Source organism: Butyricimonas sp. (genome assembly GCF_019423355.1).
GTDB classification, from domain to species: Bacteria; Bacteroidota; Bacteroidia; order Bacteroidales; family Marinifilaceae; genus Butyricimonas; species Butyricimonas faecihominis.
The window spans coordinates 1-57671 of record NZ_JAHZBP010000006.1; the positions used below are offsets into that span (position 1 = coordinate 1).

The 57671-nt window shown below is 44.1% G+C and carries 43 protein-coding genes and 1 tRNA gene (1 of these 44 running past the window's edge); 25 read left to right on the forward strand and 19 right to left on the reverse strand.

What is annotated here, in order from left to right; translation table 11 throughout:
• Positions 1 to 224 precede the first annotated feature (224 nt).
• Positions 225 to 298: transfer RNA gene (locus QVC79_RS09415), tRNA-Asp, on the reverse strand.
• Between the two features lie 440 nt (positions 299 to 738).
• Between QVC79_RS09415 and QVC79_RS09420 the strand changes: the two genes are divergently transcribed.
• Positions 739 to 2250 (forward strand): MutS-related protein, encoded by a 1512-nt coding sequence (locus QVC79_RS09420; protein ID WP_287642469.1) that lies wholly within the window; start codon positions 739 to 741, stop codon positions 2248 to 2250.
• Positions 2251 to 2311: 61 nt separating this feature from the next.
• Positions 2312 to 2995 carry a hypothetical protein gene (locus QVC79_RS09425; RefSeq protein WP_270593153.1) on the forward strand — a complete coding sequence of 228 codons (684 nt, stop codon included), beginning with the start codon at positions 2312 to 2314 and terminating at the stop codon, positions 2993 to 2995.
• A 126-nt stretch (positions 2996 to 3121) separates the two neighbouring features.
• Here QVC79_RS09425 and QVC79_RS09430 read toward each other — a convergent pair whose 3' ends face one another.
• Both QVC79_RS09430 and QVC79_RS09435 read right to left on the reverse strand, forming a co-directional pair.
• Entirely contained in the window at positions 3122 to 3703 is a 582-nt protein-coding gene (locus QVC79_RS09430; RefSeq protein ID WP_270593152.1) for a hypothetical protein, read from the reverse strand.
• Between the two features lie 399 nt (positions 3704 to 4102).
• Entirely contained in the window at positions 4103 to 4615 is a 513-nt protein-coding gene (locus tag QVC79_RS09435) for a TlpA family protein disulfide reductase (RefSeq protein WP_270593124.1), read from the reverse strand.
• 112 nt (positions 4616 to 4727) lie between these two features.
• On the opposite strand from QVC79_RS09435, the gene QVC79_RS09440 reads away from it, so the two are divergent.
• The 5 genes from QVC79_RS09440 to QVC79_RS09460 all read left to right on the forward strand — a co-directional run bounded on the left by QVC79_RS09440 (position 4728) and on the right by QVC79_RS09460 (position 11462).
• Positions 4728 to 6560, forward strand: a complete 1833-nt coding sequence (locus QVC79_RS09440; RefSeq protein ID WP_270593123.1) for a hypothetical protein — start codon at positions 4728 to 4730, stop codon at positions 6558 to 6560.
• An 84-nt stretch (positions 6561 to 6644) separates the two neighbouring features.
• Entirely contained in the window at positions 6645 to 7976 is a 1332-nt protein-coding gene (gene tilS, locus QVC79_RS09445; RefSeq protein WP_270593122.1) for a tRNA lysidine(34) synthetase TilS, read from the forward strand.
• Positions 7977 to 8266: 290 nt separating this feature from the next.
• Positions 8267 to 9271 (forward strand): type I glyceraldehyde-3-phosphate dehydrogenase, encoded by a 1005-nt coding sequence (gene gap / locus QVC79_RS09450; RefSeq protein ID WP_118301982.1) that lies wholly within the window; start codon positions 8267 to 8269, stop codon positions 9269 to 9271.
• A gap of 48 nt (positions 9272 to 9319) precedes the next feature.
• The gene (locus QVC79_RS09455) at positions 9320 to 10126 is read left to right on the forward strand and encodes a patatin-like phospholipase family protein (protein WP_270593121.1); all 807 of its coding nucleotides are present in this window, start codon (positions 9320 to 9322) and stop codon (positions 10124 to 10126) included.
• A 34-nt stretch (positions 10127 to 10160) separates the two neighbouring features.
• Complete coding sequence (locus QVC79_RS09460) at positions 10161 to 11462, forward strand: DEAD/DEAH box helicase (RefSeq protein WP_270593120.1); 1302 nt, start codon at positions 10161 to 10163, stop codon at positions 11460 to 11462.
• A 53-nt stretch (positions 11463 to 11515) separates the two neighbouring features.
• On the opposite strand, the gene QVC79_RS09465 is transcribed toward QVC79_RS09460, so the two are convergent.
• The 12 genes from QVC79_RS09465 to QVC79_RS09520 all read right to left on the reverse strand — a co-directional run bounded on the left by QVC79_RS09465 (position 11516) and on the right by QVC79_RS09520 (position 27347).
• Positions 11516 to 12289, reverse strand: coding sequence for an inositol monophosphatase family protein (locus tag QVC79_RS09465; protein WP_270593119.1), 774 nt, complete (start codon positions 12287 to 12289; stop codon positions 11516 to 11518).
• A gap of 6 nt (positions 12290 to 12295) precedes the next feature.
• Positions 12296 to 13297 carry an FKBP-type peptidyl-prolyl cis-trans isomerase gene (locus QVC79_RS09470; protein ID WP_270593118.1) on the reverse strand — a complete coding sequence of 334 codons (1002 nt, stop codon included), beginning with the start codon at positions 13295 to 13297 and terminating at the stop codon, positions 12296 to 12298.
• A 32-nt stretch (positions 13298 to 13329) separates the two neighbouring features.
• Positions 13330 to 14376 carry an FKBP-type peptidyl-prolyl cis-trans isomerase gene (locus QVC79_RS09475; protein ID WP_270593117.1) on the reverse strand — a complete coding sequence of 349 codons (1047 nt, stop codon included), beginning with the start codon at positions 14374 to 14376 and terminating at the stop codon, positions 13330 to 13332.
• A 4-nt stretch (positions 14377 to 14380) separates the two neighbouring features.
• Positions 14381 to 15226: a histidinol-phosphatase gene (locus QVC79_RS09480; RefSeq protein ID WP_270593116.1), complete on the reverse strand. Its 846-nt coding sequence runs from the start codon at positions 15224 to 15226 to the stop codon at positions 14381 to 14383.
• A 3-nt stretch (positions 15227 to 15229) separates the two neighbouring features.
• Positions 15230 to 15733: a flavin reductase family protein gene (locus tag QVC79_RS09485; protein ID WP_124317105.1), complete on the reverse strand. Its 504-nt coding sequence runs from the start codon at positions 15731 to 15733 to the stop codon at positions 15230 to 15232.
• Between the two features lie 62 nt (positions 15734 to 15795).
• On the reverse strand, positions 15796 to 17583 hold the full coding sequence (gene argS, locus QVC79_RS09490; RefSeq protein ID WP_270593115.1) for an arginine--tRNA ligase: 1788 nt from the start codon (positions 17581 to 17583) through the stop codon (positions 15796 to 15798).
• Between the two features lie 236 nt (positions 17584 to 17819).
• On the reverse strand, positions 17820 to 19085 hold the full coding sequence (locus tag QVC79_RS09495; RefSeq protein WP_270593114.1) for a TolC family protein: 1266 nt from the start codon (positions 19083 to 19085) through the stop codon (positions 17820 to 17822).
• Positions 19086 to 19268: 183 nt separating this feature from the next.
• Positions 19269 to 22304: an efflux RND transporter permease subunit gene (locus tag QVC79_RS09500; RefSeq protein ID WP_270593394.1), complete on the reverse strand. Its 3036-nt coding sequence runs from the start codon at positions 22302 to 22304 to the stop codon at positions 19269 to 19271.
• Positions 22305 to 22313: 9 nt separating this feature from the next.
• Positions 22314 to 23363, reverse strand: a complete 1050-nt coding sequence (locus QVC79_RS09505; RefSeq protein ID WP_270593113.1) for an efflux RND transporter periplasmic adaptor subunit — start codon at positions 23361 to 23363, stop codon at positions 22314 to 22316.
• Between the two features lie 474 nt (positions 23364 to 23837).
• Complete coding sequence (locus tag QVC79_RS09510) at positions 23838 to 24614, reverse strand: 3'-5' exonuclease (RefSeq protein ID WP_027199774.1); 777 nt, start codon at positions 24612 to 24614, stop codon at positions 23838 to 23840.
• Between the two features lie 198 nt (positions 24615 to 24812).
• Positions 24813 to 25937 (reverse strand): DNA polymerase III subunit beta, encoded by a 1125-nt coding sequence (gene dnaN / locus QVC79_RS09515; protein WP_270593112.1) that lies wholly within the window; start codon positions 25935 to 25937, stop codon positions 24813 to 24815.
• Positions 25938 to 25955: 18 nt separating this feature from the next.
• Complete coding sequence (locus QVC79_RS09520) at positions 25956 to 27347, reverse strand: aminopeptidase P family protein (RefSeq protein ID WP_270593111.1); 1392 nt, start codon at positions 27345 to 27347, stop codon at positions 25956 to 25958.
• 645 nt (positions 27348 to 27992) lie between these two features.
• Here QVC79_RS09520 and QVC79_RS09525 point away from each other — a divergent pair.
• From QVC79_RS09525 to QVC79_RS09595, 15 genes are all read left to right on the forward strand, one after another.
• Entirely contained in the window at positions 27993 to 29150 is a 1158-nt protein-coding gene (locus tag QVC79_RS09525) for a FecR family protein (protein ID WP_270593110.1), read from the forward strand.
• A 170-nt stretch (positions 29151 to 29320) separates the two neighbouring features.
• On the forward strand, positions 29321 to 32602 hold the full coding sequence (locus QVC79_RS09530) for a SusC/RagA family TonB-linked outer membrane protein (protein WP_270593109.1): 3282 nt from the start codon (positions 29321 to 29323) through the stop codon (positions 32600 to 32602).
• 24 nt (positions 32603 to 32626) lie between these two features.
• On the forward strand, positions 32627 to 34078 hold the full coding sequence (locus QVC79_RS09535) for a RagB/SusD family nutrient uptake outer membrane protein (protein WP_270593108.1): 1452 nt from the start codon (positions 32627 to 32629) through the stop codon (positions 34076 to 34078).
• A gap of 29 nt (positions 34079 to 34107) precedes the next feature.
• Entirely contained in the window at positions 34108 to 34818 is a 711-nt protein-coding gene (locus QVC79_RS09540) for a DUF4843 domain-containing protein (protein ID WP_270593107.1), read from the forward strand.
• Positions 34819 to 34834: 16 nt separating this feature from the next.
• The gene (locus QVC79_RS09545) at positions 34835 to 36499 is read left to right on the forward strand and encodes a PKD-like family lipoprotein (RefSeq protein WP_270593106.1); all 1665 of its coding nucleotides are present in this window, start codon (positions 34835 to 34837) and stop codon (positions 36497 to 36499) included.
• Between the two features lie 39 nt (positions 36500 to 36538).
• On the forward strand, positions 36539 to 37708 hold the full coding sequence (locus QVC79_RS09550; protein WP_270593105.1) for a TlpA disulfide reductase family protein: 1170 nt from the start codon (positions 36539 to 36541) through the stop codon (positions 37706 to 37708).
• A 484-nt stretch (positions 37709 to 38192) separates the two neighbouring features.
• The gene (locus tag QVC79_RS09555) at positions 38193 to 38780 is read left to right on the forward strand and encodes an RNA polymerase sigma-70 factor (RefSeq protein WP_270593104.1); all 588 of its coding nucleotides are present in this window, start codon (positions 38193 to 38195) and stop codon (positions 38778 to 38780) included.
• Between the two features lie 70 nt (positions 38781 to 38850).
• Positions 38851 to 39918, forward strand: a complete 1068-nt coding sequence (locus QVC79_RS09560; RefSeq protein WP_270593103.1) for a FecR family protein — start codon at positions 38851 to 38853, stop codon at positions 39916 to 39918.
• A 149-nt stretch (positions 39919 to 40067) separates the two neighbouring features.
• On the forward strand, positions 40068 to 43625 hold the full coding sequence (locus tag QVC79_RS09565) for a SusC/RagA family TonB-linked outer membrane protein (protein WP_287642470.1): 3558 nt from the start codon (positions 40068 to 40070) through the stop codon (positions 43623 to 43625).
• A gap of 12 nt (positions 43626 to 43637) precedes the next feature.
• A complete protein-coding gene (locus QVC79_RS09570) occupies positions 43638 to 45206 on the forward strand; it encodes a RagB/SusD family nutrient uptake outer membrane protein (RefSeq protein ID WP_270593101.1) in 1569 nt (522 codons plus the stop codon).
• Positions 45207 to 45216: 10 nt separating this feature from the next.
• Positions 45217 to 46107, forward strand: a complete 891-nt coding sequence (locus tag QVC79_RS09575) for a hypothetical protein (protein ID WP_270593100.1) — start codon at positions 45217 to 45219, stop codon at positions 46105 to 46107.
• A gap of 9 nt (positions 46108 to 46116) precedes the next feature.
• Entirely contained in the window at positions 46117 to 46827 is a 711-nt protein-coding gene (locus QVC79_RS09580; protein ID WP_287642471.1) for a fibrobacter succinogenes major paralogous domain-containing protein, read from the forward strand.
• A 20-nt stretch (positions 46828 to 46847) separates the two neighbouring features.
• The gene (locus QVC79_RS09585) at positions 46848 to 48260 is read left to right on the forward strand and encodes a thioredoxin family protein (RefSeq protein ID WP_270593098.1); all 1413 of its coding nucleotides are present in this window, start codon (positions 46848 to 46850) and stop codon (positions 48258 to 48260) included.
• Positions 48261 to 48466: 206 nt separating this feature from the next.
• Positions 48467 to 49738: a sugar MFS transporter gene (locus QVC79_RS09590; protein WP_270593097.1), complete on the forward strand. Its 1272-nt coding sequence runs from the start codon at positions 48467 to 48469 to the stop codon at positions 49736 to 49738.
• Between the two features lie 113 nt (positions 49739 to 49851).
• Positions 49852 to 50094: a hypothetical protein gene (locus QVC79_RS09595; protein ID WP_270593096.1), complete on the forward strand. Its 243-nt coding sequence runs from the start codon at positions 49852 to 49854 to the stop codon at positions 50092 to 50094.
• Positions 50095 to 50125: 31 nt separating this feature from the next.
• Here QVC79_RS09595 and QVC79_RS09600 read toward each other — a convergent pair whose 3' ends face one another.
• From QVC79_RS09600 to QVC79_RS09610, 3 genes are all read right to left on the reverse strand, one after another.
• The gene (locus tag QVC79_RS09600) at positions 50126 to 50704 is read right to left on the reverse strand and encodes a LutC/YkgG family protein (RefSeq protein ID WP_270593095.1); all 579 of its coding nucleotides are present in this window, start codon (positions 50702 to 50704) and stop codon (positions 50126 to 50128) included.
• A gap of 80 nt (positions 50705 to 50784) precedes the next feature.
• Positions 50785 to 52152, reverse strand: coding sequence for a lactate utilization protein B (locus tag QVC79_RS09605; RefSeq protein ID WP_270593094.1), 1368 nt, complete (start codon positions 52150 to 52152; stop codon positions 50785 to 50787).
• Positions 52153 to 52194: 42 nt separating this feature from the next.
• A complete protein-coding gene (locus QVC79_RS09610) occupies positions 52195 to 52932 on the reverse strand; it encodes a (Fe-S)-binding protein (RefSeq protein WP_270543702.1) in 738 nt (245 codons plus the stop codon).
• Positions 52933 to 53255: 323 nt separating this feature from the next.
• On the opposite strand from QVC79_RS09610, the gene QVC79_RS09615 reads away from it, so the two are divergent.
• The 3 genes from QVC79_RS09615 to QVC79_RS09625 are packed head-to-tail and all read left to right on the forward strand — an operon-like array spanning position 53256 to position 55528.
• Complete coding sequence (locus QVC79_RS09615; protein ID WP_270593093.1) at positions 53256 to 53834, forward strand: YIP1 family protein; 579 nt, start codon at positions 53256 to 53258, stop codon at positions 53832 to 53834.
• 12 nt (positions 53835 to 53846) lie between these two features.
• Positions 53847 to 54296 (forward strand): SsrA-binding protein SmpB, encoded by a 450-nt coding sequence (gene smpB / locus QVC79_RS09620; protein WP_027199788.1) that lies wholly within the window; start codon positions 53847 to 53849, stop codon positions 54294 to 54296.
• 11 nt (positions 54297 to 54307) lie between these two features.
• Entirely contained in the window at positions 54308 to 55528 is a 1221-nt protein-coding gene (locus QVC79_RS09625) for a zinc-dependent metalloproteinase lipoprotein (RefSeq protein ID WP_270593092.1), read from the forward strand.
• A gap of 165 nt (positions 55529 to 55693) precedes the next feature.
• On the opposite strand, the gene QVC79_RS09630 is transcribed toward QVC79_RS09625, so the two are convergent.
• Positions 55694 to 57671 carry the 3' portion of a leucine-rich repeat domain-containing protein gene (locus QVC79_RS09630; protein ID WP_270593091.1) on the reverse strand. The gene runs 794 nt beyond the window's last position, so the window shows 1978 of its 2772 coding nt (coding positions 795–2772); its start codon lies off the right edge, out of view; the stop codon is at positions 55694 to 55696.

Below are 57671 nucleotides of genomic sequence, written 5' to 3' on the forward strand. Positions count from 1 at the left end.
TAGAATACATGCCTGTCACGCATGGGGTCGCGGGTTCGAGTCCCGTCCAGACCGCCAAGAAAAAGAGTTTCGAGTAAATATTCGGAACTCTTTTTTATTTCCATCCTTTTTAAAGCACATATCGGGCAGATACACTATCCACAATCAACCCAATGAGTATATTGAAGAGACAACACAATAAAAAGAGAGATGCCTGTTAATCGATCGACTAACAGGCATCTCTGCGGTTCGGACGGGACTCGAACCCGCGACCCCATGCGTGACAGGCATGTATTCTAACCAGCTGAACTACCGAACCAGATTTAAAAACAACCACTGTTGTTTCTGATTGCGGGTGCAAATATAGCCTTTGTTTTTAATTCTACAATGATTTTTATACAAAAAATTCACGATAAACCATTTTTCTCCCGTCACTTTAATATATCAAGGTTAAAAACTATATTTGCAATAAATAACATTCATACTATGCAGCAGCCAAAAGAATACTATCAAGCACAAATATCACGCCTTACGATCCTCTAAAAAAAACACAGACAACGGCGTAACGGTATCACCCTCACGAAAGTCTTCTTATTCCTGTTAGCCATATATTTCATATATACCTTCGCCAACACAGGATACACGCCTTATCTCATCGCTTTTATTGCTGCCATAGCACTATTCATTATCACGAATATATTCGAAACCAAATTATTAAAAGAGATACAATTCCTGCACAAACTTGAAGAATGTTCCCGTGTGGAACTGGAATATCTTGCCGGAAACTTTAAAAACCTCCCGACAGGCGAGGAGTACAAAGATCCATCTCACCCTTACGCTCACGATCTCGACATATTCGGGGAAGATTCCCTTTTCCAATCCGTCAACCGTACGGTCACGCCCCACGGAAGAGAGAAGCTACGGGAATGGTTGCTCCACCCGTTAAAATCCGGGCAACCCATCATCGAGCGCCAACAAGCCATCGAAGAATTTGCCCGCGAGCCGGAATGGTGTCACGTTTTCCGAGCCAAAGGCAACAGCCAACGCATTACCCACATGGCCATGCAACAAATCGAACAATGGCAGCGAGAACAAGTCGGATTACCTCGCTGGACACGCCCTTTCCTGTATATTCTTCCGGTACTGACGGTCTCCGCATGGATATTGTATATTGCCTCCATACTCACGTTAAATATTCCATTACTCCTTTCCTGCGTATCCCTTTTTTGTAGTTATTTACCGGCTCAAAAAACATTGCGAACTCACATGCGTCTGGATGAATTCACCCGTTCATTCAGTAACCTTCACGAACTGATCGGACATTTTTCTACATTTACCTGTTCTTCCACCAAATTAAAAACATTGCGTCAACAACTATTCAACGAAACATACAACGCGGACGAGGCTCTACGTTCCCTGCATAAAATACAGGAAAGTTTCGACCAGCGCTCCAATGCAGTGGTTGCCATGTTCATGAACGGGCTTTTCATGCGGGAATTGCACCTTATCCAGCGCCTTGTTGCTTGGAAACGCCGCTATGCCGCGGCCATCCCGACTTGGGTGGAAATCACGGGAGAACTTGACGTTCTGGTCAGTCTGGCCAACTACAAGTATAACCATCCCGATTTTATCCATCCTACTCCCGGAGACAATCAACTTTTACGAGGTACAGCCATTGGTCATCCCCTCCTACCCGCCGTTGAATGCGTCACCAATGATTTCGAAGTCACCCGATTACATGAATTCTATATTATCACGGGAGCGAACATGGCCGGGAAATCCACTTTCTTACGTGCGATAGGGGTGAATCTTGTACTTGCTTGTTGCGGAGCTGTCGTTCGGGCTGAAAGTTTTGAATTCCAACCTATGGCGCTCTTTACCAGTATGCGTACCGTTGATAACCTTGCGAAAGGAACCTCTTATTTCCATGCCGAATTACTCCGTTTACAACAACTTGTCAATATGGCACAACACGAAGAACGTTTGTTTATCATTTTGGATGAAATCTTAAAAGGGACTAACTCCCGGGACAAGTTGAACGGCTCCCGTCGTTTCCTTCAAAAATTACTCACGTTACCTGTTGCCGGACTTGTTGCCACGCATGACCTCGAACTCGGAGAACTTGCCAACACGATACCGGACAATTTCTTTAACCGGTGTTTTGAAATCACGCACACGGATGATGACATTGCCTATGATTATAAACTGAAACCCGGTATCAGTCAAAACATGAATGCATCCATCCTACTCGAAAAAATGAAACTCGTGTAAAAATCATCCTATCCGAACATTCCTCTGTCGTTTCCGTTTAACACGGTAAAAACAGGAGAATATGAAAACAATGATTTTGATCACGCTACTTTTACCCATGGTACTTCTCAATGGATGTAAGGACAAAACTCAAGGTAAAGCCTCCAACATACCGGACAGCACGTTTGCCGCAACACCTGCCATTACTAATAATTATTACTTCGCTGGAGAATACCAGTATCAAACAGATAAAGCAACCTTAAAAGATCAAGCCACAGGTTCCACGTTCACCATCAATAACGGGGAAATAACGACCCAATTGGCAGAACAATATTTAGCGCTAAAGCTACCTACCGGGAAGGACGTCAGCGTTCAATTACTCGGACATCTCTCCCCGGCGAACGATGTTGAACACACTTCCATGAGCGGCCTTACCGTTACTCAAATCATCAGCTTACACCCCGGAACAAATCCACGTGGCACACACCTCACGGGAGACTACATAACCTATGTACCCAACAATATCAAGCCAACAGAACGGTTCACGTTCTCACTACATCCCGACTACACCTACACGTTCTGTATTTATAATCTAAGTACAAACTCCTCCCGTGATGCTACCGGAAAGTGGTTTCTTTTAAACAAGAACGAAATTCAATTCACCAATAATCCCCTCACGAGTTTCACGAACGAGGCCTTCATCAATGATGATGGGAAGCAATTAACCTTCAAACTCAGTAAAAGGGTTTATTATAAACAAGAATAAAAAATTTCCCTGTAACATATTGCTTGTGCATCACCATGACTCACGCCATAACAATATAATAAGCAATACCTTACCGGGAAATCATCAAAATACAACCAGAAACTCGAATTCTACCGGACAAATAGTCTACAGTTTCACAACAGGTGATACTTCCACCGAGGCTAAAGGTAACGTGACAACATTATTCTCCGACAAAACAGATGAATTCTCGTGATCACGAACTTTAGTCTTTTTAGGATCTTGAACCTCGGATAAAGCAACATTCTTTCCTTGCTTTTCTCCTACTTTTACCAGTAAACGCACGGTCACGACCTCACGTGTATTTTCCAACAACGTGGAGTGGGTATGCACCACAAAGCAACGATCTGTTAACCTTCTACGCCAAGCAATAGCTTTTTTCACTTCGTTAGCACGAAGTAACGCTAAATTCAGATTTTCCTCATCAGTTGAAAGAGATGTACTATAACTATCCAACTGCAACATAATACGCCCTGCCTCAATATCTTCCTGATAGCGTTTTGCCATAGAAAGAATACTATCCAATTCTACATTATTAGATCCAAAATGCACGTAAAACGTTGCTCTACAAGGAACAAAACGAAATACACGTACACTATCCGATACTTCTTCGACGGGAACATATCTCGTCGCTCCTTCTCCCGGGATAGACAGGAGAGAAAAGAACAATAAAAATACCTTTACACTCATTTAATTCCTAGTTATACACGTTCGTTCCTTTTATCCCCCTCATCCTCTTTAGGAATAGCAAAGAACGATCGTTTATTGCATTTATTATTTACAAGGATGGATTTTGATGTATGAGTTTGATTTATATCTAGTTGTGCTTTGAGAGATATGAATAAAAATGTTAAAATAGCACTATCTAGAGAGGCGCAATAAACGATCCTTTATTTATATTCAAAGACAAAGATATTACATTTAACGAATAATATGCCACTTCCTCTCAAAAGAATTCCAATCTTTCCTTAAAGCATTTTAATCAAGCCACACCCACTTACACTTCCACGTAACAAGAAAAACTCTCGTACTAACAAATTATTATTATAAGTCAGTACGAGAGCCATTAAAAATCATCAATCAAAATTCCTACTTTAGCAATCTCTCCAATTTCTCAATCATCTTCGCAAAAGCCTCCTTCGTATAACCGACCTCAATCTCCACGATCTTTCCCTTCTTATCAATGATAAAATTTCGAGGAATGGTTGCCGTGGCAAACTTCGAATAAATCTTACGTTCCGGATCAAGTCCCATAGGGAACGTGTATCCATTTCTTTCTCGAAACTTCTTCACCTGCTCCTTACTCTCCTCGCGAGAAATAGCCAAGAACACGAAATCTTTCCCTTTAAAGCGATCAATAATCTCCTTCTGCACCCGTTTCAACTCCTCTTGACAAGGAGGACACCACGTAGCCCAGAAATTAATTAATACTATCTTCCCCTTTAAATCCTTAATATTGATCTTTTGTCCATCAAACATCTCCACGACAAATTCGGGAACATCATCCCCGACTTTTACCAGCGTCTCCTTTTCCTGAGCGTTAACTCTTGCTAAAGTTCCCAGTACCAACAAGGAAACCGTAAAAATAAATACCCTTTTCATGACCTTTTCTTTATTTGGTTCTTTACAAAGATAAATAATATTTTCAATAATCATTCTTGAATAAATTAAATACATTTGCATTATAATATTAACCAGCAAACAAAAACAGACCGTGCGCCTTATTTTTTACCTGCTCTTAGTAATATTCCTATATTCCTGCCGGGAAGCAACCTCCCGGCTCGAACAAACCCTGCAACTTGCCGGAGACAACAAGCTGGAACTCCAAAAAGTACTGGACCACTATGCCTGCGACAGCCTCAAACTAAAAGCGGCTATTTTCCTTATCGAGAACATGCTAGGTCACTATTCCCTCGACGGTCCCTACCTTCGGCAACTCCAACGCATCATCGACAGCACGGGGACCCCTTACTTGATGAAGAAAGTCATCCTCATGCAACCCCTCCGTTATCCCCATTCCCGCCAGCAACTCAGGGCGGAACCGGACCTCGAACAAGTGAAAGCCGACTACCTCATTCACCAAATTGACCAAGCCTTCCGGCTATGGACCAATAGTCCTTGGCTCGAAGACCTCACTCTTGAAAGTTTCCTTGAATATTTACTACCTTACCGGATTGGTAACGAACCCCTCGACTATTGGCGGGATTCCATAGATTCTCGGCTAAGGGAACGCCTGCAAGAGGCAGGACGCTACTTTGATAACCAAAAACACTCCCCCTATAACATGGCGCAGATCGTTTACGGTCACGCCCTAGGACTTGATTCCGGAAAGGACAACCTAGCAGGAATCCCCTTCTCTGCTAAAGAATGTGTCTTTTCTAGCCAACTACAACTACTGGCATATCGTATGGTAGGTATTCCCGCAGCCATAGACCACGTCCCCTATTGGGCCGACATGAACGGATTCCACGAATGGACGGTCGTCATGGATACCCAAAACAAGGACATACTCGCCGGACAGATAGAGATGAAAAACGCCCCGAAAGTATATCGCCGCACGTACTCGACCAACCCCATTCCCGTTCCCGAAAAGGACGAATACATTCCCCCGTTTTTCACCAACCCCTTCAACCGAGATGTCACCGACAAATACCTGCACACCTCGGATGTTACGGTTTCCGCAACTGTCCCCTTGCAGGCACGCCACGCCTATCTCGCCATATTCAACGGGCGGGAACTCCGGGTCGTCGACTGGAGCGACGTGCAACAAGACAAAGCCCGCTTTCACGCCATGGGTCCCAACATCGTGTATTTCCCCGTCTATTTCGAGAAGGAATACCAGCGAAACTTCGCCTATCCCTTCATCCTGCGGGCAAACGGGACAACCGTCACATTACGTCCCGACACGACACGACGACAGACTCTCACCCTCACCCGTAAATATCCTTTACATCACAACAAAGTGTACCACGGCAACGCCCTTGTTGGGGCAAGGTTTCAAGCATCGAACGATCCAACATTCCGAAACCCCGTAACCATCCACAGTGTCACCCACAACCCGAACATGCAACCCGAAATCGTTCCGGTTGACACCACGCAAAAATACCGTTACTGGCGATTTAACCATACCAAGATTGTGGAACTCGCCGAGTGGAGATTCAAGGACAAGCGGGGTCTAAACCTAACAGGAAAAAGCATTGACCCCGAAGGTAGAGGAGCCCGCCTCGCCAACATCTTCGACAACGACCCGCTTTCTCACGGGAGAATATCCCACCAGCTCGTCGTGGACTTCGACCACCCCGTCAGCGTGTCGGAAATCATCTACCTGCCCCGCAACGACGCAAACGGCGTGTACCCCGGAAACGAGTACGAGCTATTATACTTTGACCTCGGTGGTTGGCAATCTCTCGGTTGTAAAATCGCCACGGGCTATTCCGTTGAATTTGAAAACGTTCCATCGAATGCGGTTTACTGGCTGCGCAATCACACGGCTGGCAAGGAAGAGCGTGTATTCACGATACAAAACGGGGAACAACGTTTCTGGTAAAATAAAATCATCATTTTTATTCGTGTTTCCCTTCTTCTTTCAGGAAAAATCGCTAATTTAGGCTATTCATTAAAGAAAGAGGTTATGTTGGATACAATAAAACAGTTCCTCAAGGAACACGAGATTGACGAGAAAGCGGGATTTATCATTGCCGTTAGCGGGGGGGCCGATTCAATCACTTTACTCCACGCATTCAAGTACTTGAATCTACGCATACACGCCTTGCATTGCAACTTCAACCTGCGAGGCAAAGAGTCGAACATGGACGAACAATTCGTAAAACGGTTCTGTGAAACCTACGGTATCCCTATGAGCGTAAAACACTTTGACACCCAAGAATACGCCAAGAAAAAAAGTATCAGCATAGAGATGGCCGCACGGGAATTGCGCTACGACTGGTTCGAAGAAATGCGCCAAAAGAAAAAAATGGACTACATTGTCGTGGGACACCATGCCGACGATCTCGCCGAAACTCTCTTTATTAATATATGCCGCGGAACCGGCATCAAGGGTCTCACCGGTATCCGTCCTGTCAAAGAGCGTATTCTGCGTCCGCTCCTGTCCCGTTCCCGGGAAGAGATCCTTACTTACATCGAGCAAAACCAACTGGGGTATCGCACCGACTCCACCAACAACTCGCTCGACTACGTACGGAACAAAATTCGCCACATGATCATCCCCGTGTGCAAGGACATCAATCCCTCGTTCCTCAACACGGTCCGGGAGAACTGTAACACCCTCAAGGAAGTGGAGCAAATTTACCGCTACGGTATAGACCGCTTGAAAGAGGAAGTACTTAGTGAAGAAAACGGGGAAACCCTTATCGACATACAAAAAACACTGGCGGCCCCGGCCCCTTACACACTCCTATTCGAGATCCTACGGCCCTATGGTTTTAACGCCACGCAAATCGAGGATATTCTTGAAAGCAGCGACGCCATCCCCGGCAAACAATTCGAGGCAGAAGAATACTTACTTACGAAAGGTAGGATCTACTGGCGGCTGTTCAATATCTTAGAAAAAGAAGACAAACGCACTCTTTTGGCAGATAGTGGAGAATACCACGTCGATGATAGCATCTTCCGGCTCGAAGAACAAGACATCGATGACTCTTTTATCGTTCCCCGTGACCTTGACACAGGGTGTTTTGACCTCGATAAAATCACGTATCCTCTCGTATTACGCCACTGGTCCATGGGTGACTGGTTCTGTCCTCTCGGTATGAAACGTAGTAAAAAAAAATTGAGCGACTTTTTCACAGACTTGAAATTCAGCGCCAAGCAGAAAAAAGACTGCCTTCTCTTACAATCTGGCAAGGACATCATTTGGGTGGTCGGCCATCGCATAGACGATCGCTACAAAGTATCTCCTGCTACCAAAAGAGTTTTAATCATCAAACAAATAAAAGGAATTTAATACGCATTAAATGATCAATGCTCTAAATAGAAAAAGAGGCCCGTCGGCCTCTTTTTAACACACTAACAATAAATTTACTACACTTATAAAAGCAAAAAACATTTCCTTCAATTGCTGGGCAAAGATAAATATTTAAAACGTTTGCGCAAACTTTTTTAAGAAAAAAAACGTTCGCGTATAACTAATCTAAAAGTTCTTTGTTTTTCATTTTTTTATCCATACTTTTGTGTGAGTTTACGACATTAAACGAGAGAGTTAACATCATTATTAACCAAATAATAAAAAAACAAATGTCAAAGATTAAAGTTGGTATCAACGGATTCGGACGTATCGGCCGTCTGGTTTTTAGAGCTGCAATGACAAGAGACGATATTGAAATCGTTGGAATAAATGACCTTATCGATGTCGACTACATGGTTTACATGTTGAAATATGATACCATGCACGGTCGTTTCAACGGAACCGTTGAGGCTAAAGATGGAAAACTCGTTGTAAACGGACACGCTATCCGTGTTACAGCAGAGAGAAACCCGGAAGACTTGAAATGGAACGAGGTGGGTGCAGAATATGTAGTTGAATCAACCGGACTTTTCTTAACGAAAGAAAAAGCAGAAGCTCATTTGAAAGCCGGGGCAAAAAGAGTCGTGATGTCCGCCCCGTCAAAAGATGATACCCCGATGTTCGTGATGGGTGTAAACCACAAAACCTACGCCGGACAAACTATTGTTTCTAACGCATCATGTACCACAAACTGTTTGGCTCCGCTGGCGAAAGTAATGCATGATAAATTCGGTATTGTTGAAGGTTTGATGACCACCGTACACGCTACCACCGCTACCCAAAAAACTGTAGACGGTCCTTCTATGAAAGACTGGAGAGGTGGACGTGCCGCTGCCGGCAACATCATCCCGTCATCTACCGGAGCTGCTAAAGCTGTAGGTAAAGTAATCCCGGAACTAAACGGCAAATTAACCGGTATGTCATTCCGTGTTCCGACATTGGACGTATCTGTTGTTGACCTGACTTGCCGTCTGGAAAAAGCTGCAACTTACGAAGAGATTAAAGCTGCCATGAAAGAGGCTTCTGAAAACGAACTGAAAGGCATCCTCGGTTATACCGAAGAAGACGTTGTTTCTTCTGACTTCTTGGGTGATGCCCGCACTTCTATTTTCGATGCTAAAGCAGGTATTGCGTTAAACTCTAACTTCGTGAAACTCGTTTCTTGGTATGACAACGAGTGGGGATATTCCAACAAAGTTATCGAGTTAATCGCTCACATGGCTACAGTAAAATAAAAAAAGGGGCATAAGCCCCTTTTTTAGTCTATTACACACACTAACCACATGGAAAATAATCAACAAAAACGGCCATACAAGCTAGGTTTGGCATTAAGTGGAGGAGGAGCCAGAGGATTCGCCCATCTAGGCGTTTACAAGGCAATGCAGGAGCTGGGAATTAAACCGGATATCATTTCGGGAACCAGTGCGGGAGCGATAGCCGGGCTTATATTTGCATCCGGTCACTCGGCAGAGGACGGGCTTAAATTCTTTCAAGACAGAAAACTGCTCGACTTTGCACGACCTTTAGTCTCCAAAACCGGAATCATGACCATGACCGGAATGGAAAAAAGGTTATCCGAGTTTATTCATGTTGAAACTTTCGAGGAATTACAAATACCGTTGGTGGTCACCGCCACCAACATGAACTTGGGCATACCTACGCATTTCAGCACGGGCAAAGTAGTCCCCTGCGTGTTAGCATCCTGTTCCATACCGATCGTGTTCGTACCTGTCACGATCAATCACCACCAATACTCGGACGGTGGGGTATTCATGAACCTACCCGTGCGCCCGATCCGAGATCTGTGTGAAACAGTTATCGGCGTGCATATCGACCCGCTGGAGCCCTGTAACCACATCAAAAGCATGGTCCACCTTGCGGAACGTTCCTTCCACATGGGCATTCTGTCGAATATGAACATCGATACCCGCTTGTGTGACATCGTTATCGTGCCGAAACACATCAGCCGATACAGCATGTTCGACCTCAATAACATCGAAAAAATAGTGGACGAAGGTTACCGACAGGCTAAAATCGTATTCTCTCGCCCAAAAATCATGAAAAAACTGAATAGCCTAATAATTCAGTGATCCCATCGATGAAATCTAAAATCACTAAATTACCATGTTTTCTTCCCTTCAAGCCCTTGGAATATCTTCGTTGAACGAAATGCAAGAAGCCTCGCTGAAAGCTCATCGGGAAGCCGACCACATCATCCTGCTCTCTCCCACTGGATCAGGTAAAACCTTGGCCTTCCTGTTACCCTTGCTGGAAAACCTTGACCCGAATAACACGAAAGCACAGGCCATCATCCTAACTCCATCGAGAGAACTGGCTTTGCAGATAGAGCTAGTATTCCGTTCCCTGAAAAGCGGTTTCAAGGTAGTATGCTGTTACGGGGGACATGACATCAACATGGAAAGTCGCAGTTTGGCATACACGCCCACGCTGGTTATCGGGACACCGGGCCGCATACTCGACCACATCACCCGGGGGACAATTGACACGGGCTCGATCTCCACCATCATTCTCGATGAGTTTGATAAGGCTCTGGAATTCGGTTTTCAAGAAGATATGGAAACCATCTTCTCGCACTTGCCACACCTACAAAAACGTGTTTTAACCTCCGCAACATCGGCCATCGAGATACCGGAATTCACGGGCCTACGAAACCCTCTCGTGCTGGATTTTCTTGAAGGTGCCGCACCGATCAAGTTAACACTCAAAAGCGTGTACATCGAAAATAACAACAAACTCGACACGCTCTACAAGCTACTATGTGATTTAGAAGAAGGCCCTACCCTAATTTTCTGTAACTACCGGGAACGGGCGGAAGAAGTGAGCAATTACCTATGGGATAAAGGTGTCAATAACGAGTATTTCCACGGGGGAATGGAACAGGAAGAACGCGAACGAGTGCTGTGTAAATTCCGCAATGGAAGTACCTACATTTTCATCTCGACAGACCTCGCCTCCCGCGGTCTAGACATTCCGGAAATAAAATACATCATCCACTACCACCTCCCCCAAAAACCAGAATCCTTCACCCATCGTAACGGTCGAACCGCCCGGATGAATGCCTCCGGTACTGCTTTCCTCCTACTCAACAGGGATGAATCCCGCCCAGATTTCCTGACCGAAATCCCGGAAACCTACTACCCCGTCGGGAAATACCCCGCCCCGGCAGAACCATTCTGGTCCACCCTCTACATCGGCAAAGGGAAAAAAGACAAGGTCAACAAAATGGACATCGTCGGTTTCCTCTGCCAAAAAGGGAACTTAAAAAAAGAAGACATCGGTAAAATCGAAGTCAAAGACCATCACTCCTTTGTCGCCGTCAAGCGAGGCAATTTAAGGCATCTACTTTCCCTCATCCGAAGAGAGAAAATCAAAAATATGAGAGCCAAAATAGAACTTTCGAGGTAAAGTAATGTAGAATAAATTTTAAAGACTAAAATTAAAGGGACTTTCCAGCCCCTTTAACTTATATACTCTTTCATATTCTTCACGATCCCTGCATTTCCGGCTAGTATGGCGATACCCCGGTCTTCCCGGAAGGATTCAATATGACCACCCGCCTCCTGCACGATAAGTACTCCGGCACACACGTCCCAAAGTTTCAAACCCAGTTCCCAGTACCCGTCCAGAAACCCGGCCGCCACCCCGCAAAGATCGTAAGCGGCAGATCCCATACGCCGTATTCCCCGCAGATGTGGCAGAATACGACTTAGATTGTCGATATTATTCACAGGATGTATTCCCTTGTCGTAAGGGAAACCCGTAGCCAGCACGGAACGATCGAGTTCCGTCTTGTCGGAAACGTGGATCGAGGCATTGTTTAGAAAAGCCCCTTTGCCTCGGATTGCCGTGTACAGCTCGTTCAAGTACGGAGCGTACACAACTCCTAACAACGTCTCTCCCCGGTATTGAAGCCCGATAGACACGCAAAACACGGGTAATCCCTGGCTATAATTATTTGTCCCGTCCAAAGGGTCCACCACCCACAGATAGTCGCTATGAGCATCATGTTCCCCACTTTCTTCCCCCAACACACTATGACCGGGAAAACACTTGCCGATACGCTCGATCAGCATGGATTCACTTAGCTTATCCACCTTCGTCACGACATCATGTACCGTTGACTTCGTTTCAAGTTCCAAGTGTCCACTTCTGAAATAAGAGCATTGAATTTCCCCTACCTCTTTCGCCCATGCCACCGCAAGCGCCAGCGTGTTTTCCAAATCTATATTCATGATAATTTATTCCTTTTTAGGATTCTCCTTTGTATCAATAATCTTTACTTTAAACAATAAAGTAGAATAAGCCGGGATGACATAAGAACCATCATACTCTCGCAATCCGCTATAGCTATATCCCATACCAGATGAAAAAAGGATAATAGCCTCTTCCCCAACTCTAAGTTCGGGCAAAGTCAAAGAGATTCCCTTTATCATATTCGGTAAAAACCATTTCACCTCATCATCACTCTCCATTTTCATGAATTGTCGTAAAGGAGTATTATATTCATCTAAAATCTTTCCCTCCGCCCACACGGTAACACTATCCGTCGCTTGAATAGACTTTCCACTCAAATTCTTTTTTGTCTTGACAATTAAAGCAATCGTGTCGGTTGCCCCTTCATGTAAATAAACAGTTTCAGAAACTGTTAAATCGTTATCTTTGATATACTGCTTGATCATTTCGTTCTCAAAAGCAAGTAGATTATCCTCCTTCACGATACCCTCCACGGTATATTCCCGATAAACTAAAGCTGTTGAAAGGCTCATAATACTCGAAACGATTGAACTCCCCGTTGTTCCTTCCGGGATATTCATTAAAATATCTGATAACGGATCTGTATATTTATCCTTATCCGTATTCATTTGTACCAAAATCGGTCCACCTAAAGTATAATAGGGAGAAACTCCGGCACCAACGGCAACACTCGGGTCTGAAGAGTCGATAACATTTCCCGTTAGGCTCCTTTGCGTGTAGTTAATCCAAACGAAATCACCATATGTTGCTTTCTTTCCTTCTTTCTGGTAATTAAACAAATAAGCGTAATCCTCGATATTTTCTTTCAAGTAAGTATAATGATACGTGAAGATCTTCGGATCGGAATCCTTACTATACACGAAATCTTTAATCCTAGCCTGCTCATCCTCAAATGTTTTCTTCCAGTTATCGCCATCATCATCGGAACACCCGATGAATCCGCTTGCCAAAAGGCAAAACATCATAAATAAATAATTACTTTTCATTTTCCGTTTTTATTTAGCTGTTATTTTTCAAATTATTCTTCTTCCGTTTTAGGTGGAACCACTTTACGAATCCGTACCCAATACCATAACGTTGAGTATGGAGGAATTAAATATTGTTTAAGTTTAGTACGATCTCGGAAAGTTATTTCCCGGGTTGTACCTACCGCACCGTAAGCCATTCCATAAGGCACGATAATATGTGCAGAATCTCCAGCTTGTAAATGCTGTAATCCTTTCACCAACCCTGTCGGATAATTTTTCTGCCAAGTCTCATTAAACAAGAAATAAATAGAATCACGTCCCATACTTCTCAACACCCGATTTTGTAATCCCACGTCATCCAGCAAACCATAATCCATTTCCAACAAAACAGAATCCCCTACTTGAATATCTCGATCGCCAGTTCCTTTCTCCAAAATAGCCGTATAAGTAACTGTATCCCGCTCTCCAATAGAGGAAATTTCTCGCGTAGGAAAGTCAACAAAAGCATTCTCCACGCCTATAACGTCTACTAGATAACTTCGAATCAACTTATACTCATTCACTTTCACATCGTTAATGAGCTTATGTGCCTTTAACTTATAATGTAACGGTTTCCCGTAATTATTCTTATCTCCGGCTAAAATAGAGGGTACAATCATTTCTCCTCCCATACTTCCAACACTAATATGCCGAAACGCTTCCGCCACATAATCATATTTCTTGATCGTGTCATAACGATAAAGTACCGGTCCTCCAAAAGCATAAGTAAACGTGGAATCACCCTGTTCGGGAGATGTCGTATCCAATTTATCCCCATTTAGATAGAATTTCTCGTAATCCATCAACACCCATCCTGTATCTTTCGCAACCTCGCCACTATTATCGTAATTGAAAATAAAGACGGTATCGATCAGCATGCCTTTCACGCTATAATACTCAAGATAAAGAATCGGCGTAGTAATCTGACTCAAGTACTCGTGAATAGCGATCTTCTCATTTTCCAATGTATCAATCAAATCGAGTTCCTCTTCATCGTTATTACAACCGAAGAAAGTCAACGCAAACAAACTGCTTAATAGAATCAGAAATTTATTCATTACACTATTTATTATCTATTGGTACTTCTACCCACGCACCCTGATGCAAGCGCATCGTGCTTTTTATTCCGACTTCCCGCAACCACTCGAATGCCAACGCCCGGTTGTCATTTACCAGCTGGGGCAAATGGGCGTCAGAATTCACCATCACGGGAATATTCAACTCTTTCAACCACTTGAAATACTTCACATTGGGGAACATCATCCCCTTCTTCGTGTATGCTTTCGTGTTCACCTCCACCATGACGCCTTTCTTCGCTATCAAGGACATGTAATCCCACAACAACCGGTTATACCACTCCTGTTCCGTCAACGTGCTATCCATCAGTGAACCGTTCATGGATATTTTATCCAAATGCGCCACGAAATCAAAACCACCCAACTCCACCATCCGGGAAGACGCCTTGAAATAAGCCTCCACGAGATATCTCAGATCATCATGAAAGACCAAACGCAAGTTCTCCCTAAAATCCTCGAACTTCCCGTCCATATCCATGATCTCACCCGTCTGTTCCTCGGTCACGAGATGCACGGAACCAATGCGGTAATCCAGCGGCATACGCTGAAAATATTCTACTGCCGGTCCCCAATCATCATTCAGATAATCAATTTCCATCCCCACATAAAGCTCAATCTGCCCCGCGTATTTCTCCTGCAAACGCTTTATCTCCGTCAAGTAAACCTCCACGTTTCCTTTGCTTAAAGACCAACGGGTCTCGAAAGGAAGTGGTGAGTGTGAAGAGATCCCGTAACTATGGAATCCCGCCTCGATGGCAGCCTTCACGAAATCCTCCGCCGGGGCTTTCCCGTCACAAAAATTACAATGACTATGATACGTGCATAAATCCATCAGCTACTCCTTCACCCAAGCATGAACAATTTCGGCCACGTACACTTTGTGGAAATCCTTCTGGCCGTACTGGCTATCCACGATCTTCTTGTCCAGAAAAGCCTCTTCCTTCAAGAAGTCAGTATATAATTTCTTACACTCCAACACCAATGTTGCCTCCTCGAAAGCCGGGTTCCCGGCCTCCGTGAAATAGGGCGTCAACCCGCTTTCCTGCACCTTGTTCACGTTACGCCCGGAAACAGAACCACATACATTCAATGCATGACGGTACTTCTCGTCAAAAAACGACAAGGTAAACTCATCTTTTTTCTCCGTAAACTCGAACGTGTAACGTTGTGGTCGCACAAACACCATCACCACGGGTTTATTCCACAAATACCCCATCGATCCCCAACTAGCCGTCATCATGTTGAACTTCTCCTGATCCCCAGCCGTCACCAGCATCCAATCCTGACCGATCAACTTGATCACGTTCTTGTCTATATTCTTAGCTTCAATCTTTCTCATCTTTATTCAATTTAACACCAACTTGTAACCTGTAAACCTGCAACTCGCCGCAGGCGATCTTCTTACATTCTTTCCGGCATCTCTATTCCCAACATACCCATGGCATTCTCTATTGCCACGCTACATTGCTGTGCCAGTAGCAAACGTAAATTACGCACTTGCTCGTTTTCTTCCTTCAGTATAGAGTAATCATGATAGAACTGGTTAAATTCCTTCGCCAGCTCGTAAGCATAATTCCCGATCAACGCCGGACTATAATTATCCCCTGCCTCCTTCACGACCGCGGGCAATTTAGCAATCAGCTTAACCAAATTCTGTTCCTTCTCGGTTAATGCCGTGTGAATATCTCCCGGAACGATCTTTACCCCGGCCTCTTCCGCTTTACGCAAAACAGACTTAATACGCGTATAGGTGTACTGGATAAATGGACCCGTGTTCCCGTTAAAATCAATAGATTCCTTCGGGTTAAACATCATGGTCTTCTTCGGATCAACCTTCAAGATAAAATACTTCAGCGCCCCCAAAGCAACCTTACGATACACGTCCTCGGCCTCTTCCTTCGTGTAACCGTCCAGTTTCCCCAACTCCTCGGAAGTCGTACGAGCCGTGTGAATCATCTCGTCAATCAAATCATCGGCATCCACCACCGTCCCCTCACGGGATTTCATTTTCCCCTCCGGTAATTCAACCATACCGTAAGAAAGATGCTTGATCTTGTCGGCCCAATCGAATCCCAACTTCTTACAAACCAATGACAACACCTGAAAATGGTAATTCTGCTCGTTACCCACCACGTATATCTCCTGATCCATATTAAACTCGTTGAAACGATCGTATGCCGTACCAATGTCCTGCGTCATGTAAACAGAAGTCCCGTCATCCCGCAACAACAACTTGTGATCCAACCCATCACCGGTAAGATCGGCCCACACGCTTCCGGTATCTTTCCGGTAAAGTACGCCATCAGCCAAACCTTTCAACACGAGGTCACGCCCTTTCTTGTATGTCTGTGACTCGAAATATACTTTGTCAAACGAGATACCCATCATTTTATAGGTCTCGTCAAAACCTTTCAATACCCAATCGTTCATGGTCCGCCACAAGGAAACCACCTTCTCGTCCCCGGCTTCCCACTTACGTAACATCTCCTGAGCCTCCAACAATATCGGGGCCTCTTTCTTTGCCTCCTCTTCCGTCTTGCCCTGCTCCATCAACTCCTTGATCTGCGCCTTGTACTCCTTGTCAAAACGCACGTAATAATCTCCCACGAAGTGATCCCCCTTAGTTCCCGTACTCTCCGGAGTAGCACCGTTGGCAAACTTCTCCCACGCGATCATACTTTTACAGATATGGATCCCCCGGTCATTCACCAAGTTCACCATAATCACGTTATGCCCATTTGCCTTCTGAATCTCAGAAACCGACCATCCCAGAAAATTATTCCGGATATGTCCCAAATGCAAGGGTTTATTCGTGTTCGGTGAAGAGTACTCAATCATATAGGTCTTCCCGCTAGGCTCCTTCGCATAACCGTACTTCTCCTCTTTTGCCACGTCATTCAACACCTCGATCCAGTAAGCAGAAGAAATCACCACGTTCAAAAATCCCTTGATCACGTTGTAGGTTTCCACCTCTTCAATATTTTGTTTCAAATACTCTCCCAGCTCTTTAGCCGTTTCCTCGGGCGATTTTCTGGAATATCGGGTAAACGGGAAAACGACCACCGTCAAATCACCGGCAAATTCTTTCCGGGTTTCCTGCAACTGTACGTCTTTCTCGGTTAATTCAACCCCATAACAAGCCTTTACGGCCTCCAGCACCTGCTGAGTAAGCATTTTTTCTATCGTCATATCTCTCAAACTTTTAATACCGTATTATCCATTGATTTGCAAAAATACAATTTCTTGCTATAAATCCCCCCTAAACCCGAAAAAAAACAACATAATTTTTCCCCTGTTCTCATGATCTCCAAAAAATCACAAAAACAAGGGAAAGACCCTTAATTTACAACTGAATTAATTTATGATTTATGAATTACGATTTACAATTAAAAAGTACCAACCATTCGAGACCGAAATCATAAATCCTACCGTCCTCCCAAAATTCTCACATACTCCGCGTACGCCACCTTATACTGGTAATTCGCCGAAACCACGTTCGTGTAGGCTTGTAACCAAGTCGCCTGCGAAGACAATACATCCAGAATCGGTAACTTCCCTTCGTTATAGCTAAAGGTATTCAATTTCAAATTCTCCCGGGCAATTTCTAGCGTAGAATTAGCAATCTCCACCTGTTTCCAGTTCTCGTTCAACTTCACCCAAGCATTTGCCAGTTCCTCTTTCACTTGATCCTCGACTTTACTCATGGCTAACTCCTTACTTGTCTCCATCGCCCGATTCTGTTTCACGTACTGGCGTTTCTCTCCCCAGTTGAAAATAGGCATACTCAACTTCGCAAAAGCCACCGTCGCAAACTTCTCGTCACCGGAAACATTAATCAATGGCGTACCCCACGTCTCCTTCACCCCCACGGCCAGCTGCGGCAGATACTTGGAACGTATAATCTTGGTCTGTTGCTTGGTCAAATTAAAATCCTGCACGGCAATCTGGTAATCGGCTCTCCGTTTCAAAGCCACTTCCAACGATTGTAAACCCGGAACGATCACCGGCTTCTGGATCGAGTCAATAATAACCCACTTTTCCTCTAAAGGAACCCCCATCATGATTTTAAACGACTGCATCGCTGTCTGGTAATTCATATTCCGGGTAGACTCTTGCAACTCCGCCTCCTTCAAGCGGGTCTTCACCATCAGCAAGTCGGTCTTGCTAATCGCCCCCTCGTCAAAACGTTTTTGTACAATCCCGTCCAATTCCTTCACGATCAACACGAACTCTTGGGATATATAAAACAGACTCTCGTTAGCCGCCAACGTCCAATAACTCACGTCTGCCGCGTAAACAATATTATCCGTCGTCAACTCTTCCCCCAAACGGGCAATCGCTTTCTGTAACTTCGCCGCCTCTTGCTGCTTGCGTACCATACTCCCCGCGTACACGTTCTGCGACAATGCCGCCTCCGCCGAATAATTATTGTGTTTCAAATCAACCCCCTGCATAAATTCCACGTCTTCTATCTGATACGAATAATTCCCGCTTAATTGCAATTTCGGAAAGAATCCCGTTTTTACCCCTTTCAACGCATATATCGCCGCCTTAACAGCCTCTCGCGATTGCTTGATGTCCTGATTATACTCCAGCACCTTCGCCCGGTACTCCTCGACCGTCAAAGTCTGCGCTATTCCGCTCCCCAACGTCATCCATAAAATTCCTATTGTAATAACAAAAACCTTCATACACTTAAAATTCAACTTTTAGTTTTTAACTTTTACCTTTTAGCTTTCTCTGGCAGAGGGAGAGCTGAGTTACTTCCTTGTTTGTGAAAGGAGTACCAGCTCCTCCTCTGTTTATAGAGGAGGTGGCCGAAGGCCGGAGGAGTTCAATCTAAAATCTAAAATCATTAAATCTAAAATTTAAAATCACTCCGCTTTTATTCTGAATATCAAACAATACGTCACGGGCAACACCACGATAGTCAACAAACTGGCTACCAGCAAGCCACCCATGATGCAAGCTGCCATCCCGCCAAACATAGCGTCAAATAACAAGGGCAGCATACCCAATATCGTCGTACCCGAAGCCATTGCCACCGGAACGATTCTTGACTTCGTGGCCTGCAACACAGCATCCAGCGGGGCCAACCCGTTCTCCTGTTCGATACCGATTTGGTCCACCAGCACGATTGCGTTCTTGATATTCATCCCCACCAATCCCAACACACCTAATAAAGCGAAAAAATCGAACATTTTCCCCATCACCAGCAAGCCGAAGACCACCCCGATAAAAATCAACGGCACCATCAGCAATATAATGGTCGGTTTCCGGTAGGTTCTAAAAAGCAATAGCAACACGATAAACATCAAAATAAACGTCAACGGCATATTGGCAGCCAAAGCCTCGTTGGACTCCACCTGACTCTCATCCTCCCCGAATATTTTCATCCGGTAACCTTCCGGCATATCCATACTTTTCACCTTGTTCCACACTTCCGAGAAAGCCGCTTTCGTATTCGCACCCCGCTTGGGATCACATTGCGCCATCATCACCCGGTCCCGGTTATACCGTTTGATCACGTTATAATGATAATCGTAGGCAAAACTATCCACCACTTGTGCCAAAGGCACCGTGAACCCCGACGTGGCAAACACGGGCAGCGTCTTCATGTTATCCAAATTCTTACTATCAAACCCGTCCTCCTTCAGCAATATCGGCATAAACAAATCCTTCTCTCGGAAATCCCCGATAGCCAACCCGTTCGTGGCAATTTTTAAGGCGTAAGCTACCGACTGGCGGGTAATCCCTAGGCGTTGTCCTCGTTCCTGCGAGTAGGCCGGTTCCCAAACGGGAACTTTATTTCCCCAACTACTTCTAATATCCGTCACCATATCACATTCTCGCATGATATTCATCGCCCGTTCCGTCAAGGCGGCAAGCGTGTCGATATTCTCCCCGATAAAACCGATCTCGATGGCGGCCTCCACCGCCGGGGACAACTTGAACAAAGAGGAACGAATCAACATATCCGGGTAATTCTCCCGCACGTAAGTATTCAAACGCTCCTCCACGATCGGAGACTGTTCCTTTTTCTCCACCTCGATCAACAGATTCCCGAAATTCGCTTTCGGCCCGAAAGATGTACTTGCCAGATAATATCGTAATGGTGATCCCCCGATTGTTACCGACACGTTCACCACCTCATCCTGATCCAGCAAATAAGCCTCAATATCCGACATCATATCCTCCGATTCCCGAATACTGAACCCTTCCGGCAGGAAACAATCTGCCCGGAAATAAGGTTTATCCATACTCGGGAAGAAATTCTGCGGCATAATCCCCATGATATACATGGACACCAAGAACAAACAGACCACCGAAACAATCGTGATCACCTTATACTTGATCAATCCCCGTAACACGGAAACAAACCTGTTGTAGAACTTCGTATCGTAAGGATCTTTACTAGAATCTCCGGAATTCTCCTTCAGTATAAAATTACCGAACACGGTCGTCTGCGTCAACGCCAGAATCCAACTCAATCCCAGCGAAACTGCCAGCACGATAAACAAAGGTTTCACCATTTCTGCCACCGAAGAAGGCGCCAAGTACAAGGGTAAAAAAGAAAATATAGCAATCAGCGTGGCCCCCAGCAATCCCCATTGCGGAACCGTAGCCCCCTTGATCAAAGCATCTCGCCGACGCATACCCTTCTTAATCAATATCTGGGCATTATCCGTCACCACGATGGCATTATCCACCAGCATACCCATTGCTATAATAAAAGCTGCCAGCGACGTCCGGTTCAACCCGACTCCCATAAACTGCATGATCAGCATCGTTCCACCGATCGAGAAAATCAACGAGGAACCGATCAGTAACCCGGCACGGGTCCCCATCACCAGCAAAATGATAAAGATCACAATCACCACGGACTCCACCAAGTTCAACAAGAAGCCGTTATTTGCCTCCCGTGCAATCTCGTTCTCCGGGTAAAGGGTCACGAGTTCGATTCCCACGGGCATCAACTCCTCCAACTGGCTCAATCGCTCCTTCACCTTATCCCCCGTCTTCACCACGTCACGCTCCGGATCGGTCGAGATACCGATGCCGATAGCCCGTTTACCATTCACCCGCATCAAACTGTTTGGCGGGTCCATGTACCCCTTTTCTATCGTGGTAATATCCCCCAGCCGAACCTGTTGTCCCGTCTGGGTCACGATCAATTGATTACGAATATCATCTAGCGTTTTGTACGTCCCGTCGGCCAATATCTTCAATTCCAAATTTCCTGCCCGTTTCTCTCCCGTGTTAATCAGAGAATTTTGCGACTTGATCGTCTGTATCAAAGAGTTCAGATCAATCCCCGAATTCGCCAACTTCGACATGGAGATAAACACGTTCACCACCTCCGTCTGTTCACCGTACAAGGCCACCTTCTGCACCCCGTCCACGGAAACAAGCTGAGTCTTCAATTTTTGTCCCCACTCCCGCAAATCGTGATAAGAAAAACCCTCTCCGGCCGTCAGCCCGTAGTATATCCCGAACACGTCACCGAAATCATCCGACACGCTAATCGTCGAAGCTCCCTGTGGCAGTGACGGTTGAATGTTCAGCACCTTACGCCGTAACTCGTCCCACATTTGGGGCATCTCCTCCGGCGGGGTTGCCGGGCTCAACTCGATTTGTATTTTAGACATCCCGTAATAGGAATCCGATTTAATCTTGTGTACCCGGCGCATGGATTGAATTTCTCGCTCGATCGGCTCCGTGATTAACTGCTCAACCTCGCTCGGGGTTGCCCCCGGGTATCTCGTTATAATGACCGCTGTCTTGATCACAAAAGGCGAATCCTCCTTTTTCCCCAGTAGATCGAAAGATAAAACTCCCCCGACTAACAATATGGCCAAAAAGAAATAAACGACCTTCGTGTTTTCCAGCGAATATTTAGCTATATTCATCATATCAAACTATTTAAGCGACTTCACCTTTTGACCTTCCGTTATGTAATTCGCCCCTGCCACGACAATCGTGTCCTCATTCGTGAGTCCCTTCTGCACCATGATCTTATCATTCCCGAACAATTGCCCGATCTCCACGGTCCGGCTAGTCACCGTCTCCGTCTTCGGGTCATACACCCAAACACACGTCTCGTTCGTGGTCGAATTCTTGAACAACGCGCTCATCGGCACGATATAACTATCCTCCACCGGAGTTTCTATCTTCAAATTTACTTTACAGGAAAAACCGGGATATATATTATGCTTATCCCTCGAAAACCGGGAATCATCAATTACCAATTTCACCGGAATACCCGTTCCATCGGGCGAGGCATCAATAAATTCTTTCACTTTCGCCTTGAACCAAATCCCCTTGTAGGTATCAAACTCCACGGTCACCGTCATGGGCGTGCGAGTTAAGTCAACACTCGTCTCCGGCAACGTAAAACCAACCGCCAACTTGTTCGGGTTAACCAACTTGATAATCGACTCGCCCGGGTTCACCTTCTGGTAATTCTCCACAAACTTCTTCTCCACAAAACCGTCAAACGGGGCCCGCAGTTTCGTGTCTTCCAGCGTGTTCGCTGACGTCTCGTAAGCCGATTTACCTTTTATATAATTAGCCTCCGCAATTTCGTACTCTTGTTGCGAGATCGCCTGCATGGAAAGCAACCTTTTGTTCCGTTCCAACTGGGATTTAGCCGTTAAATAAGCCGCCTTGTTCGCCTCGAACTGCAAACGATAATCCAGCGGGTCAACCGCCGCGATCACCTGTCCCTTTTTCACCTTCTGCCCCTCGTCCACGTTCATAGCAATCAACGGTCCGGACAATTTAAACGCCAGATTACTATACTCCTCAGCCTCCACGACACCGGTGTACAACTTGTTAATAGCACCTAATGATTCCACATTTACCACTCTCACAGGACGTACAATATCCTGATACGTGTTATCCTTTTTCCCTTTGCAGCCACTCCACAAAAGAGCCACCGCAATATAAATCATCCATTTAAATCCCATAAAACAAACCTTCTTATTTATTACAAATTATTATCATTCCATCGCTCGGTTAAATAGCAATGAATATGCCATATTTACATTTCAAACAAATAACTTTATAATTAGAGTTCTTCCCCCTCGACCTGATACGCTCCCTAACCATCTATTGATCACTTAATCTGACTCGTATACGGGAATAAAATGATAAAGTTTTCCTCGACGGTTCATGTCGAGGAAAACTTTATCATTTAGAATATATTTTTTCTCTATTTTTCTACTTCCGTCACTGTAACACCTTGTAACGTCGCCACAAGTAAAAGCATAACCATATTGAAACAAGTGTTTCCTTAGCGCAACATACAACGAAGACCGAACCGGAGTGGGAGGAGAAATAGGAGAATACAAATTCCTATTTCCCAAAGACCGGGCAATGCACGAATCTCGTCTTTGAGAAACAGGAATATAATTAATTATCCGGAAATACTCTTTCCCGGGTCACTTCACTAACCCTGCCGTCCGCAAACGGATCTCGGTCAAGATCTTTTTCGTATATAACGGGAACTCCCCGTTCAACATCCACGCGAAATAACCGGGTTGCTCTTTCAGTACTTTCACCACGGGAACCCCTTTGTTCTTCCCGAAATTAAATACCTCTACCCCTTCTTCATTGTAAATGATAAATCCGGCAAAATCCGCCGTGTTATTCTGCGTTGAGAACTTGCTTAGGAAAGCGATGTCGTTCTCCAACGTGTCATTATAACGATCCAACTGAGCTTTCAGCACCTCGTAAGTGGCCGTCGTATCGGCAGCCGCCGTGTGGGCATCTTCCAAATTCTTGTTACAATAAAAACGATACGCCGCACTTAACGTACGTTGCTCCATCTTGTGGAAAATTGTCTGCACGTCCACGAACTTCCGTTTCCGCATATCGAAATCCACGTCCACACGCAAAAATTCCTCCGCCAGCAATGGAATATCAAAACGATTCGAATTATATCCCCCCAAATCACACCCCTCGATATAACGTGCCAAATCCTTGGCAATCTCCTTAAACGTCGGACAATCTTTCACGTCATCATCATAAATTCCGTGAATCGCAGACGCCTGTTCTGGTATATGCATTTCCGGATTCACCCGGATCGTTTTTTGTTCCTCTTTCCCGTTCGGCATCACTTTCAAAACAGAAATCTCCACGATCTTGTCCTTCGCGATATTAATACCCGTTGTCTCCAAATCAAAGAACACAATCGGGTTGGTTAATTTTAATTCCAAAACTTACTAATTTTAGATTTAATGATTTTAGATTTTAGATTTAATGATTTTAGATCCTATAGATTAAGTGATTTAATGATTTTAGATGAAGTGATTTTAATCACCCAATCATCGAATCGGCAATCACGGAATCTTTTTCATTCTAAACTCTAAATTTTAAATTCGGTTTAATCAGTAAGGCGAATTTCGCCTTACTGATTAAACCATCATCGGCATCAATAACATCAACAAATCCTCGTTCTCATTATCGCTCTCGAAAGGCAAGAACAATCCCGGACGACTCGGATCGGACAACTCCAATACCAGAGACTCCGTGTTAAGGTTGGATAATATCTCTTGCACGAAAGGAGACTTGAACCCGATGGCCATCTCTTCTCCCTCGTATTGGCAAGTAATCGTTTCGTGTCCTGACATGGCATAATCCACGTCTTGAGCAGAAATCACGATCGTTCCGTTACTCAAATCAAACTTCACCAAGTTACTAGCTTGGTTTGCCATCACGGAAACCCGTCTTAATGAATTATACAACTCCTTTTTCTCGATAATGATCTTTTTCGGATTATTCTGCGGGATCACGGAATTGTAGTTCGGGAAACGTCCTTCCACCAGCGTACAAACCATCTTGTAATTTCCGAAAGTGAAACAAGCCATTTTCTCGTTGAATTGCAAACGCAACTCGCTATCATCCTTCGGTAATATATTCTTCAACAACAAAGACGGTTTCTTCGGCAGGATCAACGCGAACTGATCCCCGTCCGTCTTGGCGTCAAAACGTTTGTAACGTACCAGCTTGTGAGCATCCGAAGCCACGAACGTGAAATTCTCCGGTCCCATCTCCATCAAGATACAGTTCATCACCGGACGCAAATCATCATTTGCAGTGGCGAAAACCGTACGGGTGATCCCCTCCAACAACATACCGCAATTCGTTGCAATCGTGTTCACACTCTCGTCCATTCCGGATTGTACCGGGTAATCCTCGGCACTCTCTCCCGGCACGGAAAACTCTCCCTTATCCGAGATAATCTTCACCTCGTTCGTCCCCGTGTTAATATCAAACGTCAAGGGTTGTTCCGGGAACTCTTTCAGAATATCCAGCAACAACTTCGCCGGGATCGTGATACTTCCCGGAGTATCCAAGTTATCCAACTCGATCTTGGCCTCCATGGTCGTTTCCTTGTCAGATGCCGTGGCGTACAACGTATCATCCTTGGCTACCAACAAAATATTATCCAGAATCGGTTGTGCGGGTTTTCCACTAATCACCTTACTCACGGCCTGCAACCGCATCAAAAAACTACTACTTGATACAACGAATTTCATATCTGTTCTTTATAATTTTTATCCATTTATCGTATTTTCCACCTCTTCCACGGTAATCGGCGCCCGACGGTCACCCATACATTTACACCCGTTCTCCGTGATCAAAATATCATCTTCCAGACGGATTCCACCGAAGTCCTTGTACGTCTCGATCTTGTCATATACCAAGAATTCCTTGTGCAATCCTTGGTCTCTCCACTGGTCGATCAAAGCGGGGATGAAATAACAACCCGGCTCGTCGGTAACCACGAATCCCGGTTGCAACTTACGTCCCATACGCAAGGAAGAAGTACCGAACTGATCAATCGGACGAGTCTCGTCGTCATAACCCACGTAGATTTGTCCCAAGTCCTCCATGTCATGCACGTCAAGTCCCATCATGTGACCTAACCCATGAGGCATGAATAACGCGTGAGCCCCAGCTGCCACGGCAGCATTCACATCGCCTTTCATCAAGCCAAGGTCTTTCAACCCTTGAGCCAGAATCTTGCATACTTCCAGATGCACGTACTGGTACGTCACTCCCGGACGGGCAATCTCCATCGCTTTGTTGTTACAAGCCAATACAATATTATATACATCTTTCTGACGTTGATCGAAACGTCCACCCACCGGAACCGTACGGGTAAAATCGGAACAATAATTCATATTATTCTCCGCCCCGGCATCCGTCAGCATCATACGTCCCACGGTCAATGTCTTGCTATGATCGTGATTATGCAACGTCTCGCCATTCTGGGAAAGAATCACGGGGAAAGAAACCATACTTCCGTAAGAGGCGGCAATTCCCTCGATCAACCCGGCAATATATTGCTCTTTTTGTCCCGGTAATGCGTGTTTCATGGCTGCCACGTGCATCTCGTAACCTATGTTACAAGCCAAGTTAATTTGCTCGATCTCGCAAGCCTCCTTCACGGAACGCAATGCCACCACGGCCTTGATCAATTCCAAAGAAGAATAATTCTTGATCAGCGAGTGATGAATACCCAACAAATCCTCCAACAATAACATGTTGTGATAACGATAAGGCGGTAAGAAATGAATCTTGCGTCCATGGCTGATGGCCTCTTTCAAAGCCCCGGCCAATTTACCGAAAGGAGCGGAACAAGTCACACCCACGCTGGCAGCCAAATCCTTCACGCTCGGTTGTGGTCCCATCCAAATAATATCGTCCATGTCCACGTCGTTCCCGTACAGACAAACGTCCCCGGAATCCACGTCCATCAACCCGGCAAACCCGGGCATGTTCAAACCAAAGAAATAAAGGAAAGAACTATCCTGACGGAATTTATACGTGTTAGACGGATAATTTGCAGGAGCTTCCTCATTACCCAGTATCAATACCAAGCCGCCACTCATCTTGTCGATAAGTTGCTTTCTTCTATTTACATACACGCTTTTATCAAACATATTTATTATTTATTTAATGATTAATTTTCCTTGTCAAAATGAGTTGACAAGGTATAAATTTTTTTTCAATGTAACAATTCGAAAATCCATTTTAATCCGGAAAACCGATGCCCCGTTCAGACCCACCCACGGTTATACAACCGTTATCCCACAGTTTTATATCCCTAATAATCTCCCGCACACCATCCCGTCACACCATCCCACCTTTTCCGGTATATTGGCAAAGGGCGATGAAAGGGCAATGGAAGGGTAATGAAAGGACCCGAGGAGATTATTACCCTAGTAAAAAGCCGGCTTTACTCCGGCTTTAGGCAATGTCAATTTATCATTCTCCTAGCACTTTTCTGATAGTTCATTTAGACCACGAAGCATTCATCCTGCATTCATAGAGCATTCATCTTCGATAAAATAGATCTTTGATAAGATTATACTTGCAAGTAAGGCATATTATGTAGTATATTAGCTAACCGGAAAGATATATTCATATTATTATATAGGGCCTCACAACCATAGTTCAAGGGTTTCCCAAGGTATATGATACATTTTCCCGAAAAAAAAATTAAAAATTGACTCACCCGGTTTTCACCCTCATCCGTATTCAAAGTGAAAATTGAATATTCCATAAAAAATAAACGGAACGAAAAAATGGAAAAAGATATTTTATCGAAACTGGAAGTTGCCCGCCTCGTCGCTCTTCAACGTTTGGGAATCCTGCCCGAATCAGAAGAACGGAGACTTTCCGCGTGGGTAGAAAGAAACGAAAAAAACAAGGCATTTTATGAACAATTACGCCAAAAATCATTCGACGGAAACGCGACTTCACCATCCACGACAGAAAGTTGGAATCTATTCGAGAAAAAATATCGTACCGGGGAAAGAAGCCCCCGGTCATTCCGACGTACCCTTTACCGTCTGGTGTCAAGCGCCGCCGTGCTGGTTCTAGCCATAACAGGAACATACTATTATCTTACACAACCGAGCGAAGAAATAATCACCTCTCCCCAGCCTGTTTCTGCCGTGCAGCTTGTACTGGAAAACGGAAATAAAATCACGCTGGATGACCCGCAATCTTCCCTAGAGGCTTTGAATAACAATGCCGCTTTACACGCGGAAAAACAGGAAATCGACTATGCCACCGCAGAAAAAGAGACGGTTGAAACGGATGAAATCTATCACACGATTATCGTTCCCAAATACGGGGAATACACCGTTCGCCTTTCCGACAACACAACCGTGAAACTCAATTCCGAAAGTACACTGACCTATCCCGTTCAATTCAAGGGAAAAGAACGAAAAATCCGCTTAACGGGAGAAGCTTATCTGGAGGTGACACCCGACACCACCCGCCGTTTTATCGTTGAGGCCGCGGGAACCACGGTCACCGTGTTGGGAACCACGTTCAACGTGAATGCCTCCGCTCCTGACGGGAATGTAGCAACCACCCTCATGACCGGAAAAGTGAAGGTAGGCAATGGACTGGCAACAACAATCATTGCTCCCGGCCAACAAGCCGTCACCACGTCAGGCAGCACTCGTATCGAAGTGAAGAAGGTCGACACGAACGTCGTGACGGCATGGATACGGGATATGTTCTATTTTGACGAAAAACCACTCGGCGAAATCATGAAGGAATTATCCCGCTGGTACGAGTTCGAAGTCATTTTTGAGAAAGAAGGCTTGAAACAACGGAAATTCACCATCGAGACATCTCGTTATGAAGATATTGACAAAGTATTGAAATTGATTGAAGAGACGCACGTGGTCAAGTGCAGAAAGGAGGGAAAAACCATATACATCCAGTAATCTGAAAATAGAAACGGGACATGTTGGCAGCACGTCCCATCGCTATAATTCGTGAACCACACTCCCCGGTCAAAGCGAGTGTAAGTACAAATCAGTAAAACAAAAGTATGGAAAAAGATTGTTTTATTCACGCTTGTGCGCGTGAAAAATTAAAAAAACTACTGTTAATTATGAAATTAAGTAGCTTATTGATGCTATTATTCTGCATGAATTTATCGGCCGGAATCCACGCCCAAGAGGCTAAATTCTCGGTAGCGGTGGAAAATAGTAATATCCGGGAAATCATCCGGATCATAAAACAGCAAAGCGACTACACGTTCGTCTACAACGTGGAGGAACTGGATCATATCGGATCCATCACCATGAACGTGAAGGATTCCGACGTCAGAACCATTCTCGATGCTTGCCTGAAGAACAGCGGGTACACCTACTCCATTCTCGACAAAGTGATCGTCATTCGTAAGGCTGAACCTCAACAACAGGAACAGATCAAGAAAATACGAGGTACCATCACGGACAAAAAGAAAGTTCCCCTACCCGGCGTAACCGTGCTTATTAAGGGTACAACCACCGGTGTCGCCACGGATATGAACGGAAATTTCGAAATTATTCAGCCGAAAGATTCCAACATCACCTTGATTATCTCTTTTATCGGGATGAAAACCCAGATCATCCCTTACAAAGGTCAGAACCTGACTATCGTCATGGAAGAAGATTCACAGGAAATGGAAGAAATCGTTGTCACAGGTGCTTTTACCCGAAAAGCCAACACGTTTACAGGATCCGTTGTAACCGTAAAAGGAGAAGAATTGCGGAGAGTAGGTAATCAGAATGTACTACAAAGTTTAAAAAACATAGATCCCTCTTTTCTTCAAATCGAAAATCTTGCAATGGGTTCCAATCCGAACGCCTTGCCAGACTTTCAAATGCGTGGCGGTTCAACGATTTCCAGTATTCAAGGAGAATACGCTTCAAGTGCCAACCAACCTTTATTCATTCTGGACGGGTTCGAGACGGAACTAACTAAAATACTGGATTTGGATATGAATTTGGTCGAGAGTTTGACAACATTGAAAGATGCCACAGCGAAAGCTATTTATGGAGCAAAAGCAGCAAACGGTGTAATTGTTATCGAGACAAGAAAGCCGGAACCCGGACGTTTGCGGATGTCGTACAACGGTAATTTGAATATCGAAGCCCCGGATCTAAGCAGCTATGACCTTTGTAACGCGATCGAAAAACTGGAAGTCGAGCGGATGGCAGGTTTATTCTCGTCAGAAAACGCGGAAAACCAGATCTCGCTGGATCGTACATACACCAATAAATTGCAAGAAATTCTTTCCGGGGTGAACACAGATTGGAAAGCTCAACCTACCCGGGTGGGAATTGGTCATAAACACACGCTTTATTTCGAGGGTGGCGATAAAGCCATGCTTTATGGCGTGGAACTTTCTTACAATAAAATTAACGGAGTAATGAAAGGCTCAAATCGGACAACTTTTTCCGGAGGAATAACACTTTCTTATCGTTACAAAATTTTAACTTTCCGGAACAAACTTAGCATTGATTACAACGAAAGCAACGAATCACCTTGGGGTACGTTTGACCAATACTGTCAAATGAATCCTTATAGTCGCCTCTATGATGCTAATGGTAATTTAATAAAGAGTTATTCTTACACGAATTCGGCCGGGAATATCGGACCGTTTTACAACCCGATATTCAATACGACACTAAACGTCATAGATAATTCCACTTACACGAATATCACCAATAACTTTTACCTGGAATGCCTGCTGCGCCAGAACTTGCGTCTGACCGGGCGATTCGGATTGGTACGTAAAACCACGACGAAGGATGTTTTCAAACCAGCGAATCACACTGATTTCATATCTGTTGCAGACATCTTCCGCAAAGGTAATTATAATCAGTCCAATGGTAAACATTTCAACATAAATGCCGATATGGGATTAAGTTACTCCGTTCAGTTGGACAAACATGTATTCTTTTTAAACGCCCAATTGAACATGAGTAATAATGTTTATTCCTCGGTTGATATTGAAGCGGAAGGATTTCCCAATGATTACATGAATGACATCTCGTTTGCCATTCAGTATGCCCAAGATGCCAAACCTGATGGTTCGGAGGGAATTTCTCGGAGTTGCGGTGGATTACTGGCATTAAATTATTCCTACGATGAACGCTATTTACTGGATGTCAATTACCGATTGAGTGGCTCATCGGAAACCGGGGCAGATAATCACTGGGGTACCTTTTGGTCCATTGGCGGAGGATGGAATGCTCATAACGAAATTTTCATGAAAAATCAAAATGTACTCTCTCGGTTAAAATTACGGGCTTCATTCGGATATACAGGTAGTCAAGGATTTAATTCCTACGACGCAATGCCTACCATGATTTATTATAGAGATAACTCCTATAAAAATGGTATCGGTTCTTACGTGAAGGGACTGGCTAATTCCGGATTACGTTGGCAAGAAAAATACGACAGTAATTTCGGGATTGATTTTAATTTTTTCAAAGACCGCTTATCCGGGCGTTTCGATTACTATATCGCAAATACGAAAGGAATGATCACGGACGTGACGGTTCCGGCCACCACGGGTTTTTCCACCTATGTAGCAAACTTAGGAGAAGCCGAGAATAAAGGGTGGGAACTTTATTTAAATAGTAAAGTGTATCATCATTCCCGTAATTATGTGAACGTATATGCCACCGTGGCACATAACAAAAATACGTTGAAAAAGATATCCAACAGCCTACGTGCTTGGAATGACGAGCAAGACGCGACAATGTTGGAAGATGGTCGAACTACGCCTTCTATTAAATATTACGAAGGATGTTCCATGAATGCTATTTGGGCTGTCAAATCGCGAGGGATAGACCCACAGAGCGGTAAGGAGATTTTCGTGAAAAAAGATGGCCGCACAACGTACATATACGATGTTAATGATCAAGTAGTGTGTGGTGATTCCCAACCCAAATTCAATGGTAATTTCGGTGTGAATGGTGAATTCAAGGGCATAGGATTTTCCTTGACAACCAGTTATCGTTGGGGTGGAGAGATTTATAATTCCACCTTGGTAAATAAAGTCGAGAATGCCCCGATAGAATACAATGTAGATCGTCGAGTATTCACCGACCGTTGGCAAAAGCCCGGAGACAAGGCACTTTACAAATCCGTGAAAGATCAAACCACCACGTATCCGACTTCACGTTTTGTCGAAAAGTATAATACGTTCACGCTTTCTTCCTTGAGTTTATATTACGATTTTCAGGATTGGCAGTTTATAAAGACGTCCTTTTTGGAACGTCTGAAAGTGACGGCTTACTTGAATGATTTATTTGTGATTTCTTCGGTAAAAACGGAAAGGGGAACTAGTTATCCGTTTGCCCGTACGTTCTCGCTATCAGTTCAGGCAACTTTTTGATTTAAATTCTAAAAGCATTTGATTATGGAAAAAATAATAACGAAAGGATTTTTATTGTTGATATTTCTGGGTTGCCTTTCTTCCTGTAATAATTGGTTGGAAGTTAGTCCGAAATCTCAAATCAAAGAAGAAAAACACTTTTCCCGGGAAGGAGGATTCAAAGACCAACTGACCGGTGTCTACACTCGCATGTCCACCAAGGCGATGTACGGATTGCAAATGGGCATCGGTTTTACCGAGGTTTTATCGCAAAATTACAACGTAGATGCGAACAGCACAACTTGGCGCTACGCAACCGAGTATGATTATACTAATTCGACTTGCGAGGGAATCATTCATCGTATTTGGAATGAAACATATTCATGTATTGCGAATCTTAATATTCTGTTGCGCAATATCGACAAGGTAAATCCGAATATATGGTCGGATACCACGAATTATTATCTTTACAAAGGGGAAGCCCTTGGTTTACGAGCATTCCTGCACTTAGAGTTAATGCGTCTCTTCGCTTGCTCCCCCAAAATGAATCGAAATGCCAAAGGTGTACCCTACGTGACAGAATACTCGACGGATATCGTGAGCCAAAAGACCGTGGACGAAACCATGAATTTAATAATCAAAGATCTACTGGAAGCCAAAGCGTGTTTGGAACACGATATTTTGAAAACATCAGAAACCCCATATACACAACGGACACTTCGCATCGGTTATTTTAATTATTATGCAGTAGTGGCAACCCTGGCACGGGCTTACCTCTGGAACGAAGACAAGCAGGACGCCCTACCTCAGGCACGTGAAATCATCGCGATGGCAGATACATCTTATTATAGCAAGCCATTCAATTGGGCCGACTATCAAAATCAGCACGCTGGAGATAAAAGCACTATTGATCGGACTTTCACAACCGAGCATATTTTCTATTTGGAAATGAATGGATGGGAAGACATTTCTGATGGATATTTGAAAGCAACTGCCGGACTCAATGTGTTGACTCCTTCCGAGAATAAAGCCAACGATATTTATGAAGTAAGCAAAAGCTTAGGTAACGATTACCGACTTTATAACGGCTACGAACATGACGGAGAAAAAAGATATTGCACAAAATTCTGGTATCGCACAGGAAGCAAGTACAATGGTCTTTATCCTATCATCCGGATGACAGAATCCTATTACATCGCTGCAGAGTGTCTTCGGGATAGCGATCCCGTAGAAGCGATTCGCTTGTTGAATAGGGTACGTGAGAACCGGGGTATCTCGCTCTATCCATTGGATGAACATTTGACCGCAGACGAGATTCAAGAGGAAATCTATAAAGAATACCGAAAGGAGTTTGTCGGAGAGGGCGGGCAGTTATTCTATTATTACAAACGACTGAATGCTAGTGCCATTGAAGGAACTACGGTCAATCCAGACAAAAGCGTGTACGTGTTGCCCATACCCTCTTCTGACGTGGAGTTCGGGGGATACGAGAATTAACAAAATCACCAATTTTAATCGAAATTCAGATGAAAAAAATGAAATATGTATTCATGGCAATGCTATCGATACTCCTGTGGATCGGGTGTGAGAATGATGGCTTTTATTATCATGACGAACCACGAGTGCGACTTGTCGGCCCGGATATTTGGACCGTGGGAACCGACTCCTTGCTGTTTTCCTTCATGCCCTATCCCACCGACACCTTGACAATGACGATGAACGTGCAAGCGTGGGTTATCGGTGAGACCGTAGATTATGCCCGAATGCTAAACCTAACGGTGGACGAGGAGCGAAGCACGGCTTCCAAAGACCTGTATGACTTTCCCAAGACGGTGACTATTCCCGCGGACACAAACGCGGCGACGTTCCACGTGATACTGAAGCGAGCTGCCATACTACAAGAAAAGGAAGTGAGTCTTTACCTGAAAGTGATTCCTTCCGATGATTTTGCCGTGGGTGTAGAGGAATGGGATCACTTGCTGTTCAAGTGGAATGACATCCTTACCCGCCCCTCCAACTGGGATACAGCGTGGTCCCCCTATTTTGGTGAATACAGCGACGCTAAATACCGTTTCATGGTAAGCCACGCAAAAGAGGTCATCGATCCAGAAACAATGAGCTGGGCACAATTGACATATTATCGCATTCATTTTGTTAATGAATTGAACGCTTATAATGCGGCTCATCCCAACAATCCCTTAGCAGAAGGTAATAAACTGATTGAATTCCCAAACTAAACAAAAGCAATGTATCATGAAAAAATTATATAATCTTCTTTTACTTCCGCTTTTTTACATCTCTATTTTAGCTGCCTGTACAGATGACGAGGGAAACTACAATTACATGTCGCAGGAAGAAATCGGAGTGATCAAAATTGATACCATCGGAATGGATTCGGAACAAGTGAAATTGCTCATCACTGTTTCTATGAATGCAGGGGATACCATAGTGTTCGACCCCCACGTGGATTACAAATACAAAGAACGGTTACGCTATCGTTGGTTCTATTTAACATTGAAGGAAGGACAATACAAACCGGTGTTGGAAGGGAATAAGCAGGTTTATCCCCCCGCAGACACGATTGCCCGTACCAAAAAATTAGATTGGGTGTGCGATTTGAAACCGGGAATGTATCGTTTCTATTTCATGGCAGAGGATACAATTTCCGGTGCACGCAATTTCATGCAAATAAACGAGACATTTATATCCGTGAATCAGAGCGGAGCATTAAGAGGGCTTTATTTACTGACGGAAACAATAGATGGCAACACCGATATAGAAGTATTGAATTCCCAGCTACAATTCATAACCGGTTTCGTTGACGCACAATATTTCCACTATTACAGTAAAAAGACAGGACGAACCCTTCCAGGTAAACCACTTTTCATTCGCCCGTCATCCGATGGCAAATCAAAAAAAGCTTACATGGTGGCAACCGATCAAAATATGTGGCGATTGAACAGCGTGGGCTTACAAACTATGAACGAATGGAACAGTATGTTCTACGAAACACCGACAGTATTCAATCCGCAGAATAACTTCATATTCGGTGAGGCTGGTAACACCGGCGAGTTCTTGATTAATGACGGTAAACTCCATGTATTGTACACGGACAAAGCAAATGATTTAAAATTTTCTGCTCCAATCGCCGGGAATTACAAGGCGAGTGATTTCTTGATGGGAAAAACGAAAACAAATTGGAACTCTTTGGCAGGAGCCATCGGAGCCGATCAAGTAATTTACGACAAACAGAATCACTGCTTTCGCCCTTATTTCTCCAAAGCAAGTTCCATTAGTAGTTTCGGGACGACAAATATTGATGCTATACTCGATGCAAATACCTTACCAGCGGATCCCATCGTGATCATGCGCGGCACGGGAAATTCAACGTATGCCATCCTAAATGATAACGGGACATATTGGCTACATCGCTATTTGTTCTATAACGTGAAGGACGATGGTGACTTGTCTTACCTAGGTAGCAGCACTTCCCCCAAAACAGATTTGTCGGGTTGTTCAGAAATCGCCAACGCCAAATATTTTGCATGCAGCAATGCCGCGAATGCTTTTTATTATGCCACGGACAAGGCAGTATACTCTTTTTCGCCCACGAGCGGAAACAGTGCATCCCGATTGGTATATTCCTGTTCTGCCAACGAAACAGTCACAACAATACACGTCCCCGGTGTGGGAGGATGGCCTACCGGAAGTTGCATGTTTTATATCGCTTTGTGGGACAGCAATAAACAAGAAGGGAAACTTCTTGAATTTGAGATGGACCACACCAATGGTATACCGACAACGCAGTATACAGGTGTAGCTCCATGGAATAATATGATAAAGCGGGAAAATCCCACCATTACCACGGGTTGGGGCAAGATTATCAGTATTTGCTCATTGATTGAACAAAACGAATAGATTTAATCTGAATCAGAATTAGAATATAAAAATATGAATATGAAAAATTTAGTCTATGGACTATGGGCTTGTTTGTGCCTGTTAGGCTGTGCCCAACAACAACCTGCCGGGAAATATACGTTGAAAGGGAATATCAAAGGCCTGAAGGACGGGACAATACTCCAATTAGTCCCTTTCGCACATCACGAAGAGCCTGTTCTAACTGAAACATCAATAAAGGAGGGTAAATTTATTTTCGAGGGAACCGTGTTGACACCCCGCTTAATGATATTGAGAGTGAAGGATTGTTACGGAAAATTAGATTTGATGTTGGAAGATAAAAATATCTTCGTAGACGGGAATGTAACATGTTCCTTTGTCGGCAAAGACAGTCTACCAATATATAATTTTTCTGCGATGGTGAAAGGCTCGCCTCTGACCGATTACTACAAACGGATGATGTCCCCGCGAGATTCTCTTGATAGAATCCGTAAGGATTTCCAAAAACGTTACAATGATTTTACCAATGCCTACAGCAAAGCGTATACGGACAAAGATGCTGCAAAGATGCAAGAGCTGATGGATTCTGAGATAGGAAAAAATATGCAGAAGGAAGATAAAGAATTTTTCCAAGCCATGGAAAAAAATTACAATCGCATAATTTTGGAAAACAAGGAAACCTTTTGGGGACCGCTAGCACTAATTGCTTTAACCTCCTATTTAACTCCTGATCAAAAAAATCTTTACGAGCAGTTCTCACAAGAGGCCAAAGATAGTTATTATGGAAAAATGGTGTACGAGGAACTATACCCAGCGGGACGTGTTGGACAACCGGTCCCAGCATTCACGGTGAAAGAAGCGAATGGAAAAGAACACAGCTTGCAATCGTTGCTTGAAGGACGGAAATATGCACTTATTGACTTTTGGGCATCTTGGTGTGGCCCGTGTCGTAAAGAAATCCCGAATTTGAAAGATGCCTATGCGAAATTCGCAGACAAGGGATTCCAAATTATCAGTATTTCCACTGATAAAAAAGAATCTGATTGGAAGAAAGCTTTAGATGAAGAAAAACTCACGTGGCCCAACTTCCGCAGCAACGAGGTGGCAGGTCTCTATAAAGTAAAGGCAATCCCGACCATGTATCTGGTGGATAGTAAAGGAGTACTTATTGCATTGGATCTGCGAGGGAAAGCTCTGATAGACAAGTTAACAGAATTATTTCACGAATAATTTCCGCTACAAAATCAACAAAATAACTTTCTCTATTTTTCGGAAAGTTAATTATTGATTACTATTTGAAATAACCGGGATACAAGAGTTTGTTTCTGTATCCCGATTTTCATACCCCCCCATTTTCCCTAAAATATAATATTAAAACGAATATAATCGAAACATAATAAAGAGTTTATTTATCAATTGACGGTCAAATAGAAAGTAAAAAAGTCCTGACTCAACCCACGAATAACTGTTTCATTTTTTACTTCAAAGAAAGGTAGATTCTAAAAATATTTTCTATATTATATTGATATAAATATATTTTCACTAAATTTACAAGCATTGAATCTATAATCAAAAAAAATGAGCAACCAATTATATTCCATAAATATACAGTATATCGAAAGCCTTCGGAAAGACAGCTACACGGACATTTCTAACGGAGGGATCAAAATCACGGACATGAATTAAGATGCGGATTGAATGAGAACAAGTAACTATGCCATCAACAGAAGAAACATATTCAAATGATTTTCAAAGTTTTTCAAAAATAGACCCACTAATCTTCGAAAAGCTTTTTAAAAATTACTACACCCCTTTACGTAACTATTGTCAAGGAATCGTGATGAATAAACAAGCCAGTGAAGACATCGTTCAAGATGCTTTCGTATATCTATGGAACAACCGTAAAACACTAGAAATCAAAACGACAATCCAGACTTACCTCTATTCTACCGTGCGGCACGGAGCATTACACTACCTAAAAAAACAAATGCTAGAACGTACTCACCTTCCTCGTCTCGCAGAATTTATCATCTATCTCCAAGAATCTGAATATTCGGAAGAAGAACTCATTAAACTGGAAGAGGCTAAAAAAATCCTACAAGAACTTCCCGAACAATGTCGAATTGTCTTTGTCATGAATTGTATGGATGGCAAAAAGTATAAAGACATCGCAGAAGAACTAAATATATCCGTCAACACGGTTAAAACTCATTTATCAAAGGCTTATCGTAAATTCAGAGAAAAATTAGATGATAAAACTTATCTTTTATTATTGATTAACAGCTTCTTGAAAAAAACATGAAAAATATTTCATTTTAGGGTCACCCATTTTCCGGTTTCGATCCCCTTAAGCAAAATGAAACTGGAAAAACATGAACAAACAGATATACTTTTTAATCAGAAGAGCTTTTTACTCCCTACAAAATGAAAACGACGGGGTAGATTCAGCATGGAAAAACGTACAATCAAGATGTAAAGGATATTCCAAGCCATCGGTAAAATTTCGTATTTTCAAATATGCGGCCATTTTCATATTGACACTATCCATGGGTTCCTATCTATGGTATTTTCAACAATCTGACATGAATCACCCGAACATCCAGTCCGTCCCTTCTAAAGCAAAATTAATACTGGCAACGGGAGAGCATCTCTACCTTGAAAACATGGAGCAGAATATCTCCATAAAAGATTTAGGCGTAAAAATCACGAAAGATTCTTTAAATAACACCTTATATTATAACATCGATTCTCTCGGAGAAGGAAACGTCCCTGTCGAATATAATCAATTGATTATCCCCAAAGGCGGAGAGTTTTCCTTAAAACTGGCAGACGGCTCCATCGTGTGGTTGAATTCGGAATCCACGTTAAAATTCCCGGTTCAATTTACTCCTACCTGCCGGGAAGTTTATCTTGAAGGTGAAGCATTTTTCGAGATCGAAAAAAATGAACATGCTCCTTTTATCGTACATTCGGGAGACAAAACCGTAACCGTACTGGGTACCCGTTTCAATGTTTCAGCCTACCCGGAAGATCCAAGCTGGCAAGTAACTTTAGTACAGGGAAAAGTAGCCATACAAATAGCTGATCATGAAGGAAAAATATTACAACCATCCGAACAATATTCACTAAACAACAACACGGGAGAGATCGAGATAAAAACAGTTGAAACCGAACTCTACACCTCGTGGCTTGACGGAAAATTCTACTTTAAAGGTTACCGTTTTGAAGACATCGTGAGAAAATTGGAACGATGGTACGATTTCCAGATGCATTACCAACAAGAAGAAATCAAGGATATGTATTTCAGGGGAGTTATCAATAAACACAATTCACTGGAATCAATGCTACAATACTTAGAAGAAACCACGGATATAACATTTGACATCAATGGCAAAATTATCACTGTAAAGAAAATAAAAAATAAAGGAACGAGTACATGAATAACCCATTCCCTTATTAATAATACACCTTTTATTTTCCATTTGCAGTCGGTAGAATAAAAGGCTAATACTAATTCAATTACAAAATTATGAAAAAAAAAGAGTCAGATCACATTTTTTACTTACAAGAAAAGTTAAAAAAAAGGGTCATGCTTATCACATTCATCGCATTAAGCTTGTTTACAGGCTCTGTAACCTGTAAAGCATCCCCCTTGACCCAAGAAGACAGTGTTACTTTTACAACACGCCAAATGATGATGGAACAAGTTTTCGACCTCATCACACAACAACTGAAATACGATATTTTCTACAGTGAGAACGAACTGGACATCCGGAAAATAATGCAAATGCCACGACTGAAGATGAAACTTACAGATGTTCTGGATCACGTGCTACAAAAAGAATTCACGTATCGATTCGACAACAACAACACCATCATCATCCGTCCGGCAAAACCGATTGAAACGCCTAAAACGATACAGATTCGAGGCTCGGTTATGGATAAAAAGAAAATCCCTCTTCCCGGAGTAACTGTCATGATCAAAGGAACAACCATTGGAGTTGCCACAGACAAAGAGGGACATTTCACGATCACGCCGCCACAAGATGCAAATATTGAACTAATCTTCTCCTTTGTAGGCATGAAGCCAAAAACAATCACGTATAAAGGAGAAAAGGATTTAACCGTTATCATGGAAGAAGACTTTCAGGAAATGGAAGAGGTAGTCATAACCGGTTACCAAGTACTTAACAAGAAAAAATCGACCAGTGCCATCTCTTCCATGAAAATGGATGACATCATGATTCCAAGCGCCTCTTCCATTGATCAGATGCTCGAAGGAAGAGTTACCGACATGATTCTGATGACCAATTCCGGAGAGGTTGGTGTCGCACCCAAGATCCGTATCCGGGGGACATCGACACTGGTCGGAAATCGGGAACCGTTGTGGGTAGTAGATGGTATCATCGTACAAGACCCAGTCCCCATCTCGGCTGAAGAATTAAATGATCCCGACTACATCAATCGTATCGGTAATGCCATTGCCGGAATAAATCCCCAAGATATTGAACGTCTCGATATTCTGAAAGATGCCGCCGCCACCGCCCTGTACGGGACGAAAGCAGCCAACGGGGTTATCGTGATCACCACGAAAAAAGGGCATATCGGAGCACCGATAATTAATTATAACATGACAACAACCCTGCGTCAGCGTCCCCGTTACTCAGATCGAAAAATCGATCTAATGAACTCTAAAGAACGGATTCAATTTTCCAAGGAATTGTTCGCCCAACGCTACGTGTACGACTACTACGCTAATTACTCTGTTGGATACGAAGGATTATTAAACCAATTGTATAACAAAGAAATCACGGATTCAGACTTCGACAAAAAAGTTGCCCAACTTGAAACCATGAATACCGATTGGTTCAAATTACTCACGGAAGATAGTTTCTCACATCAACATACCGTCAGTATATCCGGGGGCTCGGAAAAAACCCGTTACTATGCCTCACTCGGATATACCCGGGAAAATGACGTGATCAAGGGGAACTACAATCAACGTTACACGGCTGCCTTAAATCTGGAAACCACGTTCAGCAAATGGGTAACAGCTTTTTTCCAATTACAAGGCAATGAAAGCAAAAGAAAATATAATCAATCAGATGTTGCGCCTATTGATTACGCATATAAAACCAGCCGGGCCATCCCAGCCTACGACGAGGCAGGAGAATACCACTATTACCAAAAAAGAACCGGATTCTCAACATACAGATTTAATTACAACATCCTCAACGAGCTGGAAAATAGTTATAACAAACAACATATCATGGGATTAACCGTAAACGCAAATTTGAGATTCAATTTCACGGAATGGTTAAATGCCAATGCCATCATTTCATACACCACCCAGAACACGGAAATCGAGGGTTATTGGGGAGAAAAGACTTTTTACGCGGCTAAATTACGAGACACGGAATACGGAACACTTCCCGCCACGGGCAGCAGCAGCGTACTGCCTTTCGGGGGAGAATTAACTCGCGATGAAACAAATAACAATTCAATCACGGTGCGTATTCAGGTAAACATCAACAAATACTTTGGAGCCGAAGAAAAACACAATATCAATGCCAGTGCCGGATGGGAACTCAGCTCATCCCATTATGATGGTTTTAAAAGCGTCACCCGCGGTTATTACCCGGACCGGGGAAAAATATTCGTCGACAATATCAGTATAACGGACTACCCAACCTACGGGAATTGGCTGGCAAGCAACGTCCCCACGATCATGGATAATAAAACGAATATGTTATCCGGGTTTATTTCCGTCTCGTATAGTTATAAAAACTATTTCACGTTCAACGTGAACGGGCGGATTGACGGTTCGAATAATTTCGGAGACAAAAGTAATGACAAATTATTACCGATCTGGTCTATTTCCGGGGCTTACAATTTCTCAGAACACGAGGCCTTGAAAGCAAAATGGATCGACTACATGACCCTGAAAGTTTCTTTCGGTTACCAAGGTAACATGTTATCGGATCAATCCCCGGCACTTGTAATCAAAAAACTCCCGCTAGACAATTACTATAACAAATACAAATCCGAAATTGCCCGTTATCCCAACCCGAATCTAAAATGGGAAAAAACGAGTTCATTAAATACCGGGTTCATGTTCTCTATCCTACAAAGGCGAATCCAATTTGAAGGACAATATTATTACAAACGTACCAATGACGCCTTCATGACTAAAAAAATCGCATCCATGAACGGGATCAATTCATACATCATCAACGGGGGCGACATCGAGAATAGCGGTTACAGCATCGATATCACGATCTCCCCGATCATGAATCAGGATTTCCGTTGGACTCTATCCACCTCGTTCTCTAAAAACTTTAATAAAGTAAAAAGTGACCCGGACTCCCAAACGTACGAACTTACCGATTTCCTGAACGGCACGGCTGTAATCAAGGGTAAGGCTATAAACACCTTCTACTCCTACAAATTTATCGGACTTAGCTCCATTGACGGCGGACCATTATTTGATGATATGGAAGCCCGGCAACAGGAACTCGACGGACTAAGCAAATATGAAACTTACACCAAAGTTCTAAAAGCTTCCGGACGTCGTGAACCCTATATGTCCGGGGGATTGAACACGACATTACGCTATAAAAATCTACGCATGAGCGGCGCATTCGCCTACAGCTTGGGGTCAAAAGTTCGTCTATTTCGCCTGTTTGACAATGGAAACGGGTCAGACATCGAACCGGAATACAACCTTCGCAGGGAATTTCTGGATCGCTGGCAAAAATCCGGGGACGAAAAACACACGAACATTCCCGCAATCATCCCCAACAGTAGCGACTCCTACCAGTACTACTCCGGGCACTGGGCAACAACCTCAAGGAAAGAGATTCAAAAAATAGCTAACAGTGCATGGGAAATGTACGACTATTCCGACTACCGGGTCGTGAGCGGTAATTATTTAAAATGTTCCAGCCTTAGTTTCACCTACGAATTTGGCGAACGCATATTACCCAAACTCAGAATGTCACGTTTGGCCTTGACCTTGTCAGGAACAAACCTGTTTACCATCTGTTCCTCAAAGCTAAAAGGACAAACAGCAACACAAAGCGGTTTCGCGACAGTACAACTATCCGACCGACCGACTTATTCATTCAGTTTGAATGTTTCATTTTAAAAAAGAGATGTCATGAAAAATATATTATTTATCGGATTACTACTCTTCACGCTCTCGGCTTGTTCAGACTTTCTGAAAGAGTATTCTCAGGACTTGTCAAAAGTAGAAACTGTTTCCGATCTTGACGAGCTTTTGCTCGGAAGTGCCTACCTTCCGACGAGCAAATACAACTATAATGTTCTCGTGTCCACGGATGACCCGTATAACCTATTTATCCACCTGATGTCAGACGAGGTGGAACAAAATGGGAAAACAAACTCCGGAGTCATGATCCACAGCGCGGAAACCATGTTCGGGTACTACACGTGGCAACGACAAGTGGGATATGATTCGGAAGGAACAAGCACACGGGCAGAAGACGGTTGCTGGAACCAGACATACAAATACATTAATGCCGTGAATATCATCTTGGATGAATTGAACAACGTATCAACTAAAACTCCACAAGAAGAAACAGACAAAATACGAGTTGAAGGGGAAGCCTATTTTCTTCGTGCAGCGTACTATTTTACCTTAGTAAACCTATACGCCGAGCCTTATGCACCCACAACGGCTGCAACCACACCGGGAGTTCCCTTGAAATTAACATCTTATATTGAAGATAAAACATACGTCCGAAATAGCGTGTCCGAAATCTACGCTCAAATCCTCAAAGACTTGGAAAAAGCAAAAGAATGTTTAGCCCAGACCGAAAAGGTATCTATTTACCAAGCTGATCTCACGGCGACTTACTTTCTGATGAGTCGTGTTTATCTTTACATGCAGGATTACAAAAATGCACGCTCATACGCCCAACAAGTCCTTGACCGGAATAATGCGTTAGCTAACTTGACAACATTCCAAGGGGAAGGAAACTTCCTGACCTCGGAATCACCGGAAGTAATATTTTCCATGGGCGGACACCTTCTGTCACCCATGCTCCTCGGGAGTCCTTATGACTATTATGGAAACCTGCAAAGCGATTCAAGACCTTTCTACATTTCAAAAGACCTGTACGAGACGTTTGATGATAACGACCTTCGAAAACGACACTACATCACCCAAGAAGACGGGAAATATATTTTTTCCAAAGTATCTTGGGGCAGAGACCATTGGAACGAGGCTTGCAGCGTGTCAGACAACTTCCTCTTCCGCACATCAGAGGCTTATCTGAATTTGGCAGAAGCCGCCGCCTTCGACAATGACGAGGGAACCGCACGACAAATGATCGGGCTACTCCAAGCCAAACGTTACAGCACACCCCCAACCATTGCTGAAAGCGGTAACGCATTGATCGACCTGATTCGGGAAGAACGCCAACGGGAATTGTGTCTAGAAGGACATCGTTGGTACGATTTACGACGTTACACCGTATGCGAAAAATACCCGTGGTCCAAAACTTATCGCCACACGTACACGAAATTCACCACAATTTCATACCAAACTGTTCCCGGAGAAACCCGAATATATGAACTAGGATTGAATGATAAAGCCTACACGTTAACTCTACCCAGAGAAGTTCTTGATTTTCAAGTAAACTTGGGAAGTAACAACCGCCCGGAACGAGAACCGGTAGAAATCATAGAAAATAATAACAACTAAAATGAATGTCATGAAACTCATATATAGCATTTTCTACCTCTCCCTTTTTATGATATGCGCAACCTCTTGCGGAAAAGAAGATTCACTGGTCCCCAATGAAACACAAAAAAATTACTTCATTATTTCCCCGGATGCGACCGACCCGGTATCAGTACTACGACGTGAATTCCGTGAAAGAAACGAAATACACTTACTTTTTAACGACACCTTATGCCACGAGCAACAGGGAACGAATACCGAGGGTATTCCAATCTGGTACACTGAAATATTAGATTTATCCTACTCGTTAACAAGCGGGGGTGATGAACTTTATCTTGATTATCTGACCAACCAGTCAGAAATGAAAGAAGGTATCCATTTCATCGAAACCTACATGATACCCCGATTAGCCTCGCCCTTGCGCCCTTATTCCATATTGCTGGTCAACCAGCTTTCCGAGAATTACTACGGCACGATAAGAGCCATTGACTACTATCTCGGATACCGTTGTTTGGCTCTTTCCGTGGGAAACATCGCGGAAATGAATGAACAGGAAAAACGGGATTTTTTCTCGCCCATATTCGGTGAAATCATCTCGAAAAAGATAAATAATGTCCCTGCCGCCGTGATGGAAAAATTTTATACATTCAGCAAAGAATTTTACGGGAAAACATACGCCGCCGCGGGAGTTCCGGAAGACGAAAACTATGTCTATGATTACGACAAAGTATATTCCAGAGGCCTGTTACGAGCCTATTACAACCTATTTATCAGCGCAGATTACGATCTTAGCGACTACATCGAGGCATTATTCAACACCAGCGAAGAGGAATTTAAAAATAAATATGCCGCTTACCCGATTATCGGTGAAAAATATGATGTACTCAAACAAATTATCAGTGACTTGGGATTTATCTTTTAACACAGGAACATGATGAAGACAATAATATTACTTTGGATAACAACTCTTGCCCTATGCGTCGGTTGCAGCGACAACGACAATGAATTACCTGCCATCAAACCCGGATCAACTGGAACCTTGACAGACAACGATGGAATCGAATACATCTGGGTTCGCTATGGCGATCTTGATTGGATGGCCTCCAATTACAACGCCGGGACACCTTATTACGAACAAAAAAACAGCCGTGGACAAGCATTGCTAAGAAATTCCGACACAGAATTGGTAAAAGCTTACTACACCACGTACGGTAACTTATATACCTACGAGGAAGCCGTGGCTAATGCCCCGGCAGGCTGGAGATTACCGACCGATGAAGACTGGAAAAAACTAGAACAGACCCTAGGAATGTCCACGTCCGAATCCAATGCAATCGGCTGGAGAGGCTCATACGAAGGAGAATTAATGCAACAAAAAGACGGGATTAATTTACGCCTCTGCGGTTCCATCACGCTAGGTGGAAGCGGTAGTTATTTATTTCTCCGGAACGCCGGAGATTACGGGTTTTACTGGACTAGCACGGTAGATGAAAGTTATAAGAAATCTACCGCTGTCTATTTCCGAAGAATCCGCTACAACTCGTCGCAAATTGAACGCGATGTAACGACGATCGCCGATGAAAGTCTCATGGGCATGAACAACAAATACATGGGCGTACGCTACGTTCGGGACGCAAAATAATTAATATTAAATAATTACGAATGAAAACTCTGATTTCAATCATTATCTTCTTGATATATACTTTTCCGGCCTTTTGTCAGGAAGGGACACGCTTCGAGACGCTCTCCTTCAAAGAGGCGTTAGCGAAAGCAAAATCCGGTAACAAACTGATATTCATGGATTGTTACACCTCGTGGTGTGGCCCCTGCCAGTTCATGAGCCAAACCATTTTTCCCAAAAAAGAAGTAGGCAATTTCTTTAACGCTAACTTTATCAACGTCAAATATGACATGGAAAAAGGAGAAGGCCCCGAATTACAAAAAAAGTACGACGTGCAGGCCTATCCAACATTCCTCATCATACGCCCGGATGGAAGCGTACAGCATAAAATTGTTGGTGGATTCCAAGAATCTGATTTTTTTATCTCTTTAGTAAAACAAGGATTAAACGAAGAAACATCACTTGCCTATCTGGGAGAAAAATATGAAAACGACAATATCAACAAACAAGAGCTTGTCGATTATCTACTCGCACTCCGTTATTCCGGTGAAAACCAAAAATATCAGGAAGTCAATCAAAAACTACAACCCGTTCTCACGGCACAAGACCGTCTTCGTAAAGAATTCTGGCCCGTCATTGAAATCGCAACCTTTGACTCTGAAGATTTCAAATTCCTAGCACGCCATGCCGACGAGTATAAAAAAATCGTAGACCCGAAAAAAGTAGACTACCAGATTAAAATGATCTATCGGGTCGCCATCGCTCAAACGATAAGACCCGGGGCTAAAGACCCGCTAAACCAGCTCAAACAAGTGGAAAAGGAACTCGAAGAAATATCTTTAGAAGGGAAGGAAGAATTTTACGCCCAAATTGAACTAAATAGAGCCATCCTCACGAAAGACAAGGAAAAAATTATTTCCATGGCAGAAAAGAACATACTGGACAGTAACAATTCGAATACATGGGATATAATGAATGCTCTTAACTCCTTGAAAAGCGAACTAACAGACAAGGAACTTAATCGGATCCTGACATGGGAAAAAACATATACTTCCGCCGATCCCAAAATGAAAGATTATTACAACGATTTCTTTGAAAATTTCAAAGCCCTTGTTTGCCCACAGGTGTACTATTATGACTTGAATTACAAAGAAGCTCTGAAAAGGGCCGTGATGCAAGATAAACAAACCCTTTTGGTCTTGCTTCCCAATGATGCCAACCGGGTCAAGATCCAAAAAACACTAAACAAGGAAAAAACAAGGAAAAACATTAACCTAAACTTCATCACTTTGGACATTAGCCCCGATTCCAAAGAGGGAAAAACATTAAGCCAACAATTTGAAATTAACTCGTACCCGGCCTTCATCATCATCAACAGGGATGGCACGCTCAACCGGAAAATCATGGGGATTATCGAAGACAACACCCTCGTCAAGCAAATCATGTCAAACTAATAACCAGATATATCAAAAGACAAATCGTAGAGGTGCTTTTCTGTTTACACGAGAGATCGTATCCGTGAAGGATACGGTCTCTTCTCATCTGCCATCGCGGCCGCACGAATAATTTTTCCCAATTTCATTCATCATTATCAAAAATTAATAACTTTGTAGATTCTTGAAAGTGTTTACGTGTTTATGTATATTTTAACGAAAAGATGATGGAACAAAAGAAAAATTCTTACAGTATGGGGATTATCATTATCGGTATCCTCTTCTTTATCTTCGGGTTCGTCACGTGGTTGAACGCCACCTTGATCCCTTATCTTAAAATCGCCTGCGAGCTGCAACATGAATGGCAGGGGTACCTTGTGACCTTCGCGTTCTACATTGCCTACTTCGTGATGGCACTACCTTCGTCCTGGGTACTGCGGAAAACAGGATACAAGAACGGTATGATGCTCGGCCTCCTCGTGATGGCCGTCGGCGCATTACTGTTCATCCCGGCTGCCATGACCCGCACTTACGGGTTATTCCTACTTGGGTTATTCATCATGGGTACGGGACTATCCGTGCTTCAGACAGCCTCCAACCCTTACGTGATCGAGCTTGGCCCCGCCGAGAGTGCCGCCCAGCGCGTGAGCATCATGGGTATCTGTAACAAGGTGGCTGGAGCTATCAGCCCGCTGATCCTCGGATCAATCATGCTAAAAGACATCGACCTACTTGAGGCAAAATTACAAACAATGGATGCCATACAAAAAGCCGCGGAACTCGACTTACTGGCCTCCAAATCCATCGTACCATACGTAGTGATCATGGTATCACTCGTCGTGCTGGCCCTATTTGTCCGTTTCTCCCCGCTTCCCCAAATCGAGGACCCGGAAGAAGAAGAAGGTAGCCTGCAACACGGCGGGAAATCAAGCATATTCAGTTTCCCCCACCTCTGGATCGGAATTGTTACCCTATTCTTGTACGTGGGAGTTGAAGTAATTGCTATTGACACGATTATCGGTTACGCCCAATCCATGAAAATGGACATGGACACCGCCCGGATATTCCCAACTTACGGCATGATCGCCATGATCGTTGGTTATATCATCGGAATCATCGCCATCCCCAAATACATCAGTCAGGAAAAAGCCCTTGCTTGCTGTGCAACCTTGGGGGTTATCCTCGGTATTTGTACTGTTATGCTGCCGGGAGACACTTCTATCTGGTGCCTGACCTTGCTAAGCTTGGCAAACTCGCTCATGTGGCCCGCCATCTTCCCGCTTGCCATCTTCGGGTTGGGACGTCACACGAAGACCGGATCGGCCCTACTCATTATGGCTATCGCCGGAGGAGCCTTACTCCCAATGTTGTACGGTTCATTAACCACTTCTATGGGACACCAAGGGGCCTACTGGATGATGTTGCCTTGCTACCTATTCATCCTGTACTTTGCCGTAGCCGGACATCGGGTTGGAATCAAACATCTTTATAAAAAATAGTTACAAATTTCAAGTTTGCAGGTTACAAGCTGATCACTAACCTGCAAACTTGTATTTTGTAACCTGCAATTTGCAACTTATTAACCTATAACTCGCCATTGGCGAATCAAACTATGGACAAAATAAAAGCTGCCAAAAATCAAAAATTATTCGGGATTGCCGCCGTTGCATTCCTTTCTATCGGAATTGTACACGTGGGCTATAAAGCCTTAGAAATATCAGCCCATGAAGAGTGGAGTATGCCATGGTATTTCGCCATCTTCTCTCCGGGATTAGTTTACGTTTTCCCGCTAATTGTCTGTATCGTTGCTTATTTCTTCTTCTCGAAAGAATTAAAGAAAAAAGACGAAGAATAATAAAGACCATTAAAAAATGGCCTTTATTATTTTATTCCAATATCACCGTCACCGCTCTCGCCCCGTGCGCCCCGATGACTAACGCTTGTTCAATATCAGCCGTCTTCGAGGGACCGGAAATGAAACAACCGTACCCGAAATCATCAAAAGCGGGTTGCTTGTATGCCTCATGCATATTATTCACCAAACGATTCCGGTCAAGTAGGATCACCAAGGCCTCGGAAATAAAAAAGAGAGCCTTGTAACGGGTACGCTGGTTAATCCATACCATCCCATTTTCCAGAATCCCGAAATCACCCCGGATCACCCCGACATCCGTACCGTTCAATTCCCGCGGATCATCCAACGTGTCGGGATTCACCGTGGCACATGTAACTTCCGGTAAATTCGACGCGATCGACTTGGCATCGGGGAACACGTTCCGGATTACCTCGTTCACGTCCTGCCCTTTCTCCAACACCACGCAATTTCCTCCCACTGCCTTCATGATCTTCTCGAACTGTGCCAGCGGATCAGAAAACGTCAACGGCTCGAACGTCATCTCCGGTCGTTCCACTTGATCCACCGCGTGCTTTTTCAGCCTTGCTAAAATATCTTCTTTACTACCCATGTTCTAATTTTTAATTTTAAATTTTAGATTCCAGCCGCACAAAGCCGACACTTTTTCAATCGTAAATCGTCATTCATAAATTAATCGGCTTTCAATCCCTTTTTCCACATCTCGTTAAACGTCTCCTTCGCAAACTCCGGAAGTTCCCGTCCGATACCCCACGCGTCGAGAAAATTATACAACACGAATCGAGGCATACGCTCGGCAACACGTCCGGTAGCAATAGCATGATAGAACAAACCGGGATGATTCATGATAAACTTCATTCCCTTCACCATCAACTTCTTCGACGGGTCAGCCAAATGCAAGGGCGCCAGATTCTGCCGCCATTTGTAAATCTGCTCTGCCAGATCGATCTTCACCGGACAAACATTCGAACAGGAATAACAAAGCGAACAAGCTGACACGTTCCCCGAATACTTCTCCGGCGACTTCAACATTCCCAAGTTAATCCCCACGGGTCCCGGTATAAAATAAGAGTAAGAATATCCCCCCGTCCGACGATACACGGGACAAGTGTTAATACATGACCCGCAACGAATACACTTCAACATATTCACGTGTTCCGTGCAGGCCAGAATATCACTTCGCCCGTTATCCACGATCACGATATGCATCTCCTGCCCCTCCACCGGTTTCTTGTAATGAGACGTATACGTCGTTGAAGGCTGTCCCGTGGCAGAGCGGGCCAACAAGCGCACGTACAGGGCCAGAGCATCATAATCCGGCACCACTTTCTCAAGCCCCATGATCGCGATATGCACCTTGGGGAAAGAAGTTCCCATATCAGCATTTCCCTCGTTCGTACAGACCACAAAAGCCCCTGACGAGGCCACGGCAAAATTAACACCCGTCATGGCAATATCCGCGTGCAGGAACTTCTCCCGCAAGGCAGCCCGGGCCGCGTGAGTCAGGTAAGTCGGATCGCTATTCCCCGGTTCCGTGTGCAACTCTTTCTCAAACACCTTCCCCACCTCTTCCCGTTTCACGTGAATAGCAGGCAACACAATATGACTTGGCGGTGTACCCATGAACTGCATGATCCGTTCACCCAAATCCGACTCCACGGCATCAATTCCCCTAGCCTCCAGATAAGGACTCAACCCGCACTCTTCCGACAGCATCGACTTACTCTTCACGAGATTCTTTCCCCCATGTTTCTGGATAATCTCGTAAACAATTCGGTTATGTTCCTCGGCATTTTTCGCCCAGTGAACATGAATCCCGTTTGCCGTGGCGTTCTTCTCGAACATTTCAAGATAATAGGGTAAATTGGCAATCGTGTGTCGTTTCATATTACTCGCCATCTCCCGCAACGCTTCCCATTCGGGAACATCATGGGCCATCCGGTCTCGCTTCTCCCGCACGAAAAACAGCGCTTGATCATGCCATGCTGTTCTCTCCCGGTCAGCTATAAATTTCTTGGCAGCTTTAGCGTGTGAACTCATATTTATTTGATTTACGTTATTTTCAAAATTAGTTCATAAAGTTTATAACCCTTGACTTAATATCTCCACCACGTGTATTGTCTTTATCGGCAATTTCTCCCGACGAATAATCCCTTCCATGTGCATCAGGCAAGAACTATCCGCTCCCGTGATGTATTCCGCCCCGGTTGACATATGATCATGCACCTTATCCTGTCCCATGCACACGGACGTCGCCGGTTCCTCCACCGAGAACATTCCCCCGAAACCGCAACACTCGTCCACCCGCTTAGGCTCGAACACTTCCACGTCCTTCACCAGCGACAACAAATCCCGCAACTTGGAATAACGGGGAATCATCAACTCGCTCGGGGAAGAAAGATGCAATAACCTCTCCCCGTGGCAACTATTATGAATACTTACCTTGTGTGGGAAAGAGGCATTCAGCTTATCTACCTTCACCACATCATGCAAGAATTCGCAAATCTCGTAAATACGACTACTGATACAAGCATGTTCCTCCCGGTTCAACAACCTCGGGTAATGCTCCTTCACGAAAACCACGCAACTGGCCGATGGCCCCACCACGTAATCATACTTCTCGAACAATCCCTCCATCCGCTTGGCCAGCTCGGTCGAATCCTTCTCGAATCCACCATTCGCCATTGGTTGCCCACAGCAAGTCTGATCCAGCGGGTAATCGACATCCAAGCCCAGCGAGGTCAGCAACTTGTATGAGGCTACCCCCACCCCCGGGTAAATCGCATTAATGTAACAGGGAATAAATAATCCTATTTTCATACTAGTTAATTAGTTACAGTCTATAAAATTACAAGTTTCTATTCAAAAAATCAATCTGCAACACAGCTCATCAGGCAAAACAATTTTAAGCCCTCCGTTTCACACAAATTTTAACGAAGAAATAAAACATTTGTTACAGGATAATTACATTTTCATGTACCGAGCCTTCATACCACGTTTAACGACAACTCGAGCAACCATGGATAAAGCGTCCTGCAGGGACCACGGACCTTATTTACGGACTTTATAGATCTTATAAACTTTGACAAACTTTAAGAACCTTATGAATTAATCTCGATAAAAAACAGTATTTTCGCGTTACTATGAAGAAATTAGACATCAAAGGCATATTCACGAGACCCCGGCAACTACTACTTCACCCCGAAATGGAATGGCAGAAGATCAGTCGGGAAAATATCGAGGGAATCGAAGTTTTCAAGAATTTCCTCGTGCCCCTGTCCGTACTTTCTTCTGTATGTGCAATATTGCTACGTTTATTGTCAACCTCACCTCTTTACGCCATTGGAATCGGCATCATCCTGTTCGTGGCCTCCGTCGTGGGGAGCTACATCGCCTACCGGGTGACCCGGGAATATCTCTCTAATAAAGTGGCTGAAGCCAACCGGATGGCCCTTCGCCTTGCCGTGTACAGCTCGGCCGTCTTCATCCCGTTTCACTGCCTTTCCAGTGGATTCTCGGAAGGATTTATATCCCAACTCATGGCAATATGTAGCCTGCTGTGCCTGCGTACCCTTTACGTCGGGTTGAACCAATTGACAGCCCTCGACGTACAATACCGCAAAAGCGCCATCGTCATCATCGGTTTGCTCGTGATCGTGTCCCCAATCATCATCCAGCAATTGTTGATGATTATGTTCAGAATACCCACTATTTATGCTTAAACGTCAAAACCTATGCAAAACGACATTAATATAAAAAATAGAAGAGCATCCTTCGACTACGAGTTCTTGGAAGAATACACCGCCGGTATCATGCTCACCGGTACCGAAATCAAATCCATCCGGGCCGGGAAAGCCGGGTTGGTGGATTCCTACTGTTATTTCCACAACGGCGAACTGTGGATTAAGGGTATGTACGTTGCCGAGTACAAACTAGGTACCTACTACAACCACATCGAACGCCGCGAACGTAAACTTTTACTGCAAAAGAAAGAACTTGTCAAGCTCGAACGCAAGACCAAGGAATCGGGACTCACCATTGTCCCCGTCCGTCTCTTTCTTAACGAGAAAGGCTTTGCCAAACTCCGCATCGCCCTCGCCCGGGGAAAGAAAGAGTACGACAAGCGGGAAACCCTCAAACAAAAAGACGCCAAACGGGAAATGGACCGCTACATGAAAAAATAAAACCTACAAACATGCAAAAATACATTCTTATTTACCTTCTGTTCCTACTTGTCACTTCCTGCGAGAAGGACAAGTTCGAGGGAATAGAATTATCAACAGGCAACGAAATCCGGGTAAGCAGCGAGCAACAAACTATCCGCATCGCTCTTCGGAGTGGTTCTGACTGGTCACTTGCCAGCCCAACCTCTTGGTGCCGGGCAAGCAAGATCAGTACGCCACAAGGAGATACACTTGTGATCAACACGCAAGTCAACACGACCACAACCGAGCGCACGGGGACCGTCACGATCTCCAATTCTGACCAACAACAAATCCTCACCGTGACCCAAAAGGGAGAAATCTACTTCGAACTTCCGGTCATTTTCCACGTGTACTCGGACGGTTCCGCAAATGATGCAAAAGTCACCGCCGCCTACATTCAGGAATGTATGGATTACGTGAATAACTTCTACCGGGGCAACAACGGGAAAAGCGAGAACCTCAACCTGCAATTCACCCTTGCCACCACCACGCCTGAAGGAACTCCCTTGGTTGAACCCGGGATAAATACCATTCAAAGCTCATCCACCTCGTTCAATGTCGATAATTATTTAAGATACAACACATACAACGGCACACAAATAATATGGGACCCCAACAAGTACATCAACATTATCATCTGCTCCTTTACCGAAGAAAACGTGACGGGAATCGCCATGACCCCGTACACCCCGCAAGGCAAATCCCTACCGGGTTTAAGAAGAAATGATACATATTATACCAGTCTTCCCACCAACTCCGTGCAAGCCGTGATGATAAACAAGACATTTGTAAACAAACTAGAAACAGGAGCTTACGGTCCACAACCGGTATGGCCCACCACACTCGCCCATGAACTAGGGCATTATCTTGGATTATTTCATGTGTTTTCCGGTGGTGACAACGGACAAACAACCGATTATTGTGAAGATACCCCCGACTACGATCGCCCAGCCTACGACACTTGGTTGGCAAGTGTCCCCCGACTAACTTTTGCCCAAGCAGCACAGCGTCAAGACCGTAACGGGAACACGTTCACATCATATAATATAATGGATTATAATTACGGTTATCGTGATCGAATCACACCCAACCAGCGAGCTCGCATCAGACACGTCCTTGATTACAGCCCTCTCATCCCGGGACCAAAAATCGCAGTTGAGAATTCCAGTCGTGCCACTATCATTACCGAGGAACCACTCATACTCAAGTAACCCATCATGAAGCGACTACCTTCTCTAATCCTTCCTTACACAGGAGGGTATACCACTTGGTAATTAGCTCTCCCCCTGTGTAAGGGGGAGCTGGAGGGGGTAGTTGGTTAATACAGATAAGACTTTTAAGTCAGCCTCTTGTTTTCAAACTCACGAGACTATTCCCTACTTTTCCCCCTGTGGCAATAAAAAATACTGTTCACCCTTCCTGTCCAACTTCTTTTGTTCCTCAGTCAACTGCAAAAAGTTATTTTCCAAACACAACCGTTTCAATACAGGCAAACGGAACAAGAAATCCGGGACCTTGCCCGTCAATGCGTTATCCTGCCCCCAAAAATATTCCAGTTTTTTCATTCCTTCCCACGCTTTCGGTATACTCCCACGAAACTTATTACCCGTGAGAGTCAATCTTTTCAAGTTTTTCAACTCACCCCATTCGGCGGGCAAAATTCCCTCCAGCTCATTCCTCGCTACATTCAGTTCCTCTAATTCCGAGAGCCATCCCAAATCAGCGGGAACCTCACCTTGCAATTTATTGTAGGCAAGACTGAGTAAATTCAACTTTCTCATATTCCCGATTTCAGCGGGGATCGTACCACTCAACTTATTACCAGACATGTCCAGCATGGTCAAGTTATCCAAGTAACCAATTTCAGCAGGAATTGCCCCCGTTAATTCATTATGACGCAAATCGAGCTTTTCCAGCATCATCATTTCTCCGATTCCTGCAGGAATCTCTCCTGACAACTTATTATTACACAACAACATCAACTTCAAATTTCGTAAATTTCCGATATTCTCGGGAATCCTTCCACCCGAAAAAGCACTTGAGGCATTTAGTTCTTCTAAAGATTCCAAATCCCCCAACTCTTCCGGAAACGAAGAAAACGTATTATTAGGTATAGCCAGAATCTTCAACCGTTTCAAATTACTGATCGAAGAAGGCAGAGTTCCACTAAAACGATTATTTGTCAAATACAACCACTCCAAATTCTCCAGTTCTCCCAATTCCGAGGGGATCGTCCCACTCATCTTGTTCCGGAACACACTTAAAAATTTCAATCGTTTCATCTTACCGATCGAAGGAGGAAATGTTCCCGTGATCCTGTTACTTCCCAAGAGTAACGACTCCAACACCTCCCAATTCCCTAACTCGTCCGGTAAGTCTCCCGAAAGATCATTACTATTCAAATTCAAATACTTCAGCTTCGAAGCTCGTGTCATTTCGTTAGGAATCTGCCCGGTAAAGGCATTATTATTCAAATATGCCGTAACCAAATTCTCCAACTGCCCCAATTCCTTGGGTAGCTCGCCCGACAAACGGTTCTCTCCCAAACTCAGTTCCGTCAAGTTTCTCAACTTACCGATCGACGGGGGAATACTCCCGCTAAACTGATTCTTCCACAAATACAAATGTTTTAGTTCTTCCCAATTCCCGATTTCCGCGGGGATCACCCCCGAGAAATTATTAAAACTCAAGTTCAAATATTCCAGCTTGACCAACTTCGTTAACACCACCGGGAACGGTCCGGACAAACGATTCGTTTTCACGTAGAAACTTCTCAAATCAATCAGGTTCCCCAGCGTCTCCGGCAACTCCCCGGAAAACTCGTTTTCCGAGAGCAATAACGACCGCAAGTGAATCAATCGCCCTATCTCTTCCGGAAGAGGACCCGAAAACCTGTTCGATGTCAAATCCAGTAAAGTCAATCCCGTCATTTTCCCGATTTCAGCGGGTAAAGGACCGGAAAACTTGTTATTTTGCAAATTCAAGTAATTCAACTGCACCAACTCACAAAGCTCCGGTGGCAACGGCCCACTCAAACGATTATTACTCAAATCAAGGGATGTAAACGACACGGCCTCCTTGATTTCAGCGGGTAACGAACCTGAAAGCCCGTTATCCGACAATTCCAAACGATACAATTTCGGCAAAGTGAATAACACGCCGGGAATCGCTCCCGTCAGCCGGTTATTTGACAAACCCAATGCCCACAACTCCTTCAAAAGCCCTAAAGTAGCGGGAATCGTCCCGTTCAATAAATTATTATTCAGTGAAATATTCTGCAAAGTCTTCACACTCCCCAACGAGGCGGGAATCTCCCCGCATATCCAGTTTTGTCCCAACGATAAATTTCTCAAC

Coding starts and splice junctions, on each gene's coding strand:
- QVC79_RS09500 (WP_270593394.1), bottom strand. CDS start 22,304: ATGAATATAGCTAAATATTCGCTGGAAAACACGAAGGTCGTTTATTTC.
- QVC79_RS09540 (WP_270593107.1), top strand. CDS start 34,108: ATGAAAAAAATGAAATATGTATTCATGGCAATGCTATCGATACTCCTG.
- QVC79_RS09600 (WP_270593095.1), bottom strand. CDS start 50,704: ATGGGTAGTAAAGAAGATATTTTAGCAAGGCTGAAAAAGCACGCGGTG.
- QVC79_RS09465 (WP_270593119.1), bottom strand. CDS start 12,289: ATGAATATAGATTTGGAAAACACGCTGGCGCTTGCGGTGGCATGGGCG.
- QVC79_RS09530 (WP_270593109.1), top strand. CDS start 29,321: ATGAAATTAAGTAGCTTATTGATGCTATTATTCTGCATGAATTTATCG.
- QVC79_RS09565 (WP_287642470.1), top strand. CDS start 40,068: ATGCTTATCACATTCATCGCATTAAGCTTGTTTACAGGCTCTGTAACC.
- QVC79_RS09425 (WP_270593153.1), top strand. CDS start 2,312: ATGAAAACAATGATTTTGATCACGCTACTTTTACCCATGGTACTTCTC.
- QVC79_RS09575 (WP_270593100.1), top strand. CDS start 45,217: ATGAAACTCATATATAGCATTTTCTACCTCTCCCTTTTTATGATATGC.
- QVC79_RS09580 (WP_287642471.1), top strand. CDS start 46,117: ATGATGAAGACAATAATATTACTTTGGATAACAACTCTTGCCCTATGC.
- QVC79_RS09615 (WP_270593093.1), top strand. CDS start 53,256: ATGAAGAAATTAGACATCAAAGGCATATTCACGAGACCCCGGCAACTA.
- QVC79_RS09525 (WP_270593110.1), top strand. CDS start 27,993: ATGGAAAAAGATATTTTATCGAAACTGGAAGTTGCCCGCCTCGTCGCT.
- QVC79_RS09570 (WP_270593101.1), top strand. CDS start 43,638: ATGAAAAATATATTATTTATCGGATTACTACTCTTCACGCTCTCGGCT.
- QVC79_RS09505 (WP_270593113.1), bottom strand. CDS start 23,363: ATGGGATTTAAATGGATGATTTATATTGCGGTGGCTCTTTTGTGGAGT.
- QVC79_RS09560 (WP_270593103.1), top strand. CDS start 38,851: ATGAACAAACAGATATACTTTTTAATCAGAAGAGCTTTTTACTCCCTA.
- QVC79_RS09520 (WP_270593111.1), bottom strand. CDS start 27,347: ATGTTTGATAAAAGCGTGTATGTAAATAGAAGAAAGCAACTTATCGAC.
- QVC79_RS09610 (WP_270543702.1), bottom strand. CDS start 52,932: ATGAAAATAGGATTATTTATTCCCTGTTACATTAATGCGATTTACCCG.
- QVC79_RS09495 (WP_270593114.1), bottom strand. CDS start 19,085: ATGAAGGTTTTTGTTATTACAATAGGAATTTTATGGATGACGTTGGGG.
- QVC79_RS09460 (WP_270593120.1), top strand. CDS start 10,161: ATGTTTTCTTCCCTTCAAGCCCTTGGAATATCTTCGTTGAACGAAATG.
- QVC79_RS09485 (WP_124317105.1), bottom strand. CDS start 15,733: ATGAGAAAGATTGAAGCTAAGAATATAGACAAGAACGTGATCAAGTTG.
- QVC79_RS09555 (WP_270593104.1), top strand. CDS start 38,193: ATGCCATCAACAGAAGAAACATATTCAAATGATTTTCAAAGTTTTTCA.
- QVC79_RS09430 (WP_270593152.1), bottom strand. CDS start 3,703: ATGAGTGTAAAGGTATTTTTATTGTTCTTTTCTCTCCTGTCTATCCCG.
- dnaN (WP_270593112.1), bottom strand. CDS start 25,937: ATGAAATTCGTTGTATCAAGTAGTAGTTTTTTGATGCGGTTGCAGGCC.
- gap (WP_118301982.1), top strand. CDS start 8,267: ATGTCAAAGATTAAAGTTGGTATCAACGGATTCGGACGTATCGGCCGT.
- tilS (WP_270593122.1), top strand. CDS start 6,645: ATGTTGGATACAATAAAACAGTTCCTCAAGGAACACGAGATTGACGAG.
- QVC79_RS09625 (WP_270593092.1), top strand. CDS start 54,308: ATGCAAAAATACATTCTTATTTACCTTCTGTTCCTACTTGTCACTTCC.
- QVC79_RS09475 (WP_270593117.1), bottom strand. CDS start 14,376: ATGAATAAATTTCTGATTCTATTAAGCAGTTTGTTTGCGTTGACTTTC.
- smpB (WP_027199788.1), top strand. CDS start 53,847: ATGCAAAACGACATTAATATAAAAAATAGAAGAGCATCCTTCGACTAC.
- QVC79_RS09470 (WP_270593118.1), bottom strand. CDS start 13,297: ATGAAAAGTAATTATTTATTTATGATGTTTTGCCTTTTGGCAAGCGGA.
- QVC79_RS09595 (WP_270593096.1), top strand. CDS start 49,852: ATGGACAAAATAAAAGCTGCCAAAAATCAAAAATTATTCGGGATTGCC.
- QVC79_RS09480 (WP_270593116.1), bottom strand. CDS start 15,226: ATGGATTTATGCACGTATCATAGTCATTGTAATTTTTGTGACGGGAAA.
- QVC79_RS09545 (WP_270593106.1), top strand. CDS start 34,835: ATGAAAAAATTATATAATCTTCTTTTACTTCCGCTTTTTTACATCTCT.
- QVC79_RS09605 (WP_270593094.1), bottom strand. CDS start 52,152: ATGAGTTCACACGCTAAAGCTGCCAAGAAATTTATAGCTGACCGGGAG.
- QVC79_RS09550 (WP_270593105.1), top strand. CDS start 36,539: ATGAAAAATTTAGTCTATGGACTATGGGCTTGTTTGTGCCTGTTAGGC.
- QVC79_RS09535 (WP_270593108.1), top strand. CDS start 32,627: ATGGAAAAAATAATAACGAAAGGATTTTTATTGTTGATATTTCTGGGT.
- QVC79_RS09435 (WP_270593124.1), bottom strand. CDS start 4,615: ATGAAAAGGGTATTTATTTTTACGGTTTCCTTGTTGGTACTGGGAACT.
- QVC79_RS09585 (WP_270593098.1), top strand. CDS start 46,848: ATGAAAACTCTGATTTCAATCATTATCTTCTTGATATATACTTTTCCG.
- argS (WP_270593115.1), bottom strand. CDS start 17,583: ATGACGATAGAAAAAATGCTTACTCAGCAGGTGCTGGAGGCCGTAAAG.
- QVC79_RS09455 (WP_270593121.1), top strand. CDS start 9,320: ATGGAAAATAATCAACAAAAACGGCCATACAAGCTAGGTTTGGCATTA.
- QVC79_RS09590 (WP_270593097.1), top strand. CDS start 48,467: ATGGAACAAAAGAAAAATTCTTACAGTATGGGGATTATCATTATCGGT.